This is a genomic window from Seleniivibrio sp., from assembly GCF_021209385.1.
Classification (GTDB): domain Bacteria; phylum Chrysiogenota; class Deferribacteres; order Deferribacterales; family Geovibrionaceae; genus Seleniivibrio.
The window spans coordinates 1-55652 of record NZ_JAJOIL010000028.1; the positions used below are offsets into that span (position 1 = coordinate 1).

At 45.6% G+C, this 55652-nt stretch carries 63 protein-coding genes and 4 tRNA genes (1 of these 67 running past the window's edge); 31 read left to right on the forward strand and 36 right to left on the reverse strand.

Features of this window, described 5'->3' with window-relative positions:
- The 6 genes from LRY47_RS08495 to LRY47_RS08520 form a co-directional block, all read right to left on the reverse strand.
- Positions 1-126, reverse strand: a 126-nt coding sequence (locus LRY47_RS08495; protein WP_295224730.1) for a GTP-binding protein, incomplete at its 3' end; no start/stop codon positions are given.
- 30 nt (positions 127-156) lie between these two features.
- Positions 157-230: transfer RNA gene (locus tag LRY47_RS08500), tRNA-Thr, on the reverse strand.
- Between the two features lie 67 nt (positions 231-297).
- A tRNA-Gly gene (locus LRY47_RS08505) sits at positions 298-371 on the reverse strand.
- Between the two features lie 17 nt (positions 372-388).
- A tRNA-Tyr gene (locus LRY47_RS08510) sits at positions 389-471 on the reverse strand.
- Between the two features lie 47 nt (positions 472-518).
- A tRNA-Thr gene (locus LRY47_RS08515) sits at positions 519-591 on the reverse strand.
- A 129-nt stretch (positions 592-720) separates the two neighbouring features.
- Positions 721-1071: a metalloregulator ArsR/SmtB family transcription factor gene (locus LRY47_RS08520; RefSeq protein WP_295224241.1), complete on the reverse strand. Its 351-nt coding sequence runs from the start codon at positions 1069-1071 to the stop codon at positions 721-723.
- A gap of 264 nt (positions 1072-1335) precedes the next feature.
- Between LRY47_RS08520 and LRY47_RS08525 the strand changes: the two genes are divergently transcribed.
- The 6 genes from LRY47_RS08525 (at position 1336) to LRY47_RS08550 (ending at position 5695) form a co-directional block, all read left to right on the forward strand.
- The gene (locus tag LRY47_RS08525) at positions 1336-1650 is read left to right on the forward strand and encodes a YbaB/EbfC family nucleoid-associated protein (protein ID WP_295224244.1); all 315 of its coding nucleotides are present in this window, start codon (positions 1336-1338) and stop codon (positions 1648-1650) included.
- Between the two features lie 16 nt (positions 1651-1666).
- On the forward strand, positions 1667-2266 hold the full coding sequence (recR, locus tag LRY47_RS08530; RefSeq protein ID WP_295224247.1) for a recombination mediator RecR: 600 nt from the start codon (positions 1667-1669) through the stop codon (positions 2264-2266).
- Positions 2267-2283: 17 nt separating this feature from the next.
- Positions 2284-3804: an Rne/Rng family ribonuclease gene (locus tag LRY47_RS08535; protein WP_295224249.1), complete on the forward strand. Its 1521-nt coding sequence runs from the start codon at positions 2284-2286 to the stop codon at positions 3802-3804.
- Between the two features lie 2 nt (positions 3805-3806).
- Complete coding sequence (locus LRY47_RS08540) at positions 3807-4406, forward strand: RlmE family RNA methyltransferase (RefSeq protein ID WP_295224251.1); 600 nt, start codon at positions 3807-3809, stop codon at positions 4404-4406.
- Positions 4396-5154, forward strand: coding sequence for a nickel pincer cofactor biosynthesis protein LarB (larB, locus tag LRY47_RS08545; RefSeq protein WP_295224253.1), 759 nt, complete (start codon positions 4396-4398; stop codon positions 5152-5154). Before LRY47_RS08540 ends, larB begins: the two co-directional genes overlap by 11 nt.
- Positions 5155-5308: 154 nt before the next feature.
- Complete coding sequence (locus LRY47_RS08550; protein WP_295224254.1) at positions 5309-5695, forward strand: DUF134 domain-containing protein; 387 nt, start codon at positions 5309-5311, stop codon at positions 5693-5695.
- 157 nt (positions 5696-5852) lie between these two features.
- Here LRY47_RS08550 and LRY47_RS08555 read toward each other — a convergent pair whose 3' ends face one another.
- Genes LRY47_RS08555 through ribF form a run of 5 tightly spaced genes read right to left on the reverse strand, consistent with a single transcriptional unit; the run spans position 5853 to position 10795 of the window.
- Complete coding sequence (locus LRY47_RS08555; RefSeq protein ID WP_295224256.1) at positions 5853-6527, reverse strand: SAM-dependent methyltransferase; 675 nt, start codon at positions 6525-6527, stop codon at positions 5853-5855.
- Positions 6524-7795 carry a serine--tRNA ligase gene (gene serS / locus LRY47_RS08560; protein ID WP_295224259.1) on the reverse strand — a complete coding sequence of 424 codons (1272 nt, stop codon included), beginning with the start codon at positions 7793-7795 and terminating at the stop codon, positions 6524-6526. Before serS ends, LRY47_RS08555 begins: the two co-directional genes overlap by 4 nt.
- A gap of 4 nt (positions 7796-7799) precedes the next feature.
- Positions 7800-8570: an outer membrane protein assembly factor BamD gene (gene bamD, locus LRY47_RS08565; protein ID WP_295224261.1), complete on the reverse strand. Its 771-nt coding sequence runs from the start codon at positions 8568-8570 to the stop codon at positions 7800-7802.
- Between the two features lie 4 nt (positions 8571-8574).
- Positions 8575-9888 (reverse strand): 30S ribosomal protein S12 methylthiotransferase RimO, encoded by a 1314-nt coding sequence (gene rimO, locus LRY47_RS08570; RefSeq protein ID WP_295224263.1) that lies wholly within the window; start codon positions 9886-9888, stop codon positions 8575-8577.
- The gene (ribF, locus tag LRY47_RS08575) at positions 9872-10795 is read right to left on the reverse strand and encodes a riboflavin biosynthesis protein RibF (protein WP_295224266.1); all 924 of its coding nucleotides are present in this window, start codon (positions 10793-10795) and stop codon (positions 9872-9874) included. Before ribF ends, rimO begins: the two co-directional genes overlap by 17 nt.
- Positions 10796-10991: 196 nt before the next feature.
- Here ribF and LRY47_RS08580 point away from each other — a divergent pair, with 196 nt between their 5' ends.
- From LRY47_RS08580 to LRY47_RS08630, 11 genes are all read left to right on the forward strand, one after another.
- Positions 10992-11294: a metalloregulator ArsR/SmtB family transcription factor gene (locus LRY47_RS08580; protein ID WP_295224267.1), complete on the forward strand. Its 303-nt coding sequence runs from the start codon at positions 10992-10994 to the stop codon at positions 11292-11294.
- Positions 11264-12592: a TolC family protein gene (locus LRY47_RS08585; protein ID WP_295224269.1), complete on the forward strand. Its 1329-nt coding sequence runs from the start codon at positions 11264-11266 to the stop codon at positions 12590-12592. The genes LRY47_RS08580 and LRY47_RS08585 overlap by 31 nt, the downstream gene beginning before the upstream one ends.
- Before the next feature lie 125 nt (positions 12593-12717).
- Positions 12718-13854 carry an efflux RND transporter periplasmic adaptor subunit gene (locus tag LRY47_RS08590; protein WP_295224271.1) on the forward strand — a complete coding sequence of 379 codons (1137 nt, stop codon included), beginning with the start codon at positions 12718-12720 and terminating at the stop codon, positions 13852-13854.
- Entirely contained in the window at positions 13854-17069 is a 3216-nt protein-coding gene (locus LRY47_RS08595; protein ID WP_295224273.1) for an efflux RND transporter permease subunit, read from the forward strand. Before LRY47_RS08590 ends, LRY47_RS08595 begins: the two co-directional genes overlap by 1 nt.
- 86 nt (positions 17070-17155) lie before the next feature.
- Entirely contained in the window at positions 17156-17350 is a 195-nt protein-coding gene (locus LRY47_RS08600; protein ID WP_295224275.1) for a DUF2892 domain-containing protein, read from the forward strand.
- 60 nt (positions 17351-17410) lie between these two features.
- On the forward strand, positions 17411-18442 hold the full coding sequence (locus LRY47_RS08605; RefSeq protein WP_295224277.1) for an AI-2E family transporter: 1032 nt from the start codon (positions 17411-17413) through the stop codon (positions 18440-18442).
- Positions 18443-18507: 65 nt separating this feature from the next.
- Positions 18508-19200 (forward strand): TOBE domain-containing protein, encoded by a 693-nt coding sequence (locus LRY47_RS08610; protein ID WP_295224279.1) that lies wholly within the window; start codon positions 18508-18510, stop codon positions 19198-19200.
- A gap of 4 nt (positions 19201-19204) precedes the next feature.
- Positions 19205-19936, forward strand: a complete 732-nt coding sequence (gene modA, locus LRY47_RS08615; protein ID WP_295224281.1) for a molybdate ABC transporter substrate-binding protein — start codon at positions 19205-19207, stop codon at positions 19934-19936.
- Positions 19933-20334, forward strand: a complete 402-nt coding sequence (locus LRY47_RS08620) for a TOBE domain-containing protein (protein WP_295224283.1) — start codon at positions 19933-19935, stop codon at positions 20332-20334. The genes modA and LRY47_RS08620 overlap by 4 nt, the downstream gene beginning before the upstream one ends.
- Entirely contained in the window at positions 20335-21006 is a 672-nt protein-coding gene (gene modB / locus LRY47_RS08625; RefSeq protein WP_295224286.1) for a molybdate ABC transporter permease subunit, read from the forward strand.
- The gene (locus tag LRY47_RS08630; RefSeq protein WP_295224288.1) at positions 21003-21866 is read left to right on the forward strand and encodes an ATP-binding cassette domain-containing protein; all 864 of its coding nucleotides are present in this window, start codon (positions 21003-21005) and stop codon (positions 21864-21866) included. Before modB ends, LRY47_RS08630 begins: the two co-directional genes overlap by 4 nt.
- A gap of 164 nt (positions 21867-22030) precedes the next feature.
- Here the strand turns inward: LRY47_RS08630 and LRY47_RS08635 are convergent, their stop codons facing one another.
- From LRY47_RS08635 to LRY47_RS08655, 5 genes are all read right to left on the reverse strand, one after another.
- Complete coding sequence (locus tag LRY47_RS08635; RefSeq protein WP_295224290.1) at positions 22031-22240, reverse strand: molybdopterin-binding protein; 210 nt, start codon at positions 22238-22240, stop codon at positions 22031-22033.
- A 175-nt stretch (positions 22241-22415) separates the two neighbouring features.
- Positions 22416-23150, reverse strand: coding sequence for a M15 family metallopeptidase (locus LRY47_RS08640; protein ID WP_295224292.1), 735 nt, complete (start codon positions 23148-23150; stop codon positions 22416-22418).
- A complete protein-coding gene (locus LRY47_RS08645; protein ID WP_295224294.1) occupies positions 23147-25273 on the reverse strand; it encodes a UvrD-helicase domain-containing protein in 2127 nt (708 codons plus the stop codon). The genes LRY47_RS08640 and LRY47_RS08645 overlap by 4 nt, the downstream gene beginning before the upstream one ends.
- A 109-nt stretch (positions 25274-25382) precedes the next feature.
- Complete coding sequence (locus LRY47_RS08650) at positions 25383-25919, reverse strand: NUDIX hydrolase (protein ID WP_295224295.1); 537 nt, start codon at positions 25917-25919, stop codon at positions 25383-25385.
- A gap of 1 nt (position 25920) precedes the next feature.
- A complete protein-coding gene (locus tag LRY47_RS08655) occupies positions 25921-26250 on the reverse strand; it encodes a hypothetical protein (protein ID WP_295224298.1) in 330 nt (109 codons plus the stop codon).
- Between the two features lie 214 nt (positions 26251-26464).
- Between LRY47_RS08655 and LRY47_RS08660 the strand changes: the two genes are divergently transcribed.
- From LRY47_RS08660 to LRY47_RS08705, 10 genes are all read left to right on the forward strand, one after another.
- Positions 26465-26632, forward strand: a complete 168-nt coding sequence (locus LRY47_RS08660; RefSeq protein WP_132872022.1) for a 4Fe-4S binding protein — start codon at positions 26465-26467, stop codon at positions 26630-26632.
- An 84-nt stretch (positions 26633-26716) separates the two neighbouring features.
- On the forward strand, positions 26717-27382 hold the full coding sequence (gene cysE / locus LRY47_RS08665) for a serine O-acetyltransferase (RefSeq protein WP_295224303.1): 666 nt from the start codon (positions 26717-26719) through the stop codon (positions 27380-27382).
- Positions 27366-27797, forward strand: coding sequence for an Rrf2 family transcriptional regulator (locus tag LRY47_RS08670; protein ID WP_295224305.1), 432 nt, complete (start codon positions 27366-27368; stop codon positions 27795-27797). The genes cysE and LRY47_RS08670 overlap by 17 nt, the downstream gene beginning before the upstream one ends.
- Positions 27781-28935: a cysteine desulfurase family protein gene (locus LRY47_RS08675; protein ID WP_295224307.1), complete on the forward strand. Its 1155-nt coding sequence runs from the start codon at positions 27781-27783 to the stop codon at positions 28933-28935. The genes LRY47_RS08670 and LRY47_RS08675 overlap by 17 nt, the downstream gene beginning before the upstream one ends.
- Positions 28925-30106, forward strand: coding sequence for an MFS transporter (locus LRY47_RS08680; protein ID WP_295224310.1), 1182 nt, complete (start codon positions 28925-28927; stop codon positions 30104-30106). The genes LRY47_RS08675 and LRY47_RS08680 overlap by 11 nt, the downstream gene beginning before the upstream one ends.
- Positions 30087-30344 carry a hypothetical protein gene (locus LRY47_RS08685; RefSeq protein WP_295224312.1) on the forward strand — a complete coding sequence of 86 codons (258 nt, stop codon included), beginning with the start codon at positions 30087-30089 and terminating at the stop codon, positions 30342-30344. The genes LRY47_RS08680 and LRY47_RS08685 overlap by 20 nt, the downstream gene beginning before the upstream one ends.
- A complete protein-coding gene (gene nth / locus LRY47_RS08690) occupies positions 30331-30990 on the forward strand; it encodes an endonuclease III (RefSeq protein ID WP_295224315.1) in 660 nt (219 codons plus the stop codon). The genes LRY47_RS08685 and nth overlap by 14 nt, the downstream gene beginning before the upstream one ends.
- A gap of 1 nt (position 30991) precedes the next feature.
- Entirely contained in the window at positions 30992-31450 is a 459-nt protein-coding gene (locus LRY47_RS08695) for an Lrp/AsnC family transcriptional regulator (protein WP_295224317.1), read from the forward strand.
- Positions 31447-32211: a glycosyltransferase family A protein gene (locus tag LRY47_RS08700; protein WP_295224319.1), complete on the forward strand. Its 765-nt coding sequence runs from the start codon at positions 31447-31449 to the stop codon at positions 32209-32211. Before LRY47_RS08695 ends, LRY47_RS08700 begins: the two co-directional genes overlap by 4 nt.
- 63 nt (positions 32212-32274) lie before the next feature.
- Positions 32275-34098, forward strand: a complete 1824-nt coding sequence (locus tag LRY47_RS08705) for a LysM peptidoglycan-binding domain-containing protein (RefSeq protein WP_295224321.1) — start codon at positions 32275-32277, stop codon at positions 34096-34098.
- A gap of 328 nt (positions 34099-34426) precedes the next feature.
- Here the strand turns inward: LRY47_RS08705 and folE2 are convergent, their stop codons facing one another.
- The 10 genes from folE2 to LRY47_RS08755 form a co-directional block, all read right to left on the reverse strand.
- Positions 34427-35203, reverse strand: a complete 777-nt coding sequence (gene folE2, locus LRY47_RS08710) for a GTP cyclohydrolase FolE2 (RefSeq protein WP_295224324.1) — start codon at positions 35201-35203, stop codon at positions 34427-34429.
- A 2-nt stretch (positions 35204-35205) separates the two neighbouring features.
- Positions 35206-35931, reverse strand: coding sequence for a tetratricopeptide repeat protein (locus LRY47_RS08715; protein WP_295224326.1), 726 nt, complete (start codon positions 35929-35931; stop codon positions 35206-35208).
- Between the two features lie 178 nt (positions 35932-36109).
- Positions 36110-36445, reverse strand: a complete 336-nt coding sequence (locus LRY47_RS08720) for a YraN family protein (RefSeq protein ID WP_295224328.1) — start codon at positions 36443-36445, stop codon at positions 36110-36112.
- Positions 36442-36993 carry a ribonuclease HII gene (locus LRY47_RS08725; RefSeq protein WP_295224330.1) on the reverse strand — a complete coding sequence of 184 codons (552 nt, stop codon included), beginning with the start codon at positions 36991-36993 and terminating at the stop codon, positions 36442-36444. Before LRY47_RS08725 ends, LRY47_RS08720 begins: the two co-directional genes overlap by 4 nt.
- A 1-nt stretch (position 36994) precedes the next feature.
- The gene (gene hypB, locus LRY47_RS08730; protein WP_295224333.1) at positions 36995-37645 is read right to left on the reverse strand and encodes a hydrogenase nickel incorporation protein HypB; all 651 of its coding nucleotides are present in this window, start codon (positions 37643-37645) and stop codon (positions 36995-36997) included.
- On the reverse strand, positions 37645-37989 hold the full coding sequence (locus tag LRY47_RS08735; protein WP_295224335.1) for a hydrogenase maturation nickel metallochaperone HypA: 345 nt from the start codon (positions 37987-37989) through the stop codon (positions 37645-37647). The genes hypB and LRY47_RS08735 overlap by 1 nt, the downstream gene beginning before the upstream one ends.
- Entirely contained in the window at positions 37971-38615 is a 645-nt protein-coding gene (gene coaE / locus LRY47_RS08740; protein ID WP_295224337.1) for a dephospho-CoA kinase, read from the reverse strand. The genes LRY47_RS08735 and coaE overlap by 19 nt, the downstream gene beginning before the upstream one ends.
- Positions 38616-38855: a YkgJ family cysteine cluster protein gene (locus tag LRY47_RS08745; RefSeq protein ID WP_295224339.1), complete on the reverse strand. Its 240-nt coding sequence runs from the start codon at positions 38853-38855 to the stop codon at positions 38616-38618.
- Positions 38845-39609 (reverse strand): fumarylacetoacetate hydrolase family protein, encoded by a 765-nt coding sequence (locus LRY47_RS08750; protein ID WP_295224341.1) that lies wholly within the window; start codon positions 39607-39609, stop codon positions 38845-38847. Before LRY47_RS08750 ends, LRY47_RS08745 begins: the two co-directional genes overlap by 11 nt.
- 8 nt (positions 39610-39617) lie before the next feature.
- The gene (locus LRY47_RS08755) at positions 39618-40754 is read right to left on the reverse strand and encodes a hypothetical protein (protein WP_295224344.1); all 1137 of its coding nucleotides are present in this window, start codon (positions 40752-40754) and stop codon (positions 39618-39620) included.
- Positions 40755-40845: 91 nt separating this feature from the next.
- Here LRY47_RS08755 and LRY47_RS08760 point away from each other — a divergent pair, with 91 nt between their 5' ends.
- From LRY47_RS08760 to LRY47_RS08770, 3 genes are read left to right on the forward strand one after another with little or no spacing between them, the layout of a single operon-like run.
- Positions 40846-41328, forward strand: a complete 483-nt coding sequence (locus tag LRY47_RS08760; protein ID WP_295224347.1) for a metallophosphoesterase family protein — start codon at positions 40846-40848, stop codon at positions 41326-41328.
- Between the two features lie 2 nt (positions 41329-41330).
- Complete coding sequence (locus LRY47_RS08765) at positions 41331-42683, forward strand: FAD-dependent protein (protein WP_295224348.1); 1353 nt, start codon at positions 41331-41333, stop codon at positions 42681-42683.
- A gap of 11 nt (positions 42684-42694) precedes the next feature.
- On the forward strand, positions 42695-43042 hold the full coding sequence (locus tag LRY47_RS08770; RefSeq protein ID WP_295224351.1) for a cupin domain-containing protein: 348 nt from the start codon (positions 42695-42697) through the stop codon (positions 43040-43042).
- 27 nt (positions 43043-43069) lie between these two features.
- Here the strand turns inward: LRY47_RS08770 and LRY47_RS08775 are convergent, their stop codons facing one another.
- The 10 genes from LRY47_RS08775 to ispF form a co-directional block, all read right to left on the reverse strand.
- The gene (locus LRY47_RS08775) at positions 43070-43909 is read right to left on the reverse strand and encodes a glycosyltransferase family 2 protein (RefSeq protein WP_295224353.1); all 840 of its coding nucleotides are present in this window, start codon (positions 43907-43909) and stop codon (positions 43070-43072) included.
- Between the two features lie 6 nt (positions 43910-43915).
- Positions 43916-44857: a glycosyltransferase gene (locus tag LRY47_RS08780; RefSeq protein WP_295224356.1), complete on the reverse strand. Its 942-nt coding sequence runs from the start codon at positions 44855-44857 to the stop codon at positions 43916-43918.
- A 1-nt stretch (position 44858) separates the two neighbouring features.
- The gene (locus tag LRY47_RS08785) at positions 44859-45545 is read right to left on the reverse strand and encodes a hypothetical protein (RefSeq protein WP_295224359.1); all 687 of its coding nucleotides are present in this window, start codon (positions 45543-45545) and stop codon (positions 44859-44861) included.
- The gene (locus tag LRY47_RS08790; protein WP_295224362.1) at positions 45542-48274 is read right to left on the reverse strand and encodes a glycosyltransferase; all 2733 of its coding nucleotides are present in this window, start codon (positions 48272-48274) and stop codon (positions 45542-45544) included. The genes LRY47_RS08785 and LRY47_RS08790 overlap by 4 nt, the downstream gene beginning before the upstream one ends.
- Positions 48275-48444: 170 nt before the next feature.
- The gene (locus LRY47_RS08795; RefSeq protein ID WP_295224364.1) at positions 48445-49566 is read right to left on the reverse strand and encodes a class I SAM-dependent methyltransferase; all 1122 of its coding nucleotides are present in this window, start codon (positions 49564-49566) and stop codon (positions 48445-48447) included.
- Between the two features lie 18 nt (positions 49567-49584).
- Positions 49585-50850 carry an ABC transporter ATP-binding protein gene (locus LRY47_RS08800; RefSeq protein ID WP_295224366.1) on the reverse strand — a complete coding sequence of 422 codons (1266 nt, stop codon included), beginning with the start codon at positions 50848-50850 and terminating at the stop codon, positions 49585-49587.
- The gene (locus LRY47_RS08805) at positions 50847-51659 is read right to left on the reverse strand and encodes an ABC transporter permease (protein WP_295224368.1); all 813 of its coding nucleotides are present in this window, start codon (positions 51657-51659) and stop codon (positions 50847-50849) included. The genes LRY47_RS08800 and LRY47_RS08805 overlap by 4 nt, the downstream gene beginning before the upstream one ends.
- Before the next feature lie 18 nt (positions 51660-51677).
- Entirely contained in the window at positions 51678-52502 is an 825-nt protein-coding gene (locus tag LRY47_RS08810; RefSeq protein WP_366043521.1) for a glycosyltransferase, read from the reverse strand.
- Positions 52503-52645: 143 nt separating this feature from the next.
- Positions 52646-53107, reverse strand: coding sequence for a HyaD/HybD family hydrogenase maturation endopeptidase (locus LRY47_RS08815; RefSeq protein WP_295224369.1), 462 nt, complete (start codon positions 53105-53107; stop codon positions 52646-52648).
- A 2-nt stretch (positions 53108-53109) separates the two neighbouring features.
- The gene (gene ispF, locus LRY47_RS08820; RefSeq protein WP_295224372.1) at positions 53110-53589 is read right to left on the reverse strand and encodes a 2-C-methyl-D-erythritol 2,4-cyclodiphosphate synthase; all 480 of its coding nucleotides are present in this window, start codon (positions 53587-53589) and stop codon (positions 53110-53112) included.
- 103 nt (positions 53590-53692) lie between these two features.
- On the opposite strand from ispF, the gene LRY47_RS08825 reads away from it, so the two are divergent.
- Positions 53693-55652, forward strand: the 5' portion of a protein-coding gene (locus LRY47_RS08825) for a monovalent cation:proton antiporter family protein (protein WP_295224374.1). It continues 14 nt past the right edge of the window; only the first 1960 of its 1974 coding nucleotides appear in the window; it begins with the start codon at positions 53693-53695; the stop codon falls past the right edge of the window.

Genomic DNA, 55652 nt, shown 5'->3' on the forward strand with positions numbered 1-55652 from the left:
TGCGTATCCTTTCTTAGCAAGGATGTTAGTGATTGCTGCTGTCAGTGATGTTTTACCGTGGTCAACGTGGCCGATTGTTCCGACGTTAACGTGAGGTTTTGTTCTTTCAAATTTAGACTTGGCCATTGTTAATCTGTCCTCCTGAAAAGAAGATAAAGCCCACGACCGGACTCGAACCGGTGATCTCGTCCTTACCAAGGACGTGCTCTAGCCACCTGAGCCACGTGGGCATATAAAAAAAAACAGACGTAACGGTATCGTCCGTCTTTCATACAGCTTGTTTTCTGAGTAAAAAAAAGCGGGTAACGGGATTCGAACCCGTGACCCTCAGCTTGGAAGGCTGATGCTCTAGCCAACTGAGCTACACCCGCATTTTTTCGTCAAAAAGTGGGGAGAGAAGGATTCGAACCTTCGAAGTCGTTCGACAACAGATTTACAGTCTGCCCCCTTTGGCCGCTTGGGTATCTCCCCTCACGTGGCAGCTGAGAGCTGCACACAGAGTCCGTGAAACAAAAAAAAGCTGGTGAAAGGAATTGAACCCTCAACCTACTGATTACAAGTCAGTTGCTCTACCGATTGAGCTACACCAGCTTACCGTGAAACGGAGGTGAATATTATCTTTTAACGTTATGGATGTCAAGAGTTTTGTTGAAAAAAAATTAAAGTTTTTTAAATTGACCTGAAACGCCGTAACAACAGGACTTTAAACATAATTATACGTTATCCGGCAGAATGTTCCATAGCTTTTTTTATAAGCACCCGCACTCCTTCGCTCTGGAGAGCATAGAAGACCTGTTTTCCGGATTTTTTCCATGTAACAAGTTTTGAATTGCGGAGAATGCGAAGCTGATGTGAAACGGCAGACTGTGAAACGCCCGCCAGTTCAGCTATATCCGCAACACACAGTTCCGACAGCGAAAGCGCGTACAGAATCTTGACTCTGGTATGGTCGCTTAATATTTTAAAGACGTCGGACATATTTAATGTGACGGATTCAGGAGGCATCCTGTCCTTCATATTAGGGAGCATATCCTCCATCGGTTCCGATAATTGAAAAATGTCGTCAGTCATTAGACCTTCCTCTCCCCCTTTGACAAAGGGGGATAAAGGGGGATTTTATCTCTATCATACAAATCCACCCCAGCCCTCCTTTCACTAAAGGAGGGTGCAAGACATCATATGAGCGTTTATTCAGGTGTGCATAATAGTATTACATAGGTTATACTGTCAATATTTACATTGCATATTGACATAAGCGAATAATATATCATAATGATAAGTTCTTAATTGTTTTTACATTAACTTACTCAGTCAATAATTTTATGGAGAATATATATGAACATTCAGCAAATGATGAAACAAGCGCAGAAAATGCAGAAGAAAATGGAAGAGGCGCAGGCGGAAGCAGCTCTGGAAGTTGTTGAAGCCACTGCCGGCGGCGGTATGATAACCGTCAAAGTTAACGGAAAGCAGGAGATCGTCAGCATAGCCATCGAAAAGGACGTTGTTGACCCTGAAGACGTTGAAATGCTGCAGGATCTCATTCTTGCGGCAGTTAACGAGGGACTCAAAAAATCTCAGGAAGTTGTTCAGCAAAAGATGTCTGCCGTAACGGGCAACCTCGGAATCAATTTTCCCGGCATGTTCTAAGCACCCATAATACTATATGAAGAACAGGATCTTTGAGCGCTGCGTGGGCGAACTTTCAAGACTGCCCGGCATAGGAAGAAAAACTGCCGTGCGTCTTGCACTCCATCTTCTGAAATCCGACGCCCAGCTTGTCAAAAACCTTGCCGAGAGTATGACAGAGCTTAAGGAGAAGACCGTTTTCTGCAGAATATGCGGAAATCTCTCCGAAGAGCCGATATGTCACATCTGCCACGACAGCTACCGCCAGAACGGTCAGCTTTGCGTCGTTGAAGAGGCTAAGGATATCTTTGTACTCGAAAACACCGGTTTTTTCCGCGGACGCTACCATGTTCTTGGCGGGCGCATCTCGCCTCTGGACGGTATAGGTCCGCAGGATCTCACCATAGACAGGCTTATTGAACGCATACCTGAAGAAAACATAACAGAGGTAATCATCGCCACGAACCCTGACATTGAAGGGGAGACAACGGCAATATACCTTTCAAAAATCCTGAAAAACAAAAACGTCCGTGTTACAAAAATTGCAAGCGGCGTTCCCATCGGAACAAACCTTGAATACACGGATGAGCTGACGCTGTTTAAAGCAATGGAACAGCGCACCGAAATCCATGAATAAAAACGGAATAAACATAAATGTCCAAAGAAATAATAGTAAACTCCACGCTCAGCGAGGCTCGCGTGGCGGTTCTGGAGAACGGAAACCCTGCCGAAATACTGATTGAGCGCGCGCACAACAAGAACGTTGCAGGAAATATATATAAAGGACGTGTCATAAAAGTACTGCCCGGCATACAGTCGGCATTCGTTGACATAGGTCTTTCAAAGGCGGCATTTCTGCCCGCAGCAGACGTCTATGTGGAAAACGGGGAGCGCGTCAGCTTTCTGGAGGCTATGGACGGAATGCAGGACGAGGCGGAAGTTGACACAATTGCGCCGGAACCGAAAGAAATTCCTCCTATCGAACAGCTCATTAAAGAGGGTCAGGAGATCGTCGTTCAGGTGGCAAAAGAATCCATCGGACAAAAGGGTGCAAGGCTTACCACCCACCTGACGGTTCCGGGACGTTACATCGTTCTCATGCCCGGATACGAACATGTCGGGGTTTCACGCAAAATTGAAGAGGAAGAGGAACGGGAACGCCTGCGCCTTATCCTTAAAGATATAAAGAAAGAAGGCATGGGGCTTATTGCCCGCACAGTCTCTGCAGGACACGACCGCGAAGAGATAGTAGCCGACCTTGACTATCTGGAACGTCTCTGGTCGAAGATAATGGATAACATGGCGGCATCAAAAGCGCCCTGCATGGTTTACGAGGATCACGGACTCATATTCCGCATCCTGCGCGACACCGCCACAGCGGACGTGAGCCGCATAATCATCGACAATAAGGCTGACTACCTTAAAATTAAATCGTTCCTTCGGGAATACATGCCCGACATGAACATTGAAGTAACGCTGTATAACAACGACATCCCGATATTCGACTATTACAACATCGAAATAGAGATAGGGCGCATACTTGACAAAAAGGTATGGCTGAAATCCGGCGGATACATAGTAATAGATCAGGCGGAAGCCCTCACCGTTATCGACGTTAACACCGGAAAATTTGTCGGCAAAAGAAACTTTGAAGACACTATCCTGAAAACAAACCTCGAAGCCTCAAAAGAGATAGCATGGCAGCTGCGTCTGCGCAACATAGGCGGCATAATCATCGTCGATTTCATCGATATGGCGAAAGAGGAAAACCGTCAGAAGGTTCTTAAAACCATGGATCTGGAGCTGAAAAACGACAGAGCCAAAGCAAGCGTTGTGAACATCTCACCGCTGGGACTGGTTGAAATAACCAGAAAACGCGTTCAGGAGAGCCTTTCCCGTTCGCTTAGCGAACCCTGTCCCTATTGCGAGGGACGCGGAATTGTTAAGAGCAAGCTCACCGTCTGCTATGACATACTGCGCGAAGTGCGCAGGATAGCCCCTTTCTTCCGCGACAAAAAAGTCTATATTGAGGCGCATCCCGATGTGGTTGACCTTCTGCTGGACGACGAAAAGGAATCGCTGGATGAAATAGAGCTTATGATGAGCATAGAGGTGGAGGTCATGCCTAACGAGACCTTCCACATACACGATTACGAAGTAACACCAATGGACTAATAATGTACAACAGACAGGACGCATTTTACAAAAAGGCAAAGCGCGAAGGCTACCGCAGCCGCGCCGCCTATAAACTTATTGAACTTAACAAGAAATACGAGATATACCGCAACGGTCACAACGTGCTGGACGTTGGCTGTGCGCCCGGCGGATGGACACAGGTCGTTCTGCAAATGTCAAAGACCCGCGTGGTCGGTGTCGACCTGCTGGAAACCGGCGACATGGAAATGGAACGTTTCAAATTCATTCTCGGCGACATCACAACACAGGAGACTGTGGATGAGGTTCTTGCCGCCTGCTCCGGTTACGACGCTGTCATTTCGGATGCTGCGCCGAATACATCCGGCTCAAAGCTTCTCGACCATGTGAACTCCATAGAGCTTGTGCGCAAGATATTCTATTTCGCCTGCTCGGTGCTGAAACCCGGCGGAAACTTCATCTGTAAAGTATTCGAGGGCGAAGACAGGGATGCTCTTGTGAAAGAGATGAAGGTGCATTTCGATTTCTGCAAGCATATACGCCCCGAAGCCACGCGCAAAGGCTCGTTTGAGATGTATATAATCCTTAAAGGTTTCAAAGGACTGCCGAAAAATGAACAATGATCTTTTAGAAGTACTCAGGCTCGTTTCCGAAGGATCTATGAACGCTGAACAGGCATTTGAAAAGATTCAGGGATTCACAAACGGAAGCGAATTTAAAATAGACACCGACAGAAAAAACCGCGTAGGTTTTGAAGAGGTGGTTTACGGACGGGGAAAAACCGTAGCGCAAATAGTTTCCATATCAAAAACATATGCTGAAAAAGAATTGAACTTAGTCTGCACGGGACTGTCTGATGAAAAGCTGAACGAACTCAGAGAACTATGCCCCGACTGCACTTTCGTTCCGGAAGCCGGTATCATGAAGCGTTTTCTGAAACCTATTGATGCAAAAGATGGTTCTGTCGCCGTAATAACCGCCGGAACAAGTGACCTGAAAGTAGCGAAAGAGGTGCAGGAAATTCTGGAGTTTTGCGGGGTTCGTGCTGAACTTTATGCAGACATCGGCGTGGCAGGAATACACAGATTTTTAAGCCACAAAGATGATATATTGAGAGCGGACGTTATAATCGTTATCGCGGGAATGGAAGGCGCTCTGCCCTCCATCACAGGCGGAATTTTCCCCCAGCCTGTAATCGCGGTTCCAACCTCCGCCGGATACGGAACGGCATTAAACGGTTTCACAGCTCTGTTTGCGATGTTGACAAGCTGCGCGGCAGGGCTTACAGTGGTAAACATAGATAATGGCTTCGGTGCCGCCATGGCGGCTGTGCGGGTTATAAACATTCTGAACCTGCGTAAAAACCGCTAAGAGAGCCTTGCGCCACCTTATTCGCATATTCGGATTTTAATACTTAGTGTACTTTACACAATTTTCCTATGGCATTTTTTGGGACATACTGCTAACTTATGTCCATTATACAGTGATTCTATTAAAATTTATTTTAAAAAAACGGAGGAGAAAAATGCCCAGACCATCTAAGCCTAGAGTTATAGGCGCAAAACCCGAGATCTCAAGTTTTAAACCCAGAGGTATAGCCGCAAAAAAACTTAAAGCGGTAAACCTTACACTGGACGAGTTTGAAGCAATCCGCCTTGCGGACTATCAGGGGCTTTCACATGAGGACGCAGCTGTTCTTATGAACATTTCACGCCCCACTTTCTCAAGACTTGTTGAGAAAGCAAGAATTAAAGTTGCATCTTTCATCATCGAAGGTTCCGAGCTGAACATTTCCGGCGGAAACGTACAGTTTCAGGAAAGAGGATGCAGCGTCTTCAAACAGGATCTGCCTGAAAGCAGAATAGAAAGACGCAAACACTCTGCGGCAGCTTTAGAAAGCAGCTACTGCTGATAAGCTAAAAAATTTAGGCGACCGAAAGGTCGCCTTTTTTATTCAATTTCAAAATTTTATCCATCCATCCGGTCGGCAAAGCCTCCCTTCACTCACGCAAGCGGATTTCACCCTGAAACATTCACCGCAGAAATGCGAAGCATATGAGCGACAACCATCAATGCTGACGTTCACCTGCAATAATAAGTACAAACGGTTTCTTAACCTTATCAGGTATCGCCGCAGCTATCTCTTTTGCGCTGCCGCGATATGTCTTCTCGTCAGGCATACCCAAATTGAAAGACATGCTCATGGGACGGTCTATGAATGAAACTTCCTCTATAAGCTGGTTTGCGTGGTAAGGTCTTTCAAACAGGACAACCGTATCCTTGTTGTTCATAACTCTATCCATGAATTTCTTACGAAGAACGCCGTCCTTGGGCGGAAATCCCGCAAAATAGAATCTTTCGGAAAAATATCCTGAAATCGACAGAGCGGCAGTTATAGACGAGGGTCCGGGGACGGACACAACGTTAAAGCCTGCTTCCCAAGCCATGTTCACAAAGTCATAGCCTGGGTCTGCGACACAGGGCGTACCTGAATCGCTCATAAGAAGGATATTCTCGTGTCCCTTGCAGATATCCAGCAAAAATTCCTTATCGCGGTCGAGAGAATGTTCGTTCAGAAGCATCTGCTCCTTGTCGCGAAAGCCTGACGCAGCGAGCATCCTGCCCAGATTGCGTTTGTCCTCACCTATTATAAGGGAGCATTTTTCAACCACTTCAAACAGATATGCGGGTGAACCGGCATATTCGCCACTGATGCTTGTGCCTGCTATATAAAGCGTCTTCATGCTTTTATCACTTCCAGCCCGCCCAGATAGGGTCTGAGGGCGTTGGGAACGGTAATGGAACCGTCTTCGTTCTGATAGTTTTCAAGCACGGCTACAAGGGTTCTGCCCACTGCAAGCCCTGAACCGTTCAGGGTGTGAGCGAACTCAACCTTTTTGCCGTCCTTTCTGCGAAGGCGGATTGATGCGCGGCGCGCCTGATAGTCCACGAATGTTGAACAGGAGGATATCTCCCTGTATGTGTTTGCGGACGGGAGCCAGACCTCAATGTCATAAGTCTTGGCAGATGAAAAACCTATATCGCCGGAACAGAGGGTCATAACTCTGTATGGCAATTCCAGCGTGCGCAGTATATTTTCTGCTGAATCAAGCAATTCCGCAAGTTCATTATCAGAATCTTCGGGAGCTGTTATCTTAACAAGCTCAACTTTGTTGAACTGGTGCTGACGGATAAGTCCGCGAACGTCTTTTCCGTGTGAACCGGCTTCCCTGCGGAAACATGCGGAGTATGAGCAGTGGCGGATTGGCAGTTCGTTTTCGGGGATTATCTCTCCGCTGTAAAGGTTCGTAACAGAGACCTCTGCCGTGGGAATAAGATAAAGTTCATCACGCTCACATTTAAAGAGTTCCTCTTCAAACTTGGGAAGCTGTCCTGTTCCGCGCATTGCGTCCGCGTTGACAAGATAGGGTGCAAGCACTTCTTTGTATCCGCGCTCTGCGTGGGTGTCCAGCATTAAGTTGATGAGCGCTCTTTCAAGCTTTGCGCCCATACCCATATATGCGGTGAATCTTGATTTCGCGATCTTCGTTCCGCGTTCAAAATCCAGAATTTTAAGGTTTTCGGCAATGTCCCAGTGGGCTTTGGGTTCAAAAGAGAATTTTTTGGGTTCGCCCCATGTCTTATAAAGCACGTTCTCAGTTTCGTCTTTTCCCACAGGCACTTCGTCTTTGACGAGGTTCGGAAGATTGAGAAGCATCTCCTCCATCTTTGTCTGAATCTCGCCGAGGGTCTTGTCATTGGCATCGATCTCGTCGCCGGCAAGGCGCATCTTCTCCTGAATTTCGGAGATGTCGCCGCCCTCTTTGCGTATTCTGCCTATTTCTTTGCTTACGGTGTTGCGCTCGCTCTTCAGCTCGTCGTTCTTAGCCTGAAGTTTTTTACGCTCCGCATCCAGAGCCAAAAGTCCGTCAAAGTCAAAATTTGCTCCTCTGTCGGCAGTCTTTTTGCGGGCAATATCCGTATTCGCAATTATATATTTGATGTCAAGCATTTTGTCAGGCTCCTTTTTTATCCAGTCTCTTCTGTACCTTGTCCAGAAGAACAACAAGCTGTTTCGCAACATCTTTTGCATATTTTGTGTCTGGCTTCTCTTTCAAAAGCTGGTTGAAATATTTGAGAGCCTCGTTCTCTTTACCGTCCTGTTTCGCATAGTACAAGCCGTATTCGTAAAGAGCGTCTTCGTATGCGTTGGTGTCTTTATATCTTTCGATGATGTAATCAAGTCTTTTGATGCCCGCCTGCGGCTCCCCTATGCGGATATAGAATTTTCCGACATAAAGTTCTCTGTCTGCCAGCATGTTGCGCAGTTCAACTATCTTTTTGGTCAGATCGTATTCCTTTGCAAACGCAGGGTCTTTCTCCCTCAGTGTCGAGAAGCTTTTAAGCGCTCCCTCTGCGGCGGCCATGTCTCTGTCAACTTTGTCTATCAGAGCATAATGGGAAAGACCGAGTCTGAGCATTGCCGTATTGGCATCTTCCGAAGTACTGTAAACATCAAGATACTGCTGATAAGCGGGTATCGCTTCGGGGTATCTTTTGCTCATGAAATATGAATCCGCAAGAAAAAGCTGTGCTTTTGCAGCCATATCGGGAGATTCAGCCTCCATAATGGAGTTCTCGAACATCGGGATAGCCTCGTCGTAGTTCTTTTTCTGGAAATAAGCGAGACCTTTCTGCATACTCTCATCTGCCGTAAGATGCGGCTGGGGTTTTGTACAGGAAAAAAGTGCGGCGGCTGCCAGCATGAAAACAAAAAGCTTTTTCATCATATCACCATGTATTGTCAGTTATTTCGCAATAAATATCGGGATAAACTATCCTTTTAATTCTGCATCTGTAAGGACCGAAGCCTCTGTCGGCAAGCCCGCCTATTATATAGGTGCGCCCGTCGATCTCCGGAGCCTGAAAAACCGCCCTGCCCTGAAGAATGAATTCCGACTCTTCGCTTTCGCCTTCGACCCACGCGATTATGTCGTCTTTTCTCATTGATTTCAAGCGGGTATTGGTGTTCTCTTTCTGCAGTTTCTGCAAAACCTTAATGCGTCTGTTCACTTCGCGCTTGCCCACAGGCTGTCCGAGGTTATAAGCGGAAGTTCCCTTCTCTCTGTAATAAGGGAAAAATCCCGCGAAATCCGGCTTATGTTTTTTCAGAAAAGCGATAAGCTCATCAAAATCCGCCTCCGTCTCCCCTGGAAAACCCACTATCATAGTGGTGCGCAGGAAACTTTTCGGGTCTTTTCTGCGTATGGCAGTGAAAACCTTATCTATCATCTCAGGATTCGATTTCCGTTTCATCGCCTTAAGCATCTTAGCGCTGTAGTGCTGAACCGGAATATCGAAATAGCTTAGTATCTTATCCGAAGAGCAGATAGTATCTATGAGTTCTTCGTCCACTCCGTCGGGGTTCATGTACATCACTCTGACAGTGAAATCGCCCTCAATGTTCTCTATTTTCTTCAGAAGCGGAACTATCTCTTTACGTCCGTAAAGATCGGTTCCGTATTTCGTGTTGTCCTGCGAAATGATTATTATCTCTTTAACACCCTGTTTAACAAGGTTTTCAGCCTCTGCAAGAATATCCTCAACGGGACGGCTGACGAGCTGTCCGCGGATTCCGGGGATAGCGCAGTAAGAGCATTTATTGTTGCATCCTTCCGATATCTTAAGATACGCAAAATATGGGGTATTAGCTATCAGGCGCGCGGTACCGTAATTTTTCGGGCGCTCGCCGGTGCCGTTCAGAAAACCTATGACTTTATCGAGTTCGCCCACTCCGGTGAAAAAATCAATCTCCGGCATCTCTTTGAGCAGTTCCAGCTTATACCGCTCGCTCATGCATCCGGTAACGATAAGTTTCGCATCCTTATGTTTGCGTCTGCTCATCTCAAGTATGTTGTCGATTGCCTCGGCAACTGCCGGCTCTATAAATCCGCAGGTGTTTACTACAATAGCGTCGGAATCTTCGGGAACGTGGGTTATCTCATAACCTTCGTCCTTGATGGAACCCATAAGATATTCCAGATCCACCTGATTTTTTGAACAGCCGAGGCTGATGAATGAAATTTTTTTATTTTTGTCTTTCAAAGAACACCTTTATGTTGTCACAATCGGTCTTTATCTGAGCCTTAAGCTCGTCCACCGATCCGAATTTTCTGTCGTGACGGATGAAATGCACTATCTCCGCCTCAATATATTTTCCGTAGAGATTTCCTGAAAAGCCGAACAGGTTCACCTCTACCCTTTTTTTAAGTCCGGAACCAACTGTCGGGCGTTCGCCTATATAAAGCGCGCCGTTGTAATATGTTCCGTCAATGTTCACTTTTGCGGCATAGATGCCGTTCATGGGGATAAGTTCGTTCAAAGGTTCAATGTTCGCGGTGGGAAAACCTATGCCGGTTGCGATGCCGTCACCCTTTACAACTGTTCCGCCTATTGCAAAATTACGCCCCAGAAGAGTGTTTGCACAGTCTATCTCTCCTTCTGTGAGACATTTGCGTACGTTCGTACTGGACGCGGTCATACCGTTTATCTCGACCTTAGGCACCTGAATGGCGGTAAAACCGAGCCTGTTGCTGAGATGCACCAGAAAATCGAACGACCCCGTTCTTCCCCGCCCGAAGCGGTAATCATAGCCCACAACGATGAATGATGCACGCATCTTCTTCACCAGAAACTCGCTTACGAATATCTCAGGGTTGATGCCCGCCAGATGTTCGTCGAAATTCATAAGAAAAAGTTTGTCCGCGCCGAGTTTTTCAAACTCGCGTATCTTCATGTCAAGTGTGGATATAAGACGTATGTCCGCACCGAAAAATTTCAGCGGGTGCGGCTCAAATGTAACAAGGGCGCTCTCAAGTCCCTTCTCCTTTGCAAGACTCACCGTGCGGCGTATAAGCTGTGCGTGTCCCTCGTGCACGCCGTCGAAGTTGCCAAGACTGACAACCATATTTCTTTCCGACTGAAAAGAGGATATATTTCTGATTATTTCCATCTATGTAATATGCCAGACACATTAATTTAATCAATCAGAATTTGACATAAAAACATCAATTCTGCATGGTTTTTTCACCAAATACCGTACATAAAAAAAATATAACATTTTGAATCTCTTAAATGTAAGTTTAATATTGACATAATAGTATCTTGTCCATAATATTCATATATTCATTTTTCGCGGAGGTTTTATTATGGAAGAATGGTTCGCACTGTACTCAGAAAAGCTCAAGGCGATCGGACACCCCATCAGACTCAAGCTTATGGTCGGACTGATGAGCAACGAGTGCAACGTTACCAAAATCTGCAAAGGGCTTGATATTCCTCAGGCCACAACAAGTCAGCATCTTGCAATACTCAAGAACAAAGGGCTGATCAAAGGTAAAAGGTCCGGAACAAGTATTTGCTACAGCATCGCCGACGACGGCATCAAAGCTATGATTAAAGAACTTATGGAGAAGACAGGATGCGTTTCCCCGTGCGAGGGTTCACACTAAGCCTTGCGCTGCTTTTGGCGGCAACACAGGCAAATGCGGCCGCGCTCACCTTTGCAGAGGCAAAGGAGACGGCTCTTAAAAATTCGAACGTCATAAAGTCCTACAGGGCAGACGAAGAAGCAGCCGGCTATGCAAAAAATCAGGCTGTGGGCAGTTATCTTCCCAATATCAGTCTGCACCAGACGCTCATGAAATCCGACGAACCGGGCACCGCCGCATTCGCAACAGCGAAGCAGGGCAGGTTCGACAATGCGTATTTTATGAACCAGATGGCAAGCATGGCAAGCCCGGACACCGTTACAACCTACACCACACAGGTGCAGGTGATGCAGCCCATATTCATGCAGGGACAGATATATTACGGCATAAAACAGGCTGACAAGGCATATCAGGCAAGCCGTATGCAGACGGAACGGGCTACGCAGTTCACACTGTATAACCTGCACATGGCGTTTTACGGGCTGGCTCTCGCCGAAAAGGCGCTGGACACCGCAAACCACTCATACGAACGCACAAAAAGATACTACAGGAACGCTGCGGATTTCTTTAACAACGGTCTCATCGTTAAAAGCGACCTGATGGTATCCGAAAGCTACCTGCTGATGAACGAGCAGGCTGTCAAAGAAGCGGAAAAACAGCACGCGGTTGCCATGAGCAACCTGCAAAGGCTTCTTGACACCGACGAACCTATCAAGGTTGTATGGACAACACCTGAACTGGAATTTTCCGAGGATATTTCAAAGTATACCGACACGGGACTGAAAAACAGACAGGATCTCGCCGCAATGCAGAAATATCTGGATTCAGCGGAACTGGAGACAAAAAAGGCTAAATCAGCCCTTCTGCCCTCTGTATATCTTTTTGCGGACTATCAGAGAAACGACGATAAATTCATGGGCGACAACGGTGACGGAACAACCTACGGAATTCAGGCGGATCTGAACCTTTTCAAAGGTTTCGGAGACTATAACAAAATCAGCGAAACCAAAAGCAGACAGATAGCACTTATGCACCAGATCGCAGACAAAAAACTCGAGATCAAATCCGAGATAAAAAACTCTTATTACGGCGTGATAGCCGCTTCTAAACAGATCGAGGCTTCAAAAAAACGTGTGGAGGCGGCACAAACCGCACTCATAATCACGGAAAACAGATTTAACGAAGGACTCTCAAAGGTTACTGAACTGCTGGACAGGGAAGTCGACCTCAAACAGGCAGAGCTTTCTCTCTATGTCTCCGAATATCAGGAGATAGTCGAGAAAGCCGGACTTCATCTGGCCGCCGGAGATTTACACTAAAATTTCATGAGACTGCTTCCCATCAACAGCGAAGCAGTCTCATTATCATTTTTAAAACAAACAGCTTGAAAACTGCACACTATATATTATAATATTTGAATATAATAAAATTAAGAGGATAAAAAATGCTTCGTAAGTTCATTGCCACGGCAGCAATTCTTGCACTTCTGACGGCGTGCGGCGGAAACAAGAAAAGTGACGAAACCGCCCATGCACCGGAAACAGTTAAAGTTAAGCTCCATACCGTGACAGTTACGGATGCGGATGCCACCCGTGTGTTCACAGCCACAGTGTCCAGCGACAAGACAGCACTGATAATCCCCAAAGTTACCGGATACGTTGAACAGATACTTGTTGCCCCCGGACAGCAGGTTAAAGCCGGACAGCTTCTCGCCGTTATAAAAAGCGGAGAGCTTGAGCAGAAAATGGCGTTCGCCGCATCAGGAGAAATGGAAACTAAAAACGCATTCCGCCAGGCGGAGATAGGCTACAAAATGGCTAAGTCCGAGTTTGAGCTTGCTCAGAAGACCTATGAAAGATACTCAAACCTGATCAAAAACAGCAGCGTAAGCAAACAGGAATTCGATCAGGTGGAATCACAGTACAATGTGGCAAAAGAGAACCTCGACCTCGCCGCAGAAAAGGTTCAGCAGGCAAAAATCCGCTCCGGTCAGGCGGGCGCGATGAAAAGCGAAGTGGATACATATCTTTCATATACACAGCTTAAAGCACCTTTCGACGGTATTGTCCTTGAAAAGGATATGGACGCGGGAAACCTTGCAAACCCCGGCAGTCCGATCCTCAAAATCGGCAACAACGTTCCGGTCGTAATAGCCTACATAAGCCAGAACATGATAGAAGAAGTTAAACTCGGCACAAAAGCCCTTGTTTCAATAGATTCACTCGGTGACGAATTTGAAAGCACTGTGCTTGAGATAAGCCCCGACATAGACCCAGCCACAGGCAACTTTAAAGTAAAACTTTCAGGATGCGAAAAGATGGCTCAGGGAATGTTTGCCAAAGTACGCTTCATCACAGGAAAAGAAAAAGTAATCGCCGTTCCGGCGTCAGCGATGGTCACACGCGGTCAGCTCACGATGGTCTTTGTTGACGACAAAGGCAAGGCAGACATGCGCATTGTTAAAACCGGACGCGATTTCGGCGGATTCACAGAGATACTCTCCGGTCTGTCCGCAGGCGAAAAGGTAGTTACTGAAAATGCCGCAATACTTAAATCAGGCGACATTTTAGAGGCTGAGTGATGGAATATCCCGAAAAAAAGAATCTCGCGTCAAAAATAGCCTCGGCGTTCATAACGTCAAAGATAACGCCCCTTCTGGTCATTGCCACCCTGTTCATCGGCATGGTGTCTATCATCATGACACCGAAAGAGGAGGAACCGCAGATAGTTGTTCCCATGGTGGATATCCTTGTTCCATATCCGGGCGCAACGGCAAAGGACGTTGAAAAATCCGTAACGGAGCCGCTGGAAGACATCATCTGGGAGATCCCCGGCGTTGAATACGTCTACAGCACCAGCATGAACGACATGAGCATGGTGATAGTCCGCTTTAAAGTCGGACAGGATGAGGAAAAATCCATCACCAAGCTGAAAGACAAAATAGATTACAACATGGACAGGATGCCACACGGCGTGGAGCCTCCGCTTATAAAGAAACAGTCCATCGATGACGTTCCCCAGATGGCGTTCACCTTCTGGTCGGACAAATATGATTCATACCAGTTGAGGCGTATCGTTTCCGAGGTTGAAAAGAACCTTAAGGAAGTGGATAACGTTTCAAAAACAGAGATAATCGGCGGCTATAAGCGCATGGTGCGCATCGAGCCGAACATAGAGAAACTGAAAAGTTACAACCTCGACCTGTTCAGGCTGTTCAAAGCTGTCGAAATGAGCAATATGTCGCTCAACACAGGCGAGATAACCAAGAATAATAAAGTTCTGTATGTCAGCGCAGGTGGATTTTACAAAGATGCAGACGCTGTGCGGAACATGGTTGTGGGCGTGGCACAGGGCAAAGCCGTCTATATGAAGGACGTTGCAGCCGTCACCGACGGCCCCGAAATTCCCGATCATTTCCTCCTCATGGGCTTTAAAGCATCGAAAGATATGGAACGCTACCCCGCAGTCACCCTTTCCATCTCAAAAAGACAGGGAAGCGATTCGGTTGTGGTTTCGGATGCCGTGCTTCACAAACTCGACGCTATGAAAGGATATATAATCCCGTCTGATGTGAACGTCGAAGTGACAAGAAACTACGGAGAGACCGCATTCGTTAAGGTAATGACACTCATCGAGCACCTTGTGGGCGCTATCATAGCCGTTATTCTCGTAATGAGCATAACAATGGGCTGGCGTGCGGGTGCCGTTGTTTTCGTGGCACTGCCGGTAACGTTCGCACTCACCTTTTTCGTATATTTCATGTTCGACTACACACTAAACAGGGTCACTCTGTTCGCCCTGATATTTGTTGCGGGACTTGTGGTTGACGACGCCATCATCGTTGTTGAAAACATGGAACGTCACTTCCGGCTGGGTGCAAAGAATCTGCTGCAAAAAGCGATTTACGCCGTCGGCGAGGTGGGCAACCCCACAATACTTGCAACTGTGACAGTTATAGTCGCTATCTTCCCCATGGCGTTCGTCCGGGGACTTATGGGTCCCTACATGAAACCCATGCCAATAGGCGCGTCGCTGGCAATGATATTCTCGCTCTTCGTGGCGCTTATCATCACCCCATGGCTGGCTTATAAACTGCTGGCTAGACACGCCGCTAAAAGTAACGAAGCGCCCATTGAGGACGAAGCGGCATACGTTAAGACAACAAAACTTTACAGAATATATAATAAAACCTTTTCCGCTCTTATAGACAGCGCGCGCAACCGTATAATCTTTGCAGTGGTGATGCTTTCTCTGTTCTTCGGCGCATTCGTCTTTATCCCCACGAACCTCGTGGTAATGAAGATGCTTCCGTTCGACAACAAGAATGAAGTGCAGATAGTCATAGACATGCCGGAGGGGACACCTCTGGAGAGGACAAACCTTGTGGCATCCGATGTGGGAAAATACCTCGCCACTGTGGCTGAGGTCAAAGACTATCAGATATATACAGGCATAGCGTCCCCCTACAACTTCAACGGACTGGTTCGCCATTATTTCATGAGGCGCGGACACAACGTGGCGGACATTCAGGTCAACTTCGTTGATAAGAGCGAGCGAAAGCTGGACAGCCACGAGATGGCGAAAAAGCTTCGCGGTCCCGTTCAAGAGATAGGTGCAAAATATAAAGCAAATATCAAGATAGCGGAGGTTCCGCCCGGCCCCCCCGTTCTCTCGACACTGGTTGCAGAAATCTACGGACCTGATGAAAAGACCCGTGCAGATATATCAAGGCAGGTGCTTGACGTTTTCAAAAGTACAAAAGGCGTCGTTGACATAGATACTTACGAAGAGGACGACATGATGCAGTACGACCTTCAGGTTGATAAACAGAAGGCGGCTGTGATGGGCATCTCTTCGGAAATGGTTTCAAAGACCCTTTATATGGCTCTGCAAGGGGCTAAGGTGGGCATACTCCACACCGAAGAGGACAGAGAACCTGTCGATATAGTGGTAAAACTGCCTGAGGACAGGCGGAACGTGATAGAGACCCTTCAGGAGATAAACATAATCTCCATGAGCGGTCAGCCCGTTAGCCTCGGAGAGCTTGTGACCGTGAGGCAGAAGCTTAAAGACAAAGCGATTTATCATAAAAACATGAAACCTGTGACATACGTCGTGGCAGATGTTGCAGGTGAGGTTGAAAGCCCTGTTTATGCGATTCTGGCGATGAAAGACAGAATGTCGCAGATAAAATGGCACGGTCTGGACGTGAAGCAATACTGGACAGGACAGCCGGATACTTACGACCTGCCCTCTGTGAAATGGGACGGTGAGTGGCAGATAACCTATGAAGTATTCCGCGACCTCGGTCTGGCTTTTGCGGCTGTGCTGGTGCTGATGTACTTCGTTCTGGTGGGTTGGTTCCGCTCGTTCGTGACACCACTCATCATGATGGTGCCGATACCTCTGTCACTGCTGGGTATCATCCCCGGACACTTCATATTCGGGCAGTTCTTCACCGCCACCAGTATGATAGGCTTCATAGCTCTGGCGGGTATAATGGTGCGTAACGCCGTACTGCTGATAGATTTCATCGAACATGCGCTGGCAAACGGCAGAACACTGCGCGAGGCGGTAATAGAATCAGGCGCTATCAGAACGCGTCCCGTTGTTCTCACCACCGTCGCAGTCATAACAGGCGCGCTGTTCATGCTCCCCGACCCGATATTTGCGGGGCTTGGCGTATCGCTCATAACAGGTGCCGTGGTGTCCACAGTGCTGACACTGCTCATAATACCTCTTATGTATTTCTTCCATAAGAGGTTTTGGGATAAAGAACATAAAGAATCAAACTAATGAGACTGCTTCGTCGTACCACTCCTCGCAGAGACGTCTTCGCGAGGAGCGTGAGCGACGCGGCGGTCTGACTTCGGAGGAACATAATGTCCATTAAAGATATTTTAAGACTTGTACCAGGAATATTCATACTGGTCAGCGTTGGGCTGACCGTTGCCACTGACAACAAATGGTGGCTTCTGCTGGCAGCGTTCGTGGGGCTCAACCTGCTCCAATCAGCTTTTACAAAGTGGTGTCTGCTTGAAGATATACTGCGCAAAATGGGTATCCGCGAGGTCTGATGAAAACGAGCCCGACAGTTTCTCTGTCGGGCTTAACTTTTTTGTGCTATATATTGCTTCATGAGCATCATCAAACTTGAGATAAACTACAAAAACCTGCTGATAGCTGCCGTAGGCGTCGGTGTGATAGTTCTGCTTTTCAAACTGCAGACCATAATAACCGTATTCGCAATCTCCTTTTTCATCGCATACATGTTCGACCCGCTGGTGGATATTTTCGAGGCTCGCAAAATCCCCAGATATCTGACCATTCTGGTCATGATGGCTATTGCTGCGGCGCTCATTGCTCTCTTTCTGGCATGGCTCATACCCGTTGCCGCATCGGAGATACAATATCTTGCAAACAACTCACAGAACTATATAAATGCGGCGTTCGGATTCGTACAGCACTCGGCAGCAATGCTTAACATCCAGCTTGACGTTGAAGCGGTTAAAGAACACCTTGCTTCCCGCAGTACGGACTATATCAGAGAGATATTCTCCAGCATGTCCTCAATAATGTCTTCCTTCACAAAGGTTACGGGGGTTATTCTGAACGTGGCTCTGATACCCATCCTAGTTTTTTACTTTCTCAAGGATTTCGACAAGATACTGGCGCGTGCGCTGGAGTTTCTGAATCATAAATTTAAAATGGACTTCAAAGGTTACTACACCGAATTTGACAGCATCCTCTCCAAATATTTCAGGGGACAGATAATCGTAGCAATGATACTTGGAGTGCTTTATACGGCTGTTCTCCTCATATCCGGTGTAAAGCCGGCAGTTATAATCGGGGCGATTTCCGGCATACTGAGCATCGTCCCCTATCTCGGATTCATCGTCGGTTTCGGCACTTCCGTTATTCTCGCCGCTCTTCAATACGGTGACATGCTCCATCCGCTGATGGTCATCATCGGTTTTTCAATCGTACAATTCCTTGAAGGCAATTTCATAACCCCCCGTATCATAGGAGGCTCTCTGGGTCTACATCCCACCGCTGTAATTTTTGCTCTGATGGCTGGCGGTTCGTTATTCGGAATAGGCGGAATGATAATCGCCCTTCCTGTGGCGGCTTTCATTCGCGTTCTTATAAGCGAACGTTCTTCAGACTAAGACGACTGATTTTATCCTGACATTTTCTCTTGCAAGTTCGTTATGTTCTGTGTTACATAACGCTTATGAAAATAGACGGTAAACTTTGGATAGATATCAACGGAAACGGGATCGCAGGACACGGCAGAATTAAACTGCTGGAACTGGTGCAGGCGACTGGTTCCATTAAAAAAGCGGCGGAGAGCATCAAGATGAGCTACAAAGCCGCATGGGACAGCATAAACCTGCTTAACGAGATTTACGGTACGCCGCTTGTGGAGAGGCAAACCGGAGGTAAAGGGGGCGGAGGAACCACCCTTACCAAATCCGGACTTGAACTGATTAAAACCTACAACCACTTAAGCCGGCTGCACATGATGTATCTCGGAACACTCACGGAATCAAACAAGCTTGGCGGCGTTATAAAATCCATCGCCGACACCTATGCGCTTGTTGAAACCGACAACGGCGATACCATCGCCGGAACAATGCTTGACCCGGATCTCAAACCGGGCGAAACAGTATCCATTTTCATCAACCCCAAGGACATCATTCTGGTGGACAGTGACAAGCTTAAAACCAGCGCCAGAAACATTCTGAAAACCCAGACAGAAAAGATTTTACCCGAAAAGGACATGACGGAAGTCATTTTGAAGACGGCATCCGGCACCGTGCTGAAACTCAGCATCACAACCGCAAGCTCTGAAAAACTCGGTATTAAACCGGGTATGGAGATTTTTGCACTTTTCAAAACCGCTTCCGCTTTAATAATGAGGTGAAAATATGAAAAAGCTTCTGATCCTTGCCCTTGCACTGGCGCTTTCAACAACCGCCTTTGCAAAAGAACTCAACATCTCCGCAGCAGCTAACCTTCAGTTCGCGCTGGAAGAGGTAGGAAAAGCCTACAAAGCTGAAACAGGTACCGAAGTGAAAGCCGTTTACGGCGCATCCGGCAAACTTGTCGCACAGATACTTAACGGTGCAAAATTCGACATCTTCCTTGCCGCCGACATGGGTTTTGCACAAAAAGCATACGAAGCAGGTCTTACAACCGACAAACCCGTTATGTACGCTCAGGGTCTTCTTGTCCTCTGGTCTAAAAAATACGATATCAAAACCATCGCAGACCTTAAAGACGCCAAATATCAGAAGATAGCCATAGCTAACCCCAACACTGCACCCTACGGCAGAGCAGCTGTTGAAGCCATGAAAAACTCCGGCGTTTACGATGCTGTTTCAGGTAAAATTGTTCAGGGCGAAAGCATCTCCACTATGGACACTTACATTCAGACAGGCGCTGCAGAAGCTGCTTTTGCTGCTAAATCCCACCTTGCAAGCGGCAAAGTGAAAGACGCAGGCGCATGGTTTGACGTTGACAGAAAACTCTACTCACCCATCGAACAGGGCGGTGTAATACTTAAAGCAGGCGACGTTGCCGAATCTCAGAAATTCATGGAATTCCTGACTAAAGGCAAAGGCGCAGATATCATGAAAAAATACGGCTACGCAAAATGAATCAGCTAGAGGCAAAGGTTCTTCATTACCGCACCTCCGGTCAGATTATTCTCTGCGAACTCGAATCTTTCGGGGCGCAGGTCACGGCGGTTATTCTTGACAGCCCCGGCGAACTTGAATATCTGAAAGAGGGAAATGCTCTGAACATTCTGTTCAAAGAGACGGAGGTCATCATCGCCACGGGCGAGATAGGACAGCTCAGTCTTAATAACAGGTTCCGCGCAAAAATAACGGCGATGGAGAAAGGTGATATCTTCACCAGCCTTGCCATTGACTTCGGCACAGGCATGACATCAGTGATAACAACAAAGTCCGCTGAAAGGCTCGGACTTGCGGTCGGAACTGAGGTTACAGCCCTTGTGAAGGCAAACGAGATTGCAATAGGCAGGAGAGACTAGATGCAAGAGCTTCTTTCTCCGCTTATCCTTACTTTTGAACTGGCGGCTGTGACAACCATTATTTTGGCTGTCACAGCCATTCCTTTTGCATACTGGCTTGCATCTGCAAATTTCAGAGGAAAATCCATTGTCGAATCCATAACGGGACTGCCAATCGTTCTGCCCCCTTCGGTTCTCGGTTTTTACCTTCTTGTTTTTATGGGTCCTCACGGCGCTTTGGGAAGTATTCTGGCACAGTTTAATATCAGGCTGGTCTTCACTTTTGAAGGGCTTGTCCTCGGTTCTGTCATATACAGTCTGCCATTCATGGTTCAGCCTGTTCAGGCAGGGTTTGAAGCGCTGCCTGTCTCTCTTAAAGAAGCATCGTATACACTTGGAAAATCAAAATTCCAGACATTTTTCCGTGTGGTTCTGCCCAATATTAAACCGTCGCTGATCACAGGCATCGTCCTAAGTTTCGCGCACACAGTTGGCGAGTTCGGCGTAGTGCTTATGATAGGCGGCAGTATACCGGATCAGACAAGAGTTGCTTCAATAGCCATTTATGATCAGGTGGAGGCTCTGAACTACAGCACGGCACACTTCTATTCTGCGGTGCTTTTTGTGCTTGCGTTCACTGTCCTTGTCACAGTTAATATGGTCAACAGAAAGATAAGCGGAAAAATAATATGATTGAAATAGATGTTGTAAAACGTATCAAGACCGCCTCCGGAGAGGTCGATATGCATGTCAAAGTGGATATTGAAAAGGGCGGCTTCTGTTCCCTGTTCGGAAAATCAGGCGCCGGGAAAACAACTATAATGCGGCTCCTGGCGGGTCTCACGGAACCTGACGACGGCGTCATCAGAATAGACGGCAAAACATGGTACGATAAGAAAAACAAAATAAACGTCCCTGTAAACAAACGAAAATGCGGATTTGTCTTTCAGGATTATGCGCTCTTTCCTAACATGACGGTGCGCAGAAACATAGAATACGCTTCCGTTAACAAGTCGAATGTGGACATGCTTATCGACATGGTGGGCATGCACGAGCTGAAAGACAGAAAACCTGCAAATCTTTCGGGCGGTCAGCGCCAGAGGGTTGCCCTTGCGAGAGCGCTTGCGGCAGAACCTGCAATACTGCTTCTGGACGAACCTTTTGCAGCTCTTGATGCCGACATGCGCGATACACTTCAAAACGAACTCAAAATTATACATAACAAGCTTGGGGTCACGACCATCCTCGTCAGCCACGACAAAGGCGAGGTATTCAAGCTGGCAAACAAGGTGTATGCCATGGACGACGGCGTAATTACTAAGATAGGCACGCCGGAAGAGGTCTTCACTGACAGCACCATAAGCGGAAAGTTTAAATTCACCGGACGGGTTTTAAAAGTTGAAAGAGCGGACTGCCTTTATGTTTTAACCCTGTCTATAGGAACCGAGGTGGGACATGTGGTCGCAACCCACTCGGAAGCCCGCGATATATCCATCGGCGACAGGGTACTGGTCTACACAAAGGCATTCAACCCATCGGTTAAAAAGATATGAAAAAGGCACGGTTTCCCGTGCCTTTTTAGTTTTTATATTGTGTTGTTATGGATAGACTGTAAATAACCGCTGCTCAGAGGCGAGCAAAAGCATACGTTTGTGTATGTGTTGCGAGCGAGGAAAAACTGACGCCGTAATGCGAAGCATATAAGCTGCGTAAGCGATTAGTCTACTGCTACTATGATAGAGGATGCCTTAACAATTGCGCAAACGCTTTTGCCTTTAGCAAGTGCAAGGTTTTCGCATGACGCTTTTGTAATGACAGATACAATCTCCTGCCCGCCGGGAAGCTCAATAACAACCTCTGCGTTGATGGCTCCTTCTTTGATCTCTTTAACTTTTCCTTCGAGTACGTTTCTGGCGCTGAATTTCATAACGAACCTCCTGAATCGAATTTGATACCAAAATATAATCCCGCAACCATCCATCGTCAATAAAGTTTTTTCTTGTTTATCAATAGAATAACGCAAAAAGCGTTATTCTGATAACGCTAAGATGCTGGCATCGAAACATAAAATATTTATTAAGAATAACTATGAAATAACGGGTCTATTTCAACGGAAAATTGAAATAGTTGTCTTTGAAAGGTTCGTTTTTCAGCGTATAGTGCCACCACTCCTTGCTGTAGTTATAAAAACCCTGCTTTTCCATGGCGTTTTTAAGAATATATCTGTTCTTTCTCTGTTGTTTTGTTATCTCCGGGTTGTCCGTAGCTGACAAAGGGCTGAAACAATCGAAACCTGTTCCCATATCAAGAGAATTATCCCCAAAGCGTTTTTCTGCGGGCGCATCGCAGCGTCGCAGGTTCCTGAAAGGTATAAAATTCTCTTTCGGTTTGCTGTTAAGCGGGATAACGGTCAGATCAACGGTACTTCCTCTGGAATGTCCAGACTTGTGGGCGATGAATCCGCGCACAAAAAGGGTCTCTTTAGGCTCATCAGGATAGAATTCAGCTTTTGTTTTCGTATCCTGCAAGTCTTCCGCCCAGCGTGCGAAATGATCAACAGCAGATTGCGGACGGTAGCAGTCGTAGACCTTGAGGCTTAAACCTTTAGCCACAAGTTCAGCTTGCACTTTCTTAAGTGCCTGTGCCGCCTGAACAGTAAGCACACATTCCGGTTCTTCATATCCGTCAACATTCGCACCGACAAAGTTGTGATATCCGAAATATCTGATATCGTGTGCCACGTCCGGCGCTATGTCCCGCAGATACACAAAACCGTCAGGCAGAGCAAAGCATACGGATGCGGAGAGAATCAGCAGAGCAGAAAGTATCAGTCTCATAATGGCCTCAGAAATCCTATACGAATCTTTTTGAGTCCGCCTGCACCTTTAAAAAAGACGTCGGCGTTTGCTGTGTCGCCGGTGCCTGAAATGGCAACAACCATCCCTTCACCGAATTTTTCATGGAAAACCTTGCCGCCGCTTCTGATTCCATTAACCTCTTTCGCCGCCGCGGAGGCTTTGCGTTCCTCTTTGATATAATTAGGCGCAGGTCTTTTGGGTGCTGCCGCTTTCATACCCACTATACCCATCTCGTCCAGAAAAGTTGAACGGCGCTGAGGCATGCGGTTTCCGTATACCATTCTGGTGGAAGCATATGTCATATGCAGATTCTGCTTTGCGCGGGTTACGCCCACATAACAGAGTCTGCGCTCTTCCTCAAGCTGTGCCGGTTCGTCCAGACTGCCCTGAAGAGGAAAGAGACCGTTTTCAAGCCCTGTCAGGAACACACTTTCAAACTCAAGTCCCTTTGCCGAGTGGATGGTCATCAGCTTAACGGCGGGCGCGGTATCAGACTCATCAACGGAGGTCGTGATAGCCGTTGCCGCAAGGAAATCGGATATGGTTCCGTCGGTCAGTGCCTGTTCAAACATAACCGCCGCGTTGTAAAGTTCGTTTATGTTTTCGATGCGCTTTTCGGCTTCGTGTTCGTCTTCATATCTTTTAATGAACGCCTCATAGTCGGTCATGGTGATTACCAGCTTAACCATATCGCTGATCTTCGGAGTAACAGAGAGTTCCTCGAAAATCATCAGATAGGGTTCCATACCCCGTCTCTGGGCGCCGCGCATCTGCGGGAGAAATCTTTTTGAAGCTTCTATAAGGTTTATGCCCTCTTCGGAGGCATAAGCGGTTATCCCGTCAACTGCGGTTTCGCCGACGCCTCTGGGAGGCGCCTTCAGACTTCTGGCGAATGAAACGGAATCATAAGGATTATCGTAAAGTCTCAGATAACTGAGAATATCTTTAATTTCTTTTCTCTGATAGAAACTTATACCGCCAACTACTTTATAGGACAGGTTTAATCTGTTAAGAAAAACCTCAAAGTTACGGGACTGGGCGTTTGTTCTGTAAAGAACTGCTATTTCGTCCGCAGGAACTCCTTTGTCGATATATTCCTGAATGTTGCTCACTACAAATTCCGCTTCGGAGGTTTCGTTTGACACTGGCATAACCTGCACCATGCCGCCCTCTTCCCTGAACGCTTTCAGGTCTTTGCCCTTACGCATACTGTTGTTGCGGATGAGCTCGTTCGCCGCAGTCAGAATGACTGGGCGGCTTCTGTAGTTCTCCACAAGACGGACTATTTTCGCCGTGGGATAGACGCTGTCGAACTCAAGTATGTTGCGGATATCGGCACCGCGCCAGCCGTATATAGACTGGTCGTCGTCACCCACCACACATATGTTGCCATCGGTGCCTGAGAGGATATTAAGGAACATAAACTGGATATCGTTCGTATCCTGATACTCATCCACAAGAATATATTTGAACATGTTTCTGTAATACTGGGCAACGTCCGGGTTTTCTCTGAACATCCTGATAGTCAGAGCCAGCATATCATCGAAATCTATAAAATTCTGTTCTTTAAGTTTCTGCTGATAGACCTTGAACACATCATCCATCATATGGAAAGGATCAGTTCCCGGTTTCAGGTTGTCAACATAGGCGCGGGTGTTCTTAAAGTTGCTGATGCGCCACATATATTGCTTCGGCGGGTATTTTTTGACGTCGATATTGAAGCCTTTAACTATATCGCGGACAACGGAAAGCCTGTCGTCCTGATCCAGAATACCGAAGCCCGCACCCAGACCGATTAGATGTCCGTCCCTGCGCAGAAGGCGCAGACAGATGGAGTGGAAAGTACCTATCCATATGTCGGAATCCCTTCTGTCCACAAGTTTCAGGATACGTTCCTTCATCTCGCCCGCCGCCTTGTTTGTGAAGGTGACGGCAAGTATGTTCTGGGGAGCAACACCGAGATTGTTTATAAGATGCGCGATGCGGTAGGTAATAACCCTTGTTTTTCCGGTTCCGGCTCCTGCCAGAACGAGAAGAGGACCTTCCGTCTGTTCCACCGCCGCATATTGTTCACTGTTAAGTTCTTTTGAATAATCAGGCATGTATATCCTCAGAGGATTAATGTAAATCCCCCTTAATCCCCCTTTGTCAAAGGGGGAGACACCTCTTATAAAAGGGAGGTCGGGAGGGATTTTATCTGAAATTTGTTAATCAATATCCTTTTGCCCTGAAAACGCCGTACGCCGCAAGAGGGATGCTGTGTGCGATCCTCCCGTCGGCTATCATGGCATCCAGTTCCTGTCTTGTCACCTCGACAGGCTCTATATCCTCGAAAGGGTCAAGGTTCAGTTCCTTCACCTTTTCGCAGTCACTGGCAACATAAGCATAGCAGAAATTGTCCATAAAAGCCGGATTAGGGCGTATCTTTGACAAAAGCGTCAGACCGCCTGCAAATCCTGTCTCCTCCGTCAGCTCGCGAAGGGCGCCTGTATCGGCATCCTCACCCGCTTCCAGAGCGCCGCCCGGAAATTCGTATGTGACCTCTCCGGTGGCGATGCGGAACTGTTTTACAAGGATAAACTTCCCCTCTTTCGTGATGGGGATGATCACAGCCCAGTCCTTCATGCTGACAACGGTGAAAGTCCCCGTCTGTCCGTTCTTTGAAAAGTGATAGTCGCGATGCTCTATCTTAAGAACGACGTCTTTGAACTTCTCACGTCTGTCTTTCAGGGTCCAGTGCTGTTTCATATCAGAGTATAAGTCCGCTGTCTGATGAACCGCCGCCGAAACCGCCGAGGTTTCCTGCTATTTTGATGTTTGATTTTGTTTCAACATATTTGTTCGCAAGGTCTGCGGGAGTATCTTTATATTCGTATACAACATGGTCAAGTCTGATGCTGCCGCGCACTTCGTCTTCAAAGGGAAAACCGAAAGGTACGATGGCTATCTGAAGCGAGCCTGTATGCGTGGGCATAGCCTGAACAAGAACAACGTCTTTGCAAACGCCTGCCTCTTCGTCTTTGATACCTATTATGGTCTCGCCTGAAACCAGTTTTGCAAACATTATATTATCAACCATTGCTATTCTCCTTTTTTGCCTTTCAAATGGAGAAATACTGTATCACATCAAAAAAAAATATTCAGCATAAAATATCTCAAAACACTGGAAAATATGATAAAAAGCCTTATATTTTCTGAAAATGGTTTTCAATAGGCGGACATGGACTTTTTCTTATTGACAATAGCCTGCTTACACCTTATTAAAGCCTTAGAAGACATTATGGAGGTATGATATGGCTTACACTATCAACGATAGCTGCACTAACTGCGGCGTATGCGAAGACGAATGTCCTGTGGGTGCTATCAGCGAAGGCGACGATGCAAGAATGATCGACCCTGACACCTGCACAGACTGCGGCGCCTGCGCAGAAGTATGCCCTGTTGACGCTATTGACGCGTAATTAACGGCAAAAAACGAATTTTCATATAGCCCTGTGTAACGCAGGGCTTTATTTTAAATATAAATACTACAGGACAGCTAGGATATGGGAATAATAGGAACGGTCAGAGAAGAGATACAAACTGTTTTTGAACGCGATCCGGCGGCAAAGAGCAAGATAGAAATTCTGCTCTGCTATCCCGGACTTCACGCCATGATATTTTACAGGGCGGCGCACTGGTTCTGGATGCGGAAAATGTTCCTCATAGGAAGAGTATTATCACACACCGGAAGATTTTTCACCGGAATTGAGATACACCCGGGCGCAACCATTGGAAAAAGGTTTTTCATAGACCACGGAATGGGCGTTGTAATAGGCGAAACGGCAGAGGTCGGCAACGACGTAACAATATATCAGGGAGTGACACTCGGCGGGGTAAGCCTTGAAAAAAAGAAGCGCCACCCCACCGTGGAAGACAATGTTGTCATCGGTTCAGGTGCAAAGATTCTGGGTTCCTTCACAGTACATAAAAACGCAAAGATAGGATCAAACTCCGTTGTGGTAAAGGAAGTCCCCGAAGACGCCACAGTTGTCGGCATCCCGGGCAAGATCGTCACCAACGGAAAAGAGCAGTCCGCAAAGTTCGACCACAACCTTCTGCCCGACCCGGTGGCAAGAACAATAACAGATATGGCGACAAGAATGTGCCATATGGAATCCGAGATAAACAATCTCAAAAAAAAGCTGGAACTGTATGAAAATAACGACTAAAAGCAGGTATGCAATCCGCTCCATATTTGCGCTGGTACTGCTCGGCGGCGACGAAAGACCCGTCACCCTGACACAGATAGCAGAACACGAGGATATCTCGCGCAAATATCTGGAACAGATATTCATAAAGCTCAAAAAGAGCGGCATTGTTGAAGGCTCAAGGGGCGCACAGGGAGGATATATCCTCGCGAAACCGGCAAAAATGATCACTCTCAAGGAGGTCATATACGCCATGGACGGTCCCGTTTCGGTATCCGACTGCACCAACGAAAGCGTATGCTGCAATTTCGACAACTGCGGCATAAACTGGCTTTGGAGCGGGCTGAAAAAAACTGTGGACAATTACCTTGAGAATATTACTATATATGACCTAAAGAGACAGGCAACAGGAGGGAATAATGTCAATTTATCTTGACTACAGCGCAACCACGCCGATAGACCCGCGGGTCTTTGAAGCGATGATCCCATATTTCAAAGAAAAATTCGCCAACCCTTCCAGCATCCACTCGCTCGGACGCATCGTCCGCGAGGATGTGGACAAAGCCCGCGCCACAATAGCAAGATCCATCGGTGCGGAACCCCATGAAATTATCTTCACCGCCAGCGGTTCCTCTTCGGACAACATGGCGATCAGAAGCATAGCGGAGAAATTCGCAGACAGGGGCAAGCACATAATCACATGCGCGATAGAGCACAAAGCAGTTCTTCAAACCTGCAAGTATCTGGAAAAACACGGATATGAAGTGACCTATCTTCCTGTGGATAAGGATGGTTTGGTGAGTGTTGAGGATTTCAAAAGTGCCATCAGACGCGACACTATCCTCGTTTCAATTATGCTTGTAAACAACGAGATCGGCTCAGTTCAGCCAATCCGTGAGATATCCGAAATAGCCAAAAAACACCAGATATTCGTCCACACCGACGCCGTTCAGGCGATGGGTAAGATGAAAATCGACGTCGGCGAACTCGGAGTAGACCTGCTCACCTTTTCCGGACACAAAATATGCGCACCCAAAGGCATCGGCGTTCTTTATGTAGACGAAAACCTGAAAGACGACATGATCCCCCTTGTTTTCGGCGGAAGTCAGGAATTCGGACTGAGAGCCGGAACAGAAAACGTACCGAATATCATCGGTCTTGCAAAAGCCTGTGAAATAGTCACCGAGGAACTTGACGAAGAAGCGGCACGCATCAGACATCTGCGCGACCTTTTTGAGAACAGGATACTCAGCGAAATTCCACAGACATATGTGAACGGCAGCAGAGAAAAGAGAGTTTGCAGCGTTTCAAATATCGCTTTTAAATTCATAGAGGCGGAAGCGCTCATGATATATGCTGACGAGATATGCTGTTCCACAGGAAGCGCGTGTACGTCCGAAAGCGTGGACGCGTCCCACGTTCTTTACGCCATCGGAGTCGATCCGGTCGATCTCCACGGTTCCATCCGTTTCAGCTTCGGCAGATTCAATACCGAAGAAGAGGTTAACCGTGCGGTGGACATGATAAAGGACAGCGTGGTAAAACTGCGCGCCATGTCTCCCCTTGCTCAATAACGATTCCACAGATAAAGCGGCGGCGCGGGACAGATATCTGATACCCGTGCTTGCCGCGTATTATTTTCTTCACTACAGCACTCTGGGGATAATCTATCCCTATTTCGGATTCTATTTCAAACAAATGGGTTACACAGGAACGGAAATCGGAATCTTCCTGTCCATTCTTCCTGTTGTCTCTTTCACCTGCACAAGCCTCTGGGCGGACATTTTCACAAGGGTTAAACGGCGCAGGCTCTTCATGGTGACAGGCATACTGGTTTCCTCCTTCGCACTTGTACCCATATACTTTATCCACAGCAAGCCGCTGACGGCAGTCCTTCTGGCGGTCTTTGCCTTTGCCCGCACAGGAATACTTCCGGTTATAGACAGTTTCGCATCGTCACTTAACGACCGTATGCCATACGGCAGGGTTCGCATTTACGGGTCTGCCGGATTTATACTGACTTCAACTGCGACAGGCTTCTTTTTCGACAGCTTCGGCGCGGGTGCTTTCATACTGCTTTATACTTTTTTCAGTCTTCTTTCGGTTTTTCCCGCACTGCTTGCGGATTATGACACAAGCCTTTTCAAACCGAGGGAAAGGAGTGAAAAACGCCTCAGTCCTGAATTAAAAATATTCTTCGCAGGCGTCACCATATATCTGTCGTCATACGCTTTTTTAAGCAATTTCTTCAACATAAAGGTCGCAGAGGCAGGATTCGGTCAGACCTATGCGGGATATATGTGGACGGTGGGCGTTCTTGCTGAAATGTTCTTCATGTACAATCAGGAACGTGTGCTGAAAGTCATGCGCGTGGAATACATCATGATAATCTCCATGCTTCTGGGCGGCGTTCGATATTTCGCAACGGCAATGACCGATTCGCTTTTCCTTCTGTTCATCTTCTCCGCTTTCCACGGGTTCGCTTACGGAACCTTCCACATAAGCATCATGAAATTTTTCCGCACAAAACTGCCGGAAGGGTTGAGACTTAAGGCGCAGACAATTTACTCCGGCGTGGGCTACGGGCTTGGAACTGTCATCGGGTCGTTCATATCCGGCATGGTATATGATCACATGGGATTGAAACCTGTTTTCTTCACCGCATTTTTCTTTTGTATCGCCGGTGCATCTGTAATATATTGGTACATGGGCATAGAGGAGAAAAATGGCAGCAAACAAGGTTGATACGCTCCTTGCGGAGCTTGAAACACTGGCACAGCAGCTTGGCATACGCCTTCGGTACGAATCCACCAGGGCAAAGGGCGGACTCTGTCAGGTTGACGGAAAATTTCAGTTCATTCTGGACAGAAAGGCGGCGAAGGATTTTCGACTGCTTATGCTGGCGCGCGCCATAAAAACTTTCGATCTTTCAAACATGTACATAAGCCCGAAACTGCGGGAGTATCTTGATGAAGAGGTCTGACATAAAGGCGGTATACGACCTTCTGGAAAAAGCGTATATCGAGATGGACGAACCCTCCGTTACAAAAATATCCAAACAGACGAAACGTGACCCGTTTCGGGTTCTGGTGAGCTGTCTCATCAGCCTGCGCACAAAGGATGAAGTGACGCTGGCATCATCGGAAAAACTTTTCGCAAAGGCGGACAACCCCGCAGATATGATTAAACTTTCTGAAGAGGAAATAGCAAAACTGATCTATCCGGCAGGGTTTTACAAAACAAAAGCAAAAACAATTATAAACATTTGTCATATATTAATAAACGAGTTCAATTCAAAAGTTCCTGACGATATAGACACCCTTGTCACCCTGAAAGGCGTGGGCAGAAAAACCGCAAATCTTGTAATCGTAGAGGGTTACGGCGAACCGGCAGTGTGTGTTGATACTCATGTTCACCGTATTTTTAACCGATTAGGGTATGTGAAGACAAAAACGCCCGAAAAAACGGAAACCGAACTGCGCAAATATCTCCCGAAAGAGTACTGGATACGCATAAACGAGATACTTGTGGCATACGGACGGGAGATATGCAGACCCGTGTCGCCCCGTTGTTCCGCTTGCGGGCTTGACAGCTTTTGTGATAAGAACGGCGTAACAACACGGAGGTAGTATGCGTCAGCACAATATAGATGAAACAGACAAGCTGATACTGAACATGCTTGTGAAGAATGCCAGAACATCTTATGCGGACATTGCAAAAGCGGCGGATATGAAATCGCCGTCCGTCATAGACAGGATAAAAAGGCTTGAAACACTTGGCATAGTGAGAAATTACACTGTCGATATCGACTATAAACAGCTCGGTTACGACGTTATCGCCTTCATAGGCATCTCCATTGACAATGCGAAACACATCGACGATTTCGAGATAACCATACAGAATCTGGACGAAGATATTCTCGGCTGTCACCATGTCACAGGCGACTTCACCTTCCTTCTGCACGTTGTTACAAAAAATACGGATTCCCTCTCCCGCCTTATAAAAAAGATACGCAACGTTCAGGGCGTGGACAAGACAAACACAATTCTGGTGTTCTCCACCAAGCTCGATAAAAAGAGACCCGTATGAGATTCAGTGTCGTCATCCCCGTTTACAACAGAACAGACACGCTACGCACGGCGATTGAATCCGTTCTTTGTCAGACGTTCAAAGACTATGAAATAATAGTTGTGGATGACGGTTCCGACCTTTCCGTTGCACATTGTCTCAGACCGTATATGGGACTGATAAACTACATCAGACACGACAGAAATCAGGGTGTCAGCGCCGCACGCAACACAGGAATCCGCGCCGCAAAGGGAGACTACATAGCGTTTCTGGACTCCGACGACGTATGGCTGCCCACAAAACTGCAAAAGCAGAACGACATTTTCGACAAAGGCTGGCTGTTCTGCTTCACAGACGAGTTCTGGTACAAAACCGACAGGTTCGTGAACCAGACTGACAAGCACGCGAAATACGGCGGTCAGGTTTTTTCAAAACTTCTGGACATGTGCCGCATGAGCCCGTCGTCAACAGCGATGCACAGAAGTGTGTTTATGTCGTGCGGTTTTTTCGACAGCAATATGCGCGTCTGTGAAGATTATGACCTCTGGCTGCGCATCTCCGCAAAGCATCACATCCACTTCATTCAGGAAAAACTGATAATCCGCAGAGCCGTAACTGACGATCAGTTAAGCAAAAATATAATGTTTATAGAATCCATCAGACTGGTTTCTCTCGCCAGACTTGTGCGGTGCAAAAAACTGACACTGGCTCAGAAAAAAGCCGCGATGAATGAAATAAGCAGAAAATTCGATATAGTGCAGAGCGGTATAAAACGGTTTTAATTCTTGCAATATAGGGGGTTTATATGTATGCTGAAATATTCACTACAATAAAAAGGCAGCCCTATGAATAAATATATAGTTTTAGTCCTATCACTGTTCGCATTCGCGGCATGTGCGCCGCTTACACCCCGTCCCGCAGGTTCCGACGATCTTTCTTCCTCCACAGCAAAATCAACAAAAGTCCAGGATGAACCACTTTTCCTCAATCAGCCAGAGGAAACTGCACCCGACGGCTTTGACAAATACAGCGTTCCGGCTTTCCTTGATGACATAAATACCAGAGAACTCGTTATTTACGATGTTCTTAAGAAACAAACAGATTTCCACCTCGACCAGAGCGATTCGGAATACGGAAAATACGACACCATACCCCTTGTTGAAGAGGACAGATTCAATTCATACGTTACGCTCTTCACCGACAGATACGCCACTACATTTCAGAAATGGCTTAACCGCTCTAATCAGTATATATACATCGTCCGCGACATCTTCCGCAGAGAGGGTGTGCCGGATGACCTGACATACCTGCCCTTCACAGAGAGCGGGTTCAACCCCTCCATAACATCCCATGCAGGCGCATGCGGTATGTGGCAGTTCATGAAGGGAACAGGCAAAATGTACGGTCTGGACACAAATTTCTGGGTTGACGAGCGAAGAGACTTCGAGAAAGCGACGAGAGCCGCCGCACGCCACCTGAAAGACCTTTACAACAGCCTTGGCGACTGGTATCTGGCTCTTGCCGCATATAACGCAGGACAGGGCAAGATAACAACAGCTATAAAACGTTACGGTACAAACGATTTCTATGAACTCTCCTCCAGAGAGAAAACATATCTCAGACCAGAAACAAAGGACTACGTTCCGAAATTTCTGGCACTGCGCTACCTTGCGCGCAACTATCAGGAGTTCGGATTTGAAACGCCAAACGGTCTGCCCATGCTATATGAAAAGGTCACTCTGTACAGCCAGTCTAACCTGTATGTAATCGCTGACCTTCTTGAAACAGATATAGAAACACTGCGGGAGCTTAACCCCGAACTTATGACACCAATGACTCCCCCCGTCAGCGAATACGTTCTGCGTGTTCCTTACGGCAAGCGGATTGAACTTGAAAGCAAACTTGAACATGTTACAGACGAGGAACTTGCGCAGTTTTACGTCGTGAAGGCGAAGGCGGGCGAAAGCCTCGACGCCATCGCTTCCGAATACGGTCTCAACTCCGCAGAGCTTAAAAAAGCCAACGGATTCACACTTAACCGTGTGATGAAAGATACATATGTTTTCGTTCCAATCCCCGATGTGTACGACGAGGAACTGAACTCCGACTTTGCAGGGGAGCTTAAGAGATACAACCCGAAAATCCACATCGTGCGCAAAGGCGAAACTTTCTACGGCATCGCGGCAAGATACGGTCTCTCTGCTGACGAACTCTCCGCCATGAACAACGATATGTCTCCCAGACGACTTCGCCGCGGACAGTCCCTTGTTATCTCAGATACATACTACAGCGACAAAGATAAACGCATCGCCATTACAAAACCCCTTAAATCTCAATCAGAAAGAGCAAACACATCAGTAAGCTATAAAGTAAGATCAGGCGATAACCTGTTCCGCATCGCCAAGAAATTCGGAACAACAGTTGCCGACATCAGAGACGCCAACGGCATCAGAGGCAACAATATAATGGTCGGTCAGACCCTTTCAGTTCCCGCAACATCAGGCAAGGCAAGACAGGCATCGTCTGCTAAATCCACAAAATACAAAGTCAGAAGCGGTGACAACCTCTGGGCAATCGCCAAGAAATTCGGCACAACTGTTGACGATATCAAAAGAATCAACGGCGTGGGTAAAGGAATCCGCCCCGGTATGGTACTGAGAATAGACTGATTATACGCATGAATTCCTCCATCCATGGAGAATTCATGAAACGCGCTGGTCGGCAAAGCCTCCCGTCGCTCACGTTTCAATCGTTCAGCAAACAAGTCTGCTGAACTCGTTTCACGAGGTTTCATCCTGAAACCTCAGACGACATAATATACAAAGCCGCGTTCCGAAAGGTTCGCGGCTTTTTTTATTTCACGTGCCTTTAATTGACTGGTAGGTTCGAGCAGTACAAGGAAGATGTGATGAGAGGGCTGCGAGCATACATATTAGTATGTGAGCAGTTCCGAAGAGCAGCTGACGCCGTAATGCGACGAATATAACAGTCAATCAGCTAGATGCGTTTGTCGCGGGTGATAATGGCATATGCCGAATGATTGTGTATACTCTCCATATTCTCGCTTGAAACCTCAAACCAAACAACACGATCTTCAGCCATCAACTTCGTTGCGGCATTGCGCACCACGTCCTCAACAAAGGTGGGGTTTTCGTATGACTGTTCAGTGACGTATTTCTCGTCCTCTCTTTTAAGGAGCGGAAACACGGGGGAGGATGCCGAGGATTCGGCTATCTCTATTATCTCTTCAATCCACATGAGTTTTTTCATGCGGACGGATATTGTTATGTAACCGCGCTGATTGTGCGCGCCGTATTTGCTTATCTCTTTTGAACAGGGGCAAAGGGTCATTACTGGAACGCGTACTGAAATCAGAGCGTCGCGACCTTCGGGACCTGACGAACCGAAATATTCGCAGTAATAATCCATCATGGCTTCCTGTCCTGAAACGGGAGCTTTTTTCATAAGGAAATAGCTGAATGAAAGCTCGATGAAAGCCTCTTCGCTGTCCAGACGTTCCTTCATCTCGTCCAGAATATGCCCGACAGAATAAAGGTTTATGTCGTCCGAATGGCGGCTTAGAATCTCGACGAATCTGGACATGTGCGTGCCTTTGAAGTTGTGGGGAAGGCGCACATACATATTAATACGGGCTACAGTGCTCTGTTTGCCCTTGTCGCGGTCTGAGAGAACAACGGGATACCTGATATCTTTGATGCCGACTCTGTCAACATCAAGGTTTCTGTGATCCCTCTGGCTTTGAATATCTTTCAATATTACCTTCTCTTGCCCATACGCTGGTTGGCAAGAAACTGCTGATAAGGTTTTGCACCCTGAGGCATTTTTGCGCCGAGGTGCATCTGGAGCCACAGGTTTCCGTAGTTCTGCATTTTCAGTTTTTTACCGTTTTTAACAGCTTCCATAGCTGATTGCAGTCTTTCGTCCAGAGGGTTCTTGTCCGCACCCTTGGAAAGGATCACCACTGCCTTGTCGTTGTCGCCCTTTTCCATAAGGAAATGAGCGTAAAGGCTGTATAAAAAGCCCTGTTTAGGAGAGCCTTTGATAGCTTTGTCCATAATCTTGCAACAGTCTTCAAATCTGCCCTGTTTGAATCTGAGGGCGGCAAGCATACCCATAGACATCCAGTTTTTAGTGAAACCGTTGTTCAGATAGGGTTCCGCTTCATCAAATTTCTGATTTGTATAAAGGATAATACCTATCTGGGCATCTATCTGCTCTTTAACGAAGAACTGCCATTTGCCGAAGGGATACGCTTCTTTAAGTCTTTCGATAGCCTTGTCGGCGCGTCCTGCGGTAAGATCTTTTTCGACCAGTTTAAAGTGTTCTGTGAGCTTGTTCATGAATTTTTTGCCCACAAAAAAGTTGATACCCAAAACGCACACAACAAACAGGAATATCGGCCAGAAGATGCTGTATGTCAGAAAGTAGAGTATGAGAGAGATAACTGTTGATATTGCAACCGAAACTGCCAGTGTGTACATATTGAGATTCTCCAAATTATTATAAATCCACCCCAGCCCTCCTTTTATAAATGAGGGAGCTTTGTCTCCCCCTTTAACAAAGGGGGATTAAGGGGGATTTTCTTAATCCATTTAATGTAGTTCTATAAAAGGTGTAGGATTATATCATCAAGACCCGAATTTTCAAGCACAAATGCCGTCAGACACCGAACGCATTCTTAATATGTGTGATTTCCCCATTGTCTATGGATATCACGTCAAATCTCGCGGGCATCGGCTTTTTTCCCACCATATAGGTCTGCGCCGTGAGCAGAAGTTTTTCCTGCTTCTTTTTAGTTACGGATTCAAAGCCCATGCCGTATCCGCCGCTGCTTCTGGTCTTCACTTCCACAAAAATAAGAACGCCTTCCTTTGCGGCAATTATATCTATCTCGCCGAATTTACAGCGGTAGTTTTTATCAAGCACTTCGTAACCGTTCGCCAGCAGATATTTTTCCGCTTTTTTCTCGCCGCTCTGTCCCAGACCCAAAATCATATGAAGTTTCCGCAAAAGCTGATTCTGTGCAGAGGCGTCAGCCCGAATTTCCTGATTGCATCGGTATGCTTCTTCGTGCCGTATCCCTTGTTTGAATACCAGTCATAGTCGGGATATTCTATGTGCATCTTTGTCATGAGCGCATCGCGGAACACCTTCGCAACTATGGAAGCCGCGGCGACACACTGAAACTTGTCCTCCGCCTTGAAAGGATGTTCCATAGGCACTTTCACACCCTCAAGATTCACCGCATCCACGATAACCTTATGGTATTCAACAGTTATCTGCCCCAAAGCATCCATCATGGCGCGCTTTGTGGAGTTCAGTATATTTATTTCGTCGATGGTGGAGTTATCCACCAGACCGATGCCGATTGCAACCGCATTGGCACGGATAACACCGTCAAGAAGTCTGCGCTGTTTCTCCGGAATCTTTTTGGAATCAATCAGCCGTTCATCAGAAAAATTTTCAGGCAGAATGACGCAGGCGGCAACCACAGGCCCAGCCAGACATCCCCTGCCAACTTCGTCTATGCCGACAGTGAGCATGTTACGCTTTCTTCGCCTTTATCATTCTCTCAATGTAGTCAGCCACCTTATCAAGTCCCTCGCCCGTTCTGCATGAAGTGGTGAAAAACTCAAGCTCCGGCTGTATGCCCTTTGCGTATGCAATGCATTTTTCAACGCTGAAATCCACATAGGGGAGCAGGTCTATCTTATTGATGATATACGCAGAACCTGCGCGTGTCATAACTGGATATTTAGCCGGCTTATCGTCCCCTTCTGTAACGGAAAGCAGAACAACCTTCGCGTCTTCACCTAGGTCGTATTCCGCCGGACAGACAAGGTTTCCCACGTTTTCGATTATCAGCAGGTCAAGGTCATAGCCCAGCGTATTAAGCGCCCTTTCGATGTCGATCGCTTCAAGGTGGCATGCGTTTCCGGTGTTCACCTGAAATGCCTGAACACCTGTGGCGTTTATTCTGTCCGCGTCGTGGGTTGTCTGCTGGTCGCCCTCAACAACGGCTATTTTGTATTTATCTTTCAGCATCACCAGCACTTTTTCAAGAGTGGACGTTTTTCCGCTCCCGGGGGATGAAACAAAGTTAAGAACCGCAACATTCTTAAGCTTTTCGCGCATTTCCGCCGCTTTCATCTCGTTTTTGGTGAGTATCTTTTCCTGAATATTAACCGTTTTCATTAATCTACCTCAATTTCTGAAACTGTAAGTTCTTCGCCCGTAATGAGTTCAACCTCGTAAGACCCGCATTTCGAGCAGGCAAAGAACATCTCGTCATATGTATCCGTGGCTCCGCATTTGTTGCATTTCCCTGTAACGGGGACGCTGTCGATTATCAGAACGGATTCCGCGATAAGCGGGTATTCCTCTTTGATGGCATCGAAAGCAAATTTAAGAGCCTCGCCGTCAACGGCGGAAAGTCTGCCTATCTTCGCGGTCACGCTGCGGACAACCTTTGCGCCGTTGGCGTTTGCGGTGTCCAGCACAATCTCGATAAGGCTGCTTGCTATCCCAAGTTCGTGCATACCCTCTCCCGTCTGCTTTTTGTACATTTTCCAATGAGTTTAATGAGTTCAATCACCCGCCTGACCTCGCGTTCCAGTCTGTCTATGTCTGCGGAATTATCTATAATAAAGTTTGCATATTTCAGTTTTTCCTCTATGGGCATCTGTGCGTCGATTATCTTTTTCGCCTGTTCCTGAGTGATGCTGTCGCGTTTCATTACCCTTTGAAGCTGAACCTTAGGATCCGTATAGACCACCACAAGCCAGTCGAACCGTTTGTAACTGCCGGATTCCACCGTCAGCGCCGCCTGAGTAATGATTATAGCCTTGTCGTCCTTGCCCTTTATCCTGCCCACGGCTTTGGTTTCATATTCCAGAATGGCGGGGTGAACTATGCCTTCGAGTATTTTACGTTTTTCGGGGTCATTGAACACAATATTGCGTATCTTCGCTCTGTCAAGGGTCTCGTCCTCACGCACAACATCACGCCCGAACGCTTCCACCACGCCGAGATACGCTTTTTCACCGGGACTCATAACGATACGGCTTATTTCGTCCGTGTCGATACAGTAACAGCCGTGTTTTTCAAAGAACATCGCCGCCGTACTTTTCCCGCTGGCTATGTTGCCTGTGAGACCAAGATACATCTATACCCCGTAAATATTTCTGTAGACCGCGACCTTTTCTTCGTCTTTCAGGGTGCTGACAAGAACACACAGCTCATCAGGCTTGTACCCTTTACAGCCCCACGGTCTCTTTTCGTATATGGTGCAGAGGTTTTCAGGCGACAGATATTTGCACCTTTCCCCCGCTTTCTTCTCTATCTCTTTAATATCGAATGCCGTACAGCAGGTGCCGCACAAAAGGCAGTCTATCTTATTTTCCATCTTTCACTATTCTGTTGGTCAGCTTTCCGATGCCGTCTATCTCAACGTCAACCGTGTCGCCGATTTTAACACTGCCAACTCCGGCGGGAGTTCCTGTGGCAATGATGTCACCCGGCAGAAGGGTCATTATCTCGCTCATGAACTCTATCAGAGCGGGAACATCGTTTATCATCAGGTCGGCGGTGCCGTCCTGTTTCAATTCGCCGTTCACAAACGTTTTTATGCGCGCTTTGCGCCAGTCAAAATCAGTCTCTATGACGGGACCGATGGGTGCAAAGGTATCAAAACCTTTGGCGCGTGCAAATTTGCCGTCAAGCTTCTGCAGATCTCTCGCTGTGTAATCGTTTATACAGGTGTAGCCGAAGATAACGCTCTCTGCCTGTTCCCGTTTGACCTTTCTGCATTTCTGACCGATCACAACCGCAAGCTCACCTTCATAGTCCACATGCTGGCTGGTGCGCGGGAAGAAAACTTCGCCGCCCTGACCTGTTACAGCAGTGGAGGGCTTTATGAATATCATAGGCACTTCGGGAACCTCGTTGCCCAGTTCTTTCGCGTGTTCTGTGTAGTTGCGTGCAACGCAGACCAGTTTTGAAGGGTAAACAGGCGGCAGATATTGTGCTGTCTTCGCGTCGCGCACTCTGTCGGTCACCACATATTCGCCGAAGAATGAACCCTCTATCTCGCGGATGAGGTCTCCGTCAACTATCCCTTTCTTCTCTGCAAGCCCGTCCAGAAATCTGCAAAATTTCATAATAGCCTCTATAAATACTTATCTTTAATATATTTTTCTGCACACTCAAGGGTCATAAGTTCCCGCGAGGCAAGCTTAGGGCGAACGTCTGCGATTATCTCGCCCATGAGCTTTCCCGCAGGTACACCCATAGCCATCAGCAGACCGCCGTTTATCTTCATGGGCGTTTCAAAGTCCACATAGCCCATCTCTATCATAACACGGTGAACGTAAGTTTCAATATCCCAAACTTCTGTGCCTTTTTGTGCGGCAAGAAGACCGTATATCTGCAGCGCGTCCCGAACCTCGTCAGGGTATTCGTATATAAGCCTTCGCAGAACGAACGTGTCGCCTGCTGTGCTGCTATCTGCAAGTTTACCTGCCAGTTCCGCCGTTCGCAGAACGTTTTTGAGAGCGCGTGTCGAAAGCCCTGCCGAGTTCACAAAATCTCTGGCGGCAGGCTGGTCAGCAACCATCGCCGCGAAGAAGAACTCCGCACCATAGGAAAGTTTCGCCGCCTCAACCGTCATGGCTGTCAGTTTTATTCCTTTGAAAACCTCTGGAAAAAGCCCGCATTCGTTCATGGCGGCAACGGCAATCCCCGCGTACTGACCGCAAAGAAGTTTTGAAAGCTCCTGCAGTATCCTTTCGGATGCGGAACGCTCTATCATGCGTTTTTCTGCGGCAACCTTGGTCATGGTTTCGTCGGCTATGACGAACCCCAGCTGAGCCTGAAAACGGAACGCCCTGAGCATCCGCAACGGGTCGTCGGAAAAAGTACGCTCCGAGACGTGACGTATCACCCCCGCATAAACGTCCGCAGGGTCGCCTATAATATTCCCCTCAAAATCCATCGCAAGATTATTGACTGTGAAGTCCCGCATCAGCAGGTCTTCCTCTATGGTTTCGCCTCTCGGCTTTGAAATGTCAAACTCTGTGTTCGGACATACAAGACGGATATTGTCTTTAAACTCCACCCATGCGGAGGGCAAAAGAACACGGATTGCTGATGCAAAGTCTTTGTAGTCATGCGAAAAGCACACCAGATCGACATCGGCAACCGGTCTTTGCAAAATGACATCGCGGACACATCCGCCAACCAGATATGCCCTGAAACCGCCCTCGTTCACCAATGCCCTAAGCTCTGAAAAGAAAGGTATGCTCATCCCTTATCCCAAAATAATATATAAATAGTTAAGCGGTATCATAAATCTTTTATGTGTTGACAACAACATTTTTCAAAGAGATATTTACCAAATGAAGATACTCATCATATCAGATACGCACACCGATTCAATAGCAAAACTTCCTCAGGCTGTGCTTGAAGAAGCAAAACAGTGCGACGCGATCATCCATGCGGGAGACATAGTGAGCCTTCAGCTTATAAACGAACTTATGACCGCCTGTCCGCTTGTGTATGCGGTTAAGGGAAACATGGATCCTTATTACAACGATGAACGTCTGCCCGAAAAACGGATGCTTGAGTTTGACGGTGTAAAGATAGGGATATCCCACGGTTCCGGCAACCCTGCGGGCATAGAGAACAGACTTCTGTACACATTTCCCGATGCGGATATCATAGTGTTCGGACACACTCACAAGCCCTTCTGGGGCGAGATAGGCGGGGTCTGGTTTCTGAATCCGGGAAGTCCCACAAACAAGAGAACTGAACCCTTTCACACCTACGGGGTTCTAACTATAGACAACGGCGAATTCAGCGCCGAGATAAAAAGGATTTAATTATGAAAATAGCTATAATCGGAGCGGGCAGCGCAGGCATGACCGCCGCATATAATTTTATGAAACATCCCGATATCCACGCGGACATATATGAAAAAGGCAAGGATATCGAACAGCGCAACAGAAACGAGGTGATGGAAGGATTCGGCGGCGCAGGAGCCTATTCGGACGGAAAGCTGACGCTCACCACCGAGTACGGTGGCTGGCTGACGGATTACATGCCGGACGACGTTCTGGAAAAATACATCGACGAAGCGGACGACATGTGGAAGACCATCAGCGGTGTGCTTGAAACAGACTCCGGTTTCGATTATGAAACCACAAAAGACCTGCAATATCAGTGCAGCAGGCATAAGCTGAAACTCATCCCCGCGAAAATACGACACCTCGGCACCGACAACTGCCTTCTGTTCATCAAACGCATAAACGAAATGATAAAGCAGTCGGAAAACATCAACCTTTACTGCGAAACACCCGTCACTGACCTTATAGTTGAAAACGGCGAAGTCAAAGGCATAGTGGCTGTTGAAAACGGTGCGGAAGTCCGCAAATACTATGATAAGGTTATTCTTGGTGTCGGACGTTCCGGAAACGAATGGATGCAGGAGATAGTACGCAAACACGGCATAGAGAACGGCATCAACCCCGTAGATATCGGCATCCGCGTTGAAGTTCCCCGTTCAGTCACCGATAGATTCACAGATAACCTTTATGAGTTTAAAATAAAATATTTCACCAGCGAGTTCGAGGACGAGGTACGCACATTCTGCGTTAATCCAGGCGGATTCATCTCCGTTGAAAAGAATACAGGCGGACTGCTCACTGTGAACGGGCACAGCTATAAAAATAAAAAGAGCGATAACACCAACTTCGCCCTGCTGGTATCCACAAAATTCACCGAGCCTTTCGACGAGCCGATACAGTACGGAAGATACATAGCGAATCTTGCGAACCTTCTCAGCGGCAACAATGTCATAGTTCAGAGATACGGCGACTTCATCCGCGGCAGACGCTCCACAGAGAGCCGCATACGCAAAAATTTCGTTGTGCCGACACTTAAAACGGCTCTGCCCGGCGACCTGTCGTTCGTTCTGCCCTACAGATATCTGCACAACCTGAAAGAAACCATAGAACAGCTCGATAAGGTCATGCCCGGCATGGCGGATCCGAATACGCTTATGTACGGCGTTGAGGTGAAATTCTATTCCGTGCGCATTAAAGTTGATGCTAAAATGAAATGTCACAGCCTTGAAAACCTCTATTGCACAGGGGACGGAGCGGGTATCACAAGAGGTATCATACAGGCTTCTGTTTCCGGGCTTATCGCGGCAAAAGATATAATTGAAAATAAATAAGGAGACTATAGATGATAGTTAAAGTTGAAGGACTTGAAGCAACCACAATGGAAAAACCCAGAGGCGGAAAGGGCAGCGCGCTCAGACTGGCATACGAAGCCGCCTGCGGATTTAAAGGTGAAGTGACGAACTTTGCGATGATGTCCCTCCAGCCTAACAGCTCAATAGGTATGCATCAGCATCAGGGCGACATGGAAATCTATCTTATTCTGGACGGCAAAGCAAAAACCATCGACAACGGACAGGAGATGGAGGTTGTTTCAGGCGATATGATGATAACAAAAGACGGCGAGGAACACTGCCTTGTGAACGACGGCGACACCCCCGTAACATTTCTGGCAGTTATAATTAAGCATTAATAATTCAGGCAGGCTCCGACCTGCCTTTTATTTTGAGAATACTCTTCTTAATATCAGATATGTTTTAAGTATAATATTGAAAACAAAAGGAATACGTATTCCGCACCTTTTCTGCTGCCTCACAGCGGCGCGAAACTGTGCAAAAACATCTCTTAAATTTTTAAGCTTTGAAAACATATATCTAATATCTGTTTTCTGCGTGCCTATAGTGTTTCTTTCATGCTGGCGGTATAAGATGGTTGCCTTGTCCAGATAAACTACCTTACCTCCGTACGCCAGTGCTGTCAGCCCTGCCCACCAGTCATGCACAATCGCTTCTTCCGGCATGTCTGTCAGTTTCTCCGCCAGTGAATGATTCATCATCACCGTACATCCGGTGACAGTATTTTCCAGTGAAAGTTTTATAATATTATAGTTATTACTGACTTTTATCTTTTGAAATCTTATCATAGAATCCGAGATAACACTGAGATCACTTCCAACAACTTTCAAATCAGTATGAACCAGTATTGGTACATGCGGAAACAATTCTTCCGACTCTGTCATTTTCGCAAGAGTTGACTCAATTTTATCCTCCAGCCACACATCGTCCTGATCGCAGAACATGTAATAGTCAGATTTTCCTATGCAAAACTGAAGCAGGTGAGCGAAGTTTTCTTTTGCTCCGCCGCATTTGATGCCATCTTTAAGAATAATAATTCTTTCATCTTTGTACTCTTTTAGAATACATAAAGTTTCGTCCGATGAATCGTCGTCATGAATATACATCTTAAAATCGGTAAAAGACTGGGAAAGCAGCGAATCTATCTGTTGAGAAATAAACTTACTTCCATTGTATGTCGCAAGAAGAACTGAAACCGAACTCATTAACTATTATTCCTTGATACAGCTTAGAATTTTTTCACGCATCTTGACATCATCTAGGTAAATTTCCTCAGGAGCAATAACACCTCTCTGTCTGAGGGCGTTTATTTGCCAATAAAGAGCAAAAAACGTTTTTTCGTTTCCCTGAAAGTTAAAAGAATTAATGAGTTTCACTGCACTCTCGGCAATACTATCTGAATCGTAAGATGTCATGATCATATCGGCAAATCTGTCGATATTTGCTGCAATTACCCAACAAATCTCAAAAAGCATCCATTTTTTATTAGTGGATATCGTGTTAGTACCGTGTATTCTGTAATTAACAAGCGCTTCTTCGACATTTATACATCTGTATTTTGAACAAACACGTAGAAGGAAATCCCAATCATGAGCAAATCGAAGATTGCGCATTCCTCCTATTGTTTCGTAAACCTCTTTTCTAAAAATCATATTGCTGGTAGTTGATACAAAGTTAGACATAATGGCGTGAAGAGCATATTTGTTTTTATCGGCAAATGTTAAACCTTTATTGAATTCCCATGGCAACATGTTTTCCCATGCTTTTTTGACACCTTTCTTTTTACTGTCAGCATCAATAACGTTTATCCATGTTGAAACCAGTCCTGCATCTGGATTTTTTTCCATCACTTCAAGACATTTTTTTAATCTATGGGGATCAAATTCATCATCTGAGTTTAAAATGGCAAAAAAATCACCCTGTGCTATCTTCAACCCTCTGTTGATTGCATTATGGGCGCCTGCATTTTCTTGTCTTATATATTTTATTCTTTTGTCAGTGTATGCAGATATAATCCTATCAGAATCATCTTTAGACCCATCATCAATAATAATAAGCTCGAAATCACCTAAACTCTGGTTAAGGACACTATCGATGCAACGTTTTATATACTTCTCATGGTTATAGCTTGGTATGACAATGCTGTATTTCATATCATTTTCCATAATATTTTTTTAAAAGCCTTTCAATGTATGTTTCGTCAAAAACTATGCCAAGATTTTTACATATCTCAAGGACATCTTTATCAACAACATCTCTATAAGGCTCTTCTAAAGAAGAAACAAAATCTTTTTCAATTTTTAAACCCAGAATCGTTTCAAAAGCATCAACAATATCTGAAACACTGTGGCTCACAGGTTCGGCAAAACTAACTATATTGTTTGCGTATAGTCCTTTCTCTAGGATATAACTGACAAACAGCGTCACATCGTCAATATCAAGAAGATTCCTTTTAGCATTTTTAAAAATATTAACCTTTTCTCCGGCACTTATTTTAGAATGCAAATAGTTTGTTAATGTATGTATGTTACCACATTTTCCAACGACTTGCGGAAGTCTAAAAATCGTATAGTTTTCAAAGTTTTCAGCAACCAGCAGCTCCATGTTTTTTTTATGCCTGTAATAAAGTTGTTTTGTATAATTATCAAAATTAACAAAATAACTACTGAAATATATGAGCTTGTTTGCAGTACATTTAAAGCTCATAAGGAGATTCTCTTCTCTAAGAAAGTTGTTTTTGTCCGTTTCCGAAGAATTTGATACGCCGCTACAAAAAAAGATAGTGTCGCCTCTGTCGATACTTTTCATTGCATTAGCAAAAAGTCCTTTACCGACTATCATTTCCCCGTGTTCCTCAGATGTATAAGCGCCTTATTAAAGCATTGCACATACTGCAAAGAGATTTTTTCAGTACAAAAATCTTCTGCTATTCTATGCTTGTTCATCTCAGCATTCTTTTTGATATAAGCATAGTTGGCAATAAATTTGGTAAAGGAGTCCAAGTAACTATCGATTTCACCTGTTTTTTCAAAACAGACTCCGTTTTTATATTTTTCAAATACAAGCATGGTATCCCCTACATTGGTGGAAATCCCAGGAGTTCCAACGGAGAGAGCTTCAAGAAGAGCTATCGACAGTCCTTCGTAAAGAGATGTAAAAACTATTGCTTCTGCAATGGAACTAAGTTCAAAGGTATTCTGTACGAACTCGAATCTAATAATGTAATCACTAAGTTCTTGCTCATTTATTAATTCGTCGACAGCCGCATTCAGTTCTCCGTTACCAGCCATGATAAATCTGTAGTCATCTCCAAATTTTTCTTTAATCTTCGCAGATAACAAAACAATATCCAAGGGAGCTTTCTGTGCAGTTAACCTACCGATAAAAACAAAATATTTATAAGCTGGATCCAATCCAAGTTTGTTACATTTTTCCTCGCGTGAAAGCTCAAGAGCGGAAGATCTTTTTTCCATGGCAAGAACAGAATATATCAGATCTACATCTTCTTCCTTTATCCCGCATGAGATAAAAGTCTCTCTTATTTTTGAATTTATGGCTATATACCTGTCAAAAGAAAATAACCCTTTATCTCTCCTTTTATAAAGCTGAACCCATCCTGCTTCGGTATCGTAAACCTGCTGATCAACCACAGCACTATCAGAAAAAAGTTGTCTTAGAGTTACCGTATTTTCTGCAAGCCATGGACAGCCGTTACATATCCAGACTATCTGAGGTTTATATATGTCTTTAAGCATTTTCAAAACAGTAATGAAATTTTCTCTTTGTGCCAGTTCCCAAATATCAAAAACACCATCACAAAGCTGTTCAAAAACTCTGTGAAGACTACCTTGTTCAGGGCGATGATTTTCAAATGTTATAGCTATAAAATTATATCTGTCTTTTAATGTACTTACTATTTCAGCGGTATTTCGCTCAACCCCACCAACTGCCAAAATTGAAGGGATAACAAATACAGTTGGCTTCTCTCTTTTCACAGGAAATGACAATGGTAGCGGCAACAGTTTTTTCTTATTTATACCAACAGAAAAGCCATGCTCGTCGACAGTTGCATAATTGGCAGATGTCCCGTCTCTCTGTTCGGAAAACAATCGTAACACTTTAAAGGATTTAATGGTATCATCTGTGTTATAGACAATATCTACCTCGCCGCCTATCGTGCCTGTTTCTTTGAAACTTCCCAGACCTCTGGATAAGATAATACGACCAACACTAGCACCTGACCCAATAAAGACGAGTAGTTGCATAATTGATAATCTGCTGATTTCAAAACCTATACGTGGGCTGTAAACATAGCCAGTCCCACAAACATCCCCGAAAACCAACACTCCGGGCAAACCGCTATATACTTTTCTAAGTTCATTCAGATAGATATCATCCTTTGACGAAATATAGAGCCTTACGCCAACAATTTCTGCATATGCTCCCACTACAGAATCAAAAGCAGCAGAAGGCGCAAAAGAATTTATAAATGCAAGGGCAGATATGATATCGTTCAAATATCTTTCCGCAAAAATGAATGAAAGGACTTTATCGTCAGGATTTATCTCCTTTGAAACGACACCTTTTTCATAGAAAAACCTGAATAGTGTCCTGTATATTACACTGAGATGCTCTTCTAACTCATTGCCTTTTACACCGCTGTCCTCAACGTGCTGACACACAGCGATGATATCTTCAATATTCAGGTTTGTTGGTCTGAAATGATTTAAATATTTTTTCCATTTATGGACAATGGAATCTGTACAAACCAAATATTCCACTTCATTATGCAGCTTCTTGAAGACAAGCGCCATTTCACCAGCGACTTCCTGTCTGGTACAGAATTTTCTAACATCCCTGTAGGAATGATGGTGCTCCCCGCAAGCTTCAGGATAAAAATAAATCTGCATTCCCTTTTTCGCCAGTCTGTAACCCAGTTCTATGTCTTCAAAATTATATTTATAGAATCTCTCATCAAAAATAATATCTTCAGAAAGCAAAAAATCTCTGTCTATACTTATGTTGCAAGTATAAAAATGTCTGAAATCAACATATCCATGTTCTTTCAGTGAAGAGAAGCTAAACTGTTCCTGACCTATTTCAGTGATGTGTTTCATAAGAACGTTAGGTGTTATATCCTTATGCCATATAATGTTGCCAAGAACAGCTTTACACACTGGCAACTCTTTCAGTTTTCTGTAATGTTGATTTATTATCTGGGGATTTGGAAAAATATCGTCACCGATGATCAACAGTTTCTCACCCCTAGCGACTGAGATGGCATTGTTCCTGGCCTTTGCCGCTCCGCCATGCTCATTCTGAAGAACTACCAGCGGCAGATCTATTACATTTTTAAGGACAGCAACAGTATCATCCGAGGAACCATCGTCGGAAAAAATGATTTCATATCTGTATTCCGTTGCTTTATGTACCTCACGCAGACACTCTATGAGCGGAAGAAGGAGTACGGATCTGTTATATGTTGGAATTATTACACTGACATCCAACTCGTATTCCCGATTTTCTCTTGAATACTCAGACCCTGATATATCAAATATCCTACTAAGCATATATTCACTTTTTATTCTGTAATAAATCGAATAAGAAGTATAAAAAAAGCCGTCTTCACGTAATTTGCGCAATAAATTAATTCCGTGTTGGTAAAACCTGTATGTTGACTTTACTAACGGGATTTTTTTGGCAAAACTGCGTATTTTGTGGTTAAAGACGATTTTTTGTATCATTTAGTCCTCTTAATAATCTTGGCAACATTTTCTGATGCTAATAAAAATTTGCCGGATATAGATGACGCCAGATTCTTTTTCAGAGTTTTACACTCATCTCTGAGTTCATTAATTATTTCAGTATCGTCTTTTCTGCGTTTTAAAATGCTCTGTGCCGAAGCCTCGTGTCCGAATTCAATATAATCAATGCTGATTTCGACACTTTTCACATAAGTGCTTTCCCTTAGTGTGGTATAAATCTGTGGATCATCAACTTCAAAATAGTATACCCCACTGTCATAAGAGGTTGAGTTTGAATAAGAGTGGTCAAGTTCAATCGTTTTTGAATCTGTTTCTACAAAAAAATGAATATCCTTTACTACACAGGGGACATTCATCGGGTCAAAACGGAGATCTTTGACTTCTTCTCCTATTTCAAATCTGAAGATTCTCACTCCTTTTTCATATTCAATTTCAATTATCCTGGATTCTTCTTCACGAAAATCAACGTCGTCACTTTTAAAGAAAAGCTGCCCATAAACAGGTAACGGTTTATCCTTAACAAGAAATGAATAATTACTTCTGATATCTCTTTGCCCCTGTTTAATACCATAAAAATAAAGGTCAAAGGACATTGAATTAATTCCGAACTCATACATAGAAAATGAAGATTCAATATCAAGCACATCCCTGATATCTTGCTCTTCCAGATTCTTATAATAATCAGCCCATTCGTTTATATCCTGGAGAAAAGGGGCATCTTCAGGAGTAGTTCTTCTGGTACCATGTTCAGGTCTACCTGTGGTTGCACAGGTAAAAAGTAACAATCCGCCTTTTTTCAACATTCTATAACAATTCAATATTGTTTCTGCATAATATCTATCATGTTCAAAACATTCAGTAGAAATAATAACATCAAATGTCTCATCGGGAAATTTGAGTTCATGTCCTTTTGAAACAATATCAACATTTCTACCAGCACGGATATCTACTCCTAAATACCCGCAGTTTTCAAAAAGGTACTGGTTGTTTCCGTTTATATCAAGAGAGCCTATATCCAGAACGAGCCCGTTTTTGAAATATCCGTTAAGTTTTGATTTTATATCGAGACAGTACTGTTTTTGTTGTGGATGAGCCATATATCCTCATTGCTTATTTCAAGATTCTTTCAAATCAATTTCACACCCTACATCACGAATAAGCTGCCCAAGTGTAGCTTTAACATCGCAGGATGTGATTCGGAACATAAAAACATCATGAATCCAGTGGTGTTGGATATGTATCTCCTGCGTTCCTTCTGCAACGGCAACGGAGAGACTAAACAAGCCATTGCACAGTAAAGGCATAACAAAACGATATTCAACAGTATACTCCTTTCCTTTTCCAAAGTCAGGTCGCAAATCAGAATGGGCATAAGTGTTTGCACCAAATATCGGATTACCGAGGTTGTCATTGACAACAAAGCCGCAAATGACACTATCGACATTCTCCGCAGCCAGCATAACAACTTTCAGAACAACCTTTTCTCCTCCTTCAAAAGTTGTCTGAGAAACTAATTCACTATTGCCCAGAAAAACACGTTCAATAATGATTTTCTTATCTCCGAAAGAATCAAATTGTTCTGTGCTTATCCAGTTCAAATTACTGTTTTTTCGTTCCGTTTCTGTACCTTTATCTGTATTCTTATCATATGCCATTGCCGCCAGATATCTTTTACAAACTATGTCCGGCGTGCCTTCATCATGCTTTCTTCCACCGTGTATCCATATAACCTGAGAACAGAAATTTATGACCGTTCCTGTGTCGTGGGTAACGAAAAGCACCGTAGTACCCGCCTCTTTCAAATCGCGAAACTTTCTGTAACATTTCTGCTGGAAACGTACATCTCCGACACTGAGAGCTTCGTCAACAATAAGTATTTCAGGGTCAACATTTATGGCAACGGCGAACGCCAAACGTGCGAACATACCGCTGGAATACATCTTTACAGGTTGATAAACGAACTCTCCGATATCGGCAAACTCCAGAATAGAATCAATCCTCTTATCCATCTCCGCCTGAGAATAGCCCATGATCGTACCATTCATGTATACATTTTCTACACCTGTCATTTCCGGATTGAATCCGGCACCAAGCTCCAGAAGGGACGATATCCTGCCTTTGACATCTACAATACCTGATGAGGGACTAACAACACCTGTCAGTATTTTAAGCAGAGTAGACTTCCCTGCTCCGTTCTTGCCGATGATACCAACAGTTTCACCACGTTTTATGTCGAAACTGACATCTGTCAGTGCATAAAAATCTCTGTGATATTTTTTGCGCAAAGGATGGAATATCTCCTTCATCATATCCAGCGGACGATCATACAGGTTGTATTTCTTGGTCAGATTTCTGACGCTAATGATAATGTCGTCTGTCATATCACATCCGCAAAATGAGGGCGTAGTTTTCTGAAAACTGTTGCTCCGGCTAAAAGTATAATAACGGTAACCACCCAAAAATAAACCGTAAGCCAACCATGTTCCCAGAACCAGACTCTATAAAGCAGAGCCTCTCGAAACCCTTCGGTTATATGGTAAATCGGATTGAGTTTGAGATATATTTGATAACGTTCAGGAATTATATGTATTGACCAAAAAATGGGCGTTCCCCAAAAACCGAACTGTATAAACATATTGATCAGCTGACCAACATCTTTCATAAATACAACCAGAGCTGATGTCAGAAGTGAAAGCCCAAGCATAAGCACCAAAAGTGCAAATATATAATAAATTATCTGAATATTATAAATGGAAAAACCAGTGTGGTATATCAGCATGAACAGCAATATCACAAGCAGGAAGAAAAGATGTATCACAAACGAAGACATAATCTTCATGAGAGGAAGTAGACTGACACGAAATACCACTTTATTCACAAGGTACTTGTATTCTATTATCGAGTTGGTGGCATTCCCCCACCCTTCGGCAAAGAAAAACCATGGAACCATACCCGTAAGAAGCCACAAGAGAAACGGAACATTACCAACCGGTTTTGATTTGAAACCAACTTCAAAGACAAACCAGAATATCAGGATAGTGACGGCAGGCTGAACAAAAGCCCAGAGAAGCCCTAGATGAGACCCCAGGTATTTTGATCTAAAATCTCTTTTTGCAAACTGCACAAGCAAATTTCTCGACCTGTACACATCGGCAATGAAAAAGAATAATGACAATACGGTCTTCAACATCAACAGTTCCTGCGTCCTTTATATTGCAAGTATTTTTCTGAGACTACTGTTTATGTTACGGCGTTCCCTGTCAAAAAGCCAGCCCCATTTATTGAAATATTTAATAGCCGATGAGATATGTATCATTCTCTGGCGCATATATTTATAAGAGCCGCGTCCTCTGTGATGATAAATAAAGATTGAAGGGACATAATAGCTGCCTTCAAAACTGTTGAATCGTCTGGAGAAATCGACATCTTCCATGAAGACGAAAAACCTTTCGTCAAAATATCCTGCTTTTTTAATGGCAGTTTTTCTGAGAAACATGAAACAACCGGAAAGATTTGCAGTTCTTATGCTTTCATCTTTGTCATATGACTGGAGTTCATAACGTTTATTATACCTGTTTACAAGTTTTTCAGGCAGATATTGATGAAACATTCTTATGATCAGGTCAAACGGTGTCGGCAGAAGCTTTGCGGCATATTGATTTTCACCGTTGACAGACAGAACCTTCGGAACGATAAGTCCTGCTTCCGGGTGTCTGTCCATATATTCAGCAAGTTGCTCAGGCACATCATGTTCAAAATACACGTCAGGATTACATATGATGTGATATTCGGAGATAATATCGTATCTATCTCTGATTACAATATTATGCCCGCCTCCAAATCCAATATTCCTTTCGGTGTTTATGATTTCGATGCGTTCGTTTTCACTGTAATCATGAAGATCAGTGTCAGAATTATTTATTATATATATTTTGGATATACACTCTCTGTTCAGCAGGCTCCTCATGGTGTCAGCAAAAACACTGAGATCAGTATCATAGTATACAATTAAAACTGTAATATTATATTTCATTAAACAACCCGCCGCAAAACAACCGTGTATAATTACGTATATTCATAAATTATTCAACTCAAAAGACTGCATTTGCTCAAAAACATACTATTTATATCAAAGCTATAACAAGGAATCGCTTTTAATGGAAAAGTTCATCAGTTTTATTGGAGAAATGATGTAATTTCTTTGCGCAAATTGTCTACAAATATAGGCATACCTGCTTCAACCTGCGGGGTCAGGGTCATATCCATCTCTATGGAACCGGTCTGTATGCCGTAAAGCACAACCTCTTTCGGTCGCACACCCATCAGTTCAGCTGTTGCCAGCATATCTTTCATACCCATCTGGTGCGCGGAGAGTCTGTTCTCAAAAACTGCGTCAATATCATCACCGTTGACTTTCACAACAGTCCCAGGCTCAAGACCGAAATCCACGGCATCAGCTATGACAAGCTTGTCGGCCCATTCGATATATACGAGAAGATCAAGTCCAAGCGTCCCGCCATCCATAACCCTCAAAGTGTCGGTTGAAGGAAACTCCTTCATGAGCTCCTGCGCAGCAAGGACACCCACGGCATCGTCGTTCATCACAAGATTACCTATACCAAGCACCAGCAGTTTCATGGTCACTCCTTAATAACTATAGCGGTTGCGAGAGCCGCAATGCCCTCTTCCCTGCCTGTAAAGCCCATTTTTTCGGTGGTGGTTGCCTTAATGGTCACATCCTCCAAGCTCAACCCCATAACACCCGCTATGGTTTCACGCATCAGCGGAATATGCGGTGCCATCTTCGGTTTCTGCGCAATTATCTCCGCATCCACATTAGATATATCAAACCCTGCCAGCCGTATCATTTCAACTGCTTTTGCAAGGAGTATTTTAGAATCTATGCCTTTGTACGCCCCATCGGTATCCGGAAACAGATTGCCTATGTCTTTGCCAAGCGCAGGTCCGGCGACTGCATCAACAATAGCGTGTATCAGAACATCCGCGTCGCTGTGACCGTCCAGTCCGAGATCAAAATCTATCTCAACTCCGCCGATGACGAGTTTACGCCCCCTTGCAAACCTGTGCGCATCAAAACCGATTCCGCTTTTTATCTTCATTCTCAGTCTCCTGTAACATTCTATACATTTTGTCAGAATTTTAAAACATTTTATGTTGATTTAGAATTTCACATAGATAATATTGGTCATCGGGGGATAATTTATGCAGATACCTATTTTAGCTGATATCACAACCATTTTTCTGTTTGCGGCTGTGGCGCTCTTTATTTGCGGGAAACTGAAAATACCTGAAATCATGGGGTATCTTCTCGCGGGCGTACTTGTGGGTCCCAACGGTCTGGGACTGATTCACGCTGTCAAACAGGTTGATATGATGGCGGAGATAGGCGTTGTCCTGCTCCTCTTCACAATAGGGATCGAATTTTCACTTTCAACGCTTCTCTCTCTTAAGCGTCCGGCGCTCATAGGCGGAAGCTTACAGGTTGCCGGATGCGTTGCCGCCTTTACGGGTGCAGCATATCTCGGCGGATACAAACTTAACACCGCAATAGTAATGGGCATGATGGCTGCAGTTTCAGGTACGGCGATCATGCTTAAAGTTTTTGCCGCCAGAGGCGAGGTGGACGCGCTTCACGGACGGATTTCGCTTGCGGTGTCTATATTTCAGGATATCGCTGTAATTCCCATGATGCTCCTTGTTCCTCTCCTTGCTGGACAGGGCGGTAACATATCCGATGTCGGTATCATCCTTGGCAAAGCGGTTGTCGTTGTCGTACTGCTTTTCACATTCGCCAGATTTCTGGTTCCCAAGCTCCTTTATCAGGTTGCGGCGACCAGAAGCCGCGAGCTTTTCATGATAACCGTAGTTCTTGTCTGTCTGCTCGTTGCGTGGATGACATCTAAAACCGGGCTGTCACTGGCTCTTGGTGCTTTTCTCGCAGGCATAGTGGTCAGCGAATCCGGATACGGTCAGCAGGCTCTCGGGGACATAATTCCTTTCAAGGACGTCTTCGCAGGGTTCTTCTTTGTGTCTATAGGCATGCTGCTTGACCCGTCGGTTGTCATAAATAACCCTGTAATGACAATCTCAAGCCTTGTGCTTCTTACACTTATAAAATTTGCCGTAACAGGCTTTGTTGTGAACGTAATAGGTTATCCGGTGCGGACATCCGTGCTTGCGGGTCTTTCACTGGCACAGGTGAGCGAATTTTCATTTATTCTGGGTGCAGTCGGCGCTACGTCCGGTCTGCTCACATCCGATCAGTATTCGTTCTTAATAGCCGTCACAGTGCTTTCAATGGCATCCACACCGTTCCTTATAATAGCAGCGCCCCATGTGGCTGAAATGATTGTAAAGCTGCCGATGCCGCAGGCTTTCCGCGGCGGGTATCTCTCCGAAGAGCAGAAAGAACCTGAAAAGGAACTCATAGACCACATTATCATTGCGGGCTTCGGAATGAACGGACGCAACACTGCCAGAGCCGCAAGGGAAGTCGATATAGAATACGTTGTTATCGAGATGAACCCTGACACCGTAAAGAAAGAAAAACACAACGGAACTCCGATATTCTTCGGCGATGCTTCCCAGACAGCCGTTCTTGAACACGCATGTCTTAAGACAGCGCGGGTTATGGTTATAACACTTCCCGACCCAGTGGGCGTGCGTAAAATAGTGGAAACGGCGAGACGGGAAAACCCGACGATATACATAATCGCACGCACAAGGTACCTCACGGAGTACACAGCCCTCAAATCTCTGGGTGCCAATGAAATAGTTGTTGAAGAATATGAAACATCCATAGAAACTTTCTCGCGTGTTCTGAAAAAATACAGAATACCGCGCGAACAGATAGAGGACATAGCGAACAATATCCGTACGGAGATAATGGGCAAACCGAGGGAAATGATAACAGGCGGGCTGGACGGCTCCATAAGCATAGCCAACATGAGCGTCAACAACGTAACAATTCCGGTCGGCTCGCACATTGCCGGAAAGACCGTCCGCGAGGTGGATATCAGATTCCGATACAAGCTGAACCTGCTGGCTGTTAACCGCGGACTGGATACCATATCAAACCCCGGAAGTGATTTTGTTCTTAATGAAAGGGACGAACTTATGCTGATGGGTGAAGAGAAGGACGCGGATAATTTTAAGCAGAGTA

Excerpts from the sequence above, each read along its gene's own strand:
- LRY47_RS08720 (WP_295224328.1), bottom strand. The coding sequence starts at position 36,445 with ATGATTTTGGGTCTGGGACAGAGCGGCGAGAAAAAAGCGGAAAAATAT.
- LRY47_RS08620 (WP_295224283.1), top strand. The coding sequence starts at position 19,933 with ATGAATCAGCTAGAGGCAAAGGTTCTTCATTACCGCACCTCCGGTCAG.
- LRY47_RS08815 (WP_295224369.1), bottom strand. The coding sequence starts at position 53,107 with ATGAAACTGCTGGTGCTTGGTATAGGTAATCTTGTGATGAACGACGAT.
- LRY47_RS08645 (WP_295224294.1), bottom strand. The coding sequence starts at position 25,273 with ATGCCTGATTATTCAAAAGAACTTAACAGTGAACAATATGCGGCGGTG.
- LRY47_RS08600 (WP_295224275.1), top strand. The coding sequence starts at position 17,156 with ATGTCCATTAAAGATATTTTAAGACTTGTACCAGGAATATTCATACTG.
- nth (WP_295224315.1), top strand. The coding sequence starts at position 30,331 with ATGAAGAGGTCTGACATAAAGGCGGTATACGACCTTCTGGAAAAAGCG.
- LRY47_RS08585 (WP_295224269.1), top strand. The coding sequence starts at position 11,264 with ATGCGTTTCCCCGTGCGAGGGTTCACACTAAGCCTTGCGCTGCTTTTG.
- LRY47_RS08725 (WP_295224330.1), bottom strand. The coding sequence starts at position 36,993 with ATGCTCACTGTCGGCATAGACGAAGTTGGCAGGGGATGTCTGGCTGGG.
- LRY47_RS08715 (WP_295224326.1), bottom strand. The coding sequence starts at position 35,931 with ATGTACACACTGGCAGTTTCGGTTGCAATATCAACAGTTATCTCTCTC.
- serS (WP_295224259.1), bottom strand. The coding sequence starts at position 7,795 with ATGCTTGACATCAAATATATAATTGCGAATACGGATATTGCCCGCAAA.
- LRY47_RS08650 (WP_295224295.1), bottom strand. The coding sequence starts at position 25,919 with ATGAAACAGCACTGGACCCTGAAAGACAGACGTGAGAAGTTCAAAGAC.
- LRY47_RS08540 (WP_295224251.1), top strand. The coding sequence starts at position 3,807 with ATGTACAACAGACAGGACGCATTTTACAAAAAGGCAAAGCGCGAAGGC.
- LRY47_RS08590 (WP_295224271.1), top strand. The coding sequence starts at position 12,718 with ATGCTTCGTAAGTTCATTGCCACGGCAGCAATTCTTGCACTTCTGACG.
- LRY47_RS08800 (WP_295224366.1), bottom strand. The coding sequence starts at position 50,850 with ATGACAGACGACATTATCATTAGCGTCAGAAATCTGACCAAGAAATAC.
- LRY47_RS08630 (WP_295224288.1), top strand. The coding sequence starts at position 21,003 with ATGATTGAAATAGATGTTGTAAAACGTATCAAGACCGCCTCCGGAGAG.
- LRY47_RS08675 (WP_295224307.1), top strand. The coding sequence starts at position 27,781 with ATGTCAATTTATCTTGACTACAGCGCAACCACGCCGATAGACCCGCGG.
- ispF (WP_295224372.1), bottom strand. The coding sequence starts at position 53,589 with ATGAAGATAAAAAGCGGAATCGGTTTTGATGCGCACAGGTTTGCAAGG.
- LRY47_RS08755 (WP_295224344.1), bottom strand. The coding sequence starts at position 40,754 with ATGAGCATACCTTTCTTTTCAGAGCTTAGGGCATTGGTGAACGAGGGC.
- modA (WP_295224281.1), top strand. The coding sequence starts at position 19,205 with ATGAAAAAGCTTCTGATCCTTGCCCTTGCACTGGCGCTTTCAACAACC.
- LRY47_RS08750 (WP_295224341.1), bottom strand. The coding sequence starts at position 39,609 with ATGAAATTTTGCAGATTTCTGGACGGGCTTGCAGAGAAGAAAGGGATA.
- LRY47_RS08695 (WP_295224317.1), top strand. The coding sequence starts at position 30,992 with ATGCGTCAGCACAATATAGATGAAACAGACAAGCTGATACTGAACATG.
- LRY47_RS08635 (WP_295224290.1), bottom strand. The coding sequence starts at position 22,240 with ATGAAATTCAGCGCCAGAAACGTACTCGAAGGAAAAGTTAAAGAGATC.
- LRY47_RS08810 (WP_366043521.1), bottom strand. The coding sequence starts at position 52,502 with ATGAAATATAATATTACAGTTTTAATTGTATACTATGATACTGATCTC.
- LRY47_RS08670 (WP_295224305.1), top strand. The coding sequence starts at position 27,366 with ATGAAAATAACGACTAAAAGCAGGTATGCAATCCGCTCCATATTTGCG.
- bamD (WP_295224261.1), bottom strand. The coding sequence starts at position 8,570 with ATGAAAAAGCTTTTTGTTTTCATGCTGGCAGCCGCCGCACTTTTTTCC.
- LRY47_RS08655 (WP_295224298.1), bottom strand. The coding sequence starts at position 26,250 with ATGGTTGATAATATAATGTTTGCAAAACTGGTTTCAGGCGAGACCATA.
- LRY47_RS08525 (WP_295224244.1), top strand. The coding sequence starts at position 1,336 with ATGAACATTCAGCAAATGATGAAACAAGCGCAGAAAATGCAGAAGAAA.
- LRY47_RS08685 (WP_295224312.1), top strand. The coding sequence starts at position 30,087 with ATGGCAGCAAACAAGGTTGATACGCTCCTTGCGGAGCTTGAAACACTG.
- LRY47_RS08790 (WP_295224362.1), bottom strand. The coding sequence starts at position 48,274 with ATGCTTAGTAGGATATTTGATATATCAGGGTCTGAGTATTCAAGAGAA.
- LRY47_RS08735 (WP_295224335.1), bottom strand. The coding sequence starts at position 37,989 with ATGCACGAACTTGGGATAGCAAGCAGCCTTATCGAGATTGTGCTGGAC.
- LRY47_RS08520 (WP_295224241.1), bottom strand. The coding sequence starts at position 1,071 with ATGACTGACGACATTTTTCAATTATCGGAACCGATGGAGGATATGCTC.
- modB (WP_295224286.1), top strand. The coding sequence starts at position 20,335 with ATGCAAGAGCTTCTTTCTCCGCTTATCCTTACTTTTGAACTGGCGGCT.
- larB (WP_295224253.1), top strand. The coding sequence starts at position 4,396 with ATGAACAATGATCTTTTAGAAGTACTCAGGCTCGTTTCCGAAGGATCT.
- LRY47_RS08580 (WP_295224267.1), top strand. The coding sequence starts at position 10,992 with ATGGAAGAATGGTTCGCACTGTACTCAGAAAAGCTCAAGGCGATCGGA.
- LRY47_RS08770 (WP_295224351.1), top strand. The coding sequence starts at position 42,695 with ATGATAGTTAAAGTTGAAGGACTTGAAGCAACCACAATGGAAAAACCC.
- LRY47_RS08745 (WP_295224339.1), bottom strand. The coding sequence starts at position 38,855 with ATGGAAAATAAGATAGACTGCCTTTTGTGCGGCACCTGCTGTACGGCA.
- LRY47_RS08535 (WP_295224249.1), top strand. The coding sequence starts at position 2,284 with ATGTCCAAAGAAATAATAGTAAACTCCACGCTCAGCGAGGCTCGCGTG.
- LRY47_RS08805 (WP_295224368.1), bottom strand. The coding sequence starts at position 51,659 with ATGTTGAAGACCGTATTGTCATTATTCTTTTTCATTGCCGATGTGTAC.
- LRY47_RS08640 (WP_295224292.1), bottom strand. The coding sequence starts at position 23,150 with ATGAGACTGATACTTTCTGCTCTGCTGATTCTCTCCGCATCCGTATGC.
- LRY47_RS08775 (WP_295224353.1), bottom strand. The coding sequence starts at position 43,909 with ATGAGTTCGGTTTCAGTTCTTCTTGCGACATACAATGGAAGTAAGTTT.
- LRY47_RS08780 (WP_295224356.1), bottom strand. The coding sequence starts at position 44,857 with ATGAAATACAGCATTGTCATACCAAGCTATAACCATGAGAAGTATATA.
- coaE (WP_295224337.1), bottom strand. The coding sequence starts at position 38,615 with ATGTATCTTGGTCTCACAGGCAACATAGCCAGCGGGAAAAGTACGGCG.
- LRY47_RS08660 (WP_132872022.1), top strand. The coding sequence starts at position 26,465 with ATGGCTTACACTATCAACGATAGCTGCACTAACTGCGGCGTATGCGAA.
- LRY47_RS08795 (WP_295224364.1), bottom strand. The coding sequence starts at position 49,566 with ATGGCTCATCCACAACAAAAACAGTACTGTCTCGATATAAAATCAAAA.
- LRY47_RS08765 (WP_295224348.1), top strand. The coding sequence starts at position 41,331 with ATGAAAATAGCTATAATCGGAGCGGGCAGCGCAGGCATGACCGCCGCA.
- hypB (WP_295224333.1), bottom strand. The coding sequence starts at position 37,645 with ATGAAAACGGTTAATATTCAGGAAAAGATACTCACCAAAAACGAGATG.
- recR (WP_295224247.1), top strand. The coding sequence starts at position 1,667 with ATGAAGAACAGGATCTTTGAGCGCTGCGTGGGCGAACTTTCAAGACTG.
- LRY47_RS08700 (WP_295224319.1), top strand. The coding sequence starts at position 31,447 with ATGAGATTCAGTGTCGTCATCCCCGTTTACAACAGAACAGACACGCTA.
- LRY47_RS08550 (WP_295224254.1), top strand. The coding sequence starts at position 5,309 with ATGCCCAGACCATCTAAGCCTAGAGTTATAGGCGCAAAACCCGAGATC.
- ribF (WP_295224266.1), bottom strand. The coding sequence starts at position 10,795 with ATGGAAATAATCAGAAATATATCCTCTTTTCAGTCGGAAAGAAATATG.
- LRY47_RS08760 (WP_295224347.1), top strand. The coding sequence starts at position 40,846 with ATGAAGATACTCATCATATCAGATACGCACACCGATTCAATAGCAAAA.
- cysE (WP_295224303.1), top strand. The coding sequence starts at position 26,717 with ATGGGAATAATAGGAACGGTCAGAGAAGAGATACAAACTGTTTTTGAA.
- LRY47_RS08785 (WP_295224359.1), bottom strand. The coding sequence starts at position 45,545 with ATGATAGTCGGTAAAGGACTTTTTGCTAATGCAATGAAAAGTATCGAC.
- LRY47_RS08605 (WP_295224277.1), top strand. The coding sequence starts at position 17,411 with ATGAGCATCATCAAACTTGAGATAAACTACAAAAACCTGCTGATAGCT.
- LRY47_RS08555 (WP_295224256.1), bottom strand. The coding sequence starts at position 6,527 with ATGAAGACGCTTTATATAGCAGGCACAAGCATCAGTGGCGAATATGCC.
- LRY47_RS08595 (WP_295224273.1), top strand. The coding sequence starts at position 13,854 with ATGGAATATCCCGAAAAAAAGAATCTCGCGTCAAAAATAGCCTCGGCG.
- LRY47_RS08610 (WP_295224279.1), top strand. The coding sequence starts at position 18,508 with ATGAAAATAGACGGTAAACTTTGGATAGATATCAACGGAAACGGGATC.
- LRY47_RS08705 (WP_295224321.1), top strand. The coding sequence starts at position 32,275 with ATGAATAAATATATAGTTTTAGTCCTATCACTGTTCGCATTCGCGGCA.